We start from the raw sequence: 57,671 nt of genomic DNA, 5'->3' as shown, positions 1-57,671 counted from the left end.
ACGTCGTCATCGTCCCGCACGTCTTTGCGATGTTCACCAGGATGCTCGTCGCGAACGCGGCCGGCCTCTTCGCCCTCCGCGGCGAACGAAAGCTCTTCCGGATCTCGCTCGTCGTCGTGGCGCTCCTCACGTTCGGCGGCCTCTTCCTCCAGGCCGCTCGTCCGGAAAGCAGGCCTTCGACGCCTACTGGACCGGCTGGCCCTTCGGCGGCGACATGACCGACAACAAGACCGCCGTCGCCGTCCTCGCGTGGGCGTTCGCGGCGCTGCGCGCCCGCGCAGGCCCGCGACGCCCGCGTCGCCGTCGGCGTCGCGGCGCTCGTGACGCGCGCCGTCTTCATGATCCCGCACAGCGCCTGGGGCGCCCAGATCGACTGGTCCAAGCTTCCGCCGCCGAAGTAGGGGGGAGCCGGATCGGGCCGTCAGGGCAGCGGCGAGCGTGAGCCAGCGGATCGCGGGAGCAGCACCCGGAGGCGGGAGCCTCACCGCGTCCTTCAGGGCGCCCGGGTGGTCCAGGTCACCCGACTCGACCTCGGAGGCCTTGCCGACCGCGAGGACGACCATCTTCTCCGGCTCGAGGAGCTTCTTCGCCAGCTTCCGGACGTCGGCGGCCGTCACCGCCTTCACCTTCTCGCGGTAGTCGACCCACCAGTCTTCGGGCCAGCCGTTCAGCTGCTCCTCGGCGAAGCGGTTCGCGATCGCCTGGCGGCTCGCCCACTGAGCGGGGAACGACTCGACGAGGCCGTCCTTGACCGACGCCAGCTCGGACTCGGTCAGCACGCCTCGTCCTTCAGCCTCTGCATCTCGGCGAGCGCGAGGCGCGGGGCGTAGGCCACCGTGGTGTTCTTCGTCTGGAGGCCGCCGGTCAGGTCGCCGCGCCAGTGGGGCCCCTCGCCGAGCGTCGTCCTCACGCCGTACGTGAGGCCCTCGTCGAGCGGATCTTCTTCATGAGGCGCGCCGTGAAGCCGCCACCGCCGAGGACGTGGTTCATCACCATTGCCGGGTACCAGTCGGGGTCGGAGCGGCGCATCCCGGGAAGGCCCACTGGAGCATCGCCTGCGGGGCGTCCTTGTCGCAGACGTAGAGTCCCGGCGTCCGCGCGAAGTCGGGCTCGGGCACCTTCGGGCTCAGGCGCGCGGTCTTTCCCGCCGCGATCGCGCCGACCGTCCGTTGAGGAGGTCGACCATCGCCTTCTTTTCGAACTTCCCAGAGACGGCGACGGCGAGGTTCGCCGAGGTGGAGGAGCCCGGCGTGGAACGCGAGGAGATCTCTCGCGCGTGATCGCGTCGAGGCTCGCGGCGGTCGTGTTTTCCGTGGCGAAGAACTTCTCGCCGAAGAGGAGAGTGGGCATCTGGATCTGGGCGATCGACGTGACGGCGTCGTTGCGCCGCTCGAGCGCCTGCCTCGCGCCCTTCTTGGCGAGGTCGAGCCGGTCCTGCGCGAACCCAGGCTGGGTGAGGGCCTGCATCATGAGGTCGAGCCCCTCGGCCAGGTCTTTCTCCTGCACCTGGAGGTAGAGGCTGCCGCTCGTCGCGGTGGAGGCCGACGACAGCGTCGCCGCGAGAGCCTCGAGGCGGTCCTCGACCGCCGCGGCGTCCCTCTTCTGCGTCCCGCCGACGGCGAGCTGGGAGCCGAAGGTTCGCGAGCCCTTCCTTCCCGGCCGGCTCCATGTAGGCGCCGCCCCGCCACCAGACGGTGATGCGGACGAGCGGGACGCCCGTCGGATCGGAGACGAGGTAGGCCGGGACTCTGTTCTTCAGGACGACCTTCGCGTCCTTCGCCTTCGGGACCTGGAAGGCGATAGGGGATAGGAGGGCTTCTCGGGGCGGTCAGGGATCGCCTGCCCGAGGGCCGCAGGACGCCGAGACGGCGAGCAGGAGTGCGCCGCAGTTCACGAAGCGGTTCATCCCTTCACCTCCGGGACCGGGGCGGCGGCTGGGGCCGGGGGCGCTCCGGGGGGCATGCCGCCGGGGCGGCGCCGCGGCATCCCCTCGCCCCCGCCCTTGCGCGTCGTGAGGAGGACGCTGCGGCTCTCCTTCACGAGGTACTTCTTCGCGACGCGCTGGACGTCGTCGCGGGTCACGGCCTCGACCTTCTTCGGAGAATCCAGGAGGTCCCGGTACGTGCCGCTGCTCTCGGCCTGGGCGAGAGACTCGCGGATACCGGAGTTGCTCTCGAGCCGGGTGTAGAAGGCAACGCGGAGGGCGTTCTTCGCGCGGGCCAGCTCGTCGTCGGAGATTCCTTCCTTCACGACCTTGTCGAGCTCGGCGTAGAGGAGCGGTTCGACCTCGCCGGGCCGTTTGCCGGGGGCCGGCGTCGCGGAGACCGTGAAGAGGCCGCCGTACTTCTGCCCGCGAAAGTAGGCCGAGGCGCGGGTCGCGGCCTTCTGGTCGAGGACGAGGGCCCGGTGGAGCCGGCCCGACGGCGGACGCGTCGGTCCGCCCATGCCGGGGCGGCCGGTCATCGGCGCTCCGCCGAGGACGACGCCGAGGACCTGCAGGGCCGCCGCGTCGCCGTGGACGGCGGGAACGGCCTTGTAGGAGGCCTCCGCGGACGGCGTCATCTCGACCTCGGCCACCATCCGCTGCTCGGCGGGCTGGACGGGCTCCATCGTCACGACCGGCGGGACCCCCTTCGGGTTCGCGGGGATCCGGCCGAAGTACTTCTCCATGAGGGCGTGCGTCTTCTCGGGGTCGAGGTCGCCGACGAGAATCGCCGTGAGGTTGTTCGGGGCGTAGTAGGTGGCGAAGAACTCGCTGCCCTGCTCGCGTGTCACCTGGGCGATGTCGCTCGGCCAGCCGATGACCTGCCAGTGGTACGGGTGCGCCATCCACGTCATCGCGTTGAACGCCTCGTTCACCGTCCCGCCGGGGCGCGACTCGAGCGTCTGCCGGCGCTCCTCCAGGATGACGTTCCGCTCGCTGTAGAACTCGCGGAAGACCGGATTCGCGAGCCGGTCGGATTCGAGCCAGGCCCAGAGCTCGACCTTGTTGGACGGGATGCCGACGATGTAGAACGTCCGGTCATTGCTCGTCGACGCGTTCAGCCCGGTCGAGCCGTTCTCCTGGTAGATCTTGTCCATCTCGTCCTTGACGATGAGCGCGCGCTGCTGGGCGACGAGCGCGTCGAACTTCGCGAGGAGCTCGCCGAGGCGCGGGGTCCGGGCGGCCGGATCCATCATGTCCGCGATCTCGCCGCGGCGCTGCTTTTCGCGCAGAACCGCCATCTCCTCGCGGATCAAGACCTGCACCTCGTCCTGCATGCCGTTCAGCTCGAGGTCGCGCGCGGCGTCCTTCGTGCCGATCGTCTTCGTCCCCTTGAACATCATGTGCTCGAAGAGGTGGGCGAGGCCGGTGATGCCGGGCCGTTCGTTCGCGCTTCCGACGCGGGCGAGCCAGCCGCAGGAGACGGTCGGCTGGTCGTGCCGCTCGACTATCAGGACCTTCATGCCGTTGGACAACGTCCGCTCGACGACGTCGATCTCCTGGGCGGGCAGGGGGGCCGCGATGGATGCCGCTGCGGCCAGCAGGACGGCGATGGTGCGGCCTCTGAGGACGTTCATGGCTCTTCCTCCGATGTGTAGATGGGAGTGGGCGGCGGTCCACGCGAAGCACGGGCCATCGGACATTGTAGGTCCCGAGCGAGATCGAGGAATGCGACGATCCTGCCCACCGAAAGGAGATCTCCGTGACGGAACCGACTCGGAAGGATCCCGGATTCCCGTCCCGCCCCTTCGTGCCGCTCTCGTTCACTCGCCGGACGCTCCCGGAGTCCGCCGAGCGCGCGCGGACGTTCTTCGAGGAGATGGACCGCCGCCGCACGACGCGGCACTTCTCGACCGATCCGGTGCCGAGGGAGCTGATCGAGTGGGCGATCCGGACGGCGGGGACGGCGCCGAGCGGCGCCCACCAGCAGCCCTGGACCTGGGTCGCCGTCTCCGACCCCGGCCTCAAGCGGCAGATCCGCGAGGCCGCCGAGAAGGAGGAGCGCGAGTTCTACGGTGGCCGCGCCCCCGAGGAGTGGCTCGAGGCGCTCGCGCCTCTCGGCACCGACGAGGTCAAGGCGCATCTCACCGACGCGCCGTGGATCGTCGTCCTCTTCGCGCAGACGCACGGAGTGCGATCCGACGGCTCGAAGCGGACGCACTACTACGTCCCGGAGTCGTGCGGGATCGCGGCGGGGCTCTTCATCGCGGCCGTCCACCGGATGGGTCTCGTGACGCTGACCCACACGCCGAGCCCGATGGTCTTCCTGCGCGAGTTGCTCGGCCGGCCCGCGAACGAGAAGGCGCTGCTCGTAATGCCGGTGGGCTACCCGCGCCCGGCGCGAAGGTCCCCGACCTCTCGCGGAAGGCCCTCGACGAGATCGCCGTCTGGAAGTAAGGGCTCCTACTTGAGAACGCCCCCGAGGAGCTTGCCGACCGTGTCGCCCCCCTTCTTCTGGGCGTAGTCGACGACGACCGGCGCGTACTTCGCCACCATGTCGCTCTTCAGGCCGAGCTTGCTGAAGACCGGGGCAAGGCCCGCGAGCCCGGCGGCTTTACCGCCCACCGCGCCGGCCGCCGCTCCGAGAGCGCCGCCGCCTTTCGGGGCGTCCGCGACCGGGGCGGATGCGATCAGCTTGTCCGTGCCGGGAATCGCGGTTGCGACTTTCGCGAAGTCGTCAGCCTTGAGCTTCCCCTTGGCGAGCCCGAGAAGCGCTCCCGCCCCCCCTTCGGCCTGCATGGGCGTCACGCCGAGCTTGCTCACCAGGGAGCCGACGAGGTCCGGGTTGGCGGAGTTCTCGACGGTGAGGGTTGGCGCAGCGGCCGCCTGGGCCGCCGGTGCCGCCGGTGCGGCCGGTACGGCGGCGGGGACCTGAGCGAGCGTCGCGGAGGCGGCGAGGGCAGAAACGGCAACGAGGCACAGGAAGCGCTTCATGGGATCTCTCCTCTTGCGGCGGATTCTAGAACTCCCGTCCCGTCGCGCCGGCCGAATCGCTACGCGCCCGCCCCCGCCGCCGGGCCCGGACCGCGTCCCGGAGGAGGTACTCGATCTGGCCGTTCACGCTCCGGAACTCGTCCGCCGCCCACTTCTCGATCTCGGCGAAGAGGGCGGGGTCGATCCGGAGCAGGAACGCTTTTCGAGGTTCCATCGGATGCGGCGGTCCGGCGGCAGGTGGATTCGCCATCGGCGGTCTCAGCCGTAGAGCGTGCCGGTGTTCACCACGGGGTGGACCTCGGCCTCGCCGCAGAGGACGACCATGAGGTTGCTCACCATGGCGGCCTTCCGGTCGTCGTCGAGGATGAGGACGTTCTTCTCCGAAAGCTCCTTGAGGGCCATCTCGACCATGCTGACGGCGCCGTGGACGATCTTCTGCCGGGCGGCGATGACGGCCTCGGCCTGCTGGCGGCGGAGCATCGCCTGGGCGATCTCGGGGGCGTAGGCGAGGTGCGTGAGGCGCGCCTCCTCGACGACGACGCCGGCCTTGACGAGCCGCTCGTGCAGCTCCTTGCGCAGGGCGGCGGAGACGTCCTCCACGTTCGACCGAAGCGTGATCTCGTCCTCCTCGCCGTGGTCGTAGCCGTAGAGGCTCGCGATGTGGCGCAGGGCCGACTCGCTCTGGGTCTCGACGTACTTCTCGTAGTCGTCCACGTCGAACATCGCCATGGCCGTGTCCTGGACGCGCCAGATGACGACGGCCGCGATCTCGATCGGGTTGCCCCCCTTGTCGTTCACCTTCAGGCGCTGGCCGTTCAGCGTCCGGGCGCGGAGCGAGATCTTGTTGCGCTTCGGGTGGCGGGCGGCGGCCGCCGCGGCCTGGGCGGCGATCGCCGTGGGCGTGCCGCCGTGCGCCTCGGCCGATGTGGCGGCCGCGGAGGAGGCTCCCGACCCGTTCGTGTAGAAGGGGTTGCCCCAGTGGAAGCCGCTTTCCCGGACCGTTCCCTTGTAGGCGCCGAAGAGGACGAGGACGCGCGCTTCGTTGGGCTGCAGCGTGAAGAAGCCGGTGAGAAGGATGATCCAGACCGGGATCGCGAGGAGGGAGAGGACGAGGGGAAGGACGTAAGGGTGTCCCGTCGCCGGAATCCCGGCCGCGAGGGACCAGACGAAGAGCCCGATGTCCACGACGATGAACGCGAGGACGAGGACGAGCATCGTCCACCCGTTGTGGACCGTCACCGTCGTTTCCCGGTTGACGCTCAGGGTGGTGGGTTTCATGGCGGAACCTCCCTTTCGGCTGCTTTCGCAGTGATATCACCGTGAAATACGGATGGTCAAGAGGAAGGTTTCCGGAATGGAAGAGCAGGCCGGTGCCCGCCGAGGAGGCGGTCGAGGACTCCCTGCGCGCCCTTGCCTTCCGGCGTCTCACGCGTTATGCAAGCGCCGTGATCCAGGCCGCCCACCCGGTCCTGATGGCGCGCGGGTGAACGCCCCGAAGGAGACTCGAGCATGGACGACCGTCGACGACCGAACCCGGCGCTGAACCAGCTCGTCCGTTCCCGAGCCGTCGACTGGAAGCCCCTGGACGAGCCGGGCGTCACCGGCGTCTCCGTCAAGGTCCTGCGTTTCGACGAGGCGGAGAAGAGGGCCCCGACGATCCTCCTCCGGTTCGACCCGGGCGCGTCGTACCCGGTCCATTCGCACCCTGGCGGCGAGGAGATCTTCGTCCTCGAGGGAGACGTGCGACTCGGGAAGGACTCGCTGCAGGCAGGCGACTACATCTACACCGCACCGCACAACGTGCACGGGGTCAGGAGCGAAGGGGGCTGCGTCCTCCTCGTCAGCGTGCCGGAGGAAGTCGAGATCCTGCGCGGAGAGGTCCCGGCGCCTCCCGCGCTCCAGTAGCCCTGCGAAGCGAAGCGGAACGAAGGCTTACCGGGTCTCGACCCCCTCGGCCGCCGTCACCGTCAGCGTCTGCGTGCTCCGGGCCTCGCCGTACGTCACCGTCACGCGGTAGTCGCCAGGCGCTACGTGCCGGCCGGCCGGTAGGCCGCCGTACTCGGTGAGGAGGTCCTTCGTCTTCTTCAGGTCCCACGAAACGCGCCCGAGACCGGGGACGCCGGGCGCCGTCAGGTTCGCGACGGGCCGGCCGTCCGGGCCGGCGATCGAGACTTTCACCGGCTCTCCGGTCGCCTCCTTGACCCAGAACGTCAGGAGCGCCCCTTCCTTCGGGTTCTCTCCCCGAAACTGCGCTTTCCCGTCCCAGTCGGCCCAGCCGGGGAGGAGGTGCCGGGCCTCGGCGGGGCGCGGCGGGAAGAGGTGCAACGCCTTCGCACGGACCTCGGGGCCGAGCTCCTGCAGGGCCGTCACGTCGTCGATGACGAAGAGGCTCCGGCCGTGCGTCGCGACGACGAGGTCCCGGTCCCTCTCGTGGATCGCGATGTCGTCGACGGGGACGGTGGGCAGGTCGCCCAGCTTCACCCAGGTGCGGCCGCGGTCGAGGGTCGCGTAGAAGCCGTACTCGGTCCCGGCGTAGAGGAGGTCGGGGTTCTTCGGGTCCTCGCGGATCACGTCGGCCGCCCCGTCCTTCGGGAGGTCTCCGGCGACGGAGGTCCAGGTCCGGCCGAGGTCGGCCGTCCGGAAGTAGAGCGGCGCGTGGTTCCCGCTCCGGAAGGCAGAGACGGCCAGGTACGCGACCTTCTCGTCGTGGCGCCCCGCCTCGACGCGGGCGATCCACTGCCCCTGGCGGTCGCGGGGAGAGAGCCGGTCAGGTCGGTCCACTTCGCCCCGCCGTCCTCCGTCATCCAGAGCTTCCCGTCGTCGGTCCCGGCCCAGAGGAGCCCGGCCTTCAGAGGCGACTCGGAGAAGGCGTAGACGACGCCGTAGTTCTCGGCGCCGCTCCCCTTCGCCGTCATCTTCGTCAGCTCCTGGGTCGAGAGGTCGGGGCTCACGGCCGTGTATTTCTCACCCTTGTCCGTCACGCGGAAGACGCGGTTCCCGGCGAGGAACATCGTTCCCTTCTCGTGCCGGCTCGGGACGAGGGGCGAGTTCCAGTGGAAGCGGAAGGACGGCTGCCCCTCGGCCGGCTCCGGGCGGAGGTTCCTGACCTGGCCGCTCCCGAGGTGGAACCGGTGGACGTATCCCTCCTGTGACTCGGCGTAGACGAGGTTGCGGTCTACGGGATCGAAGACGCACCAGAAGCCGTCCCCGCCCCCCACCTGGATCCAGTCCGCGTTGACGATGCCATCCTTCGTGAAGGTCCGGCTCGGGCCGACCCAGTTCACGTTGTCCTGAAGGCCCCCGCAGATCCGGTAAGGGGAGGAGTCGTCGAGGGATATCCGGTAGAACTGCCCGGAGGGGATCCGGTCCACGTGGTCCCACGTCCCGCCCGCGTCGGCGCTCAGGTAGGCGCCACCGTCCGTTCCGAGGAAGAGGCGCGGCGACACCGGCTTCTTCTCCGGCTCCGGCGGCTCGCCCTCCTTCGGCGGGGCGGGGCGTCGCGGCGCGGGTGTCCCGGTGACGACGAGCTCGTGGCAATCGGGGTGGACCTTCCCGAAGAGATCCTCGCGCCACGTCCTGCCGCCGTCGTCCGAGACGGAGAGGGCGAAGCCGAGAACGTAGACGCGCCGGTCGTTGACCGGGTCGATCCGGATCTGGCTGAAGTAGAAGGGGCGCGGGTTCAGGCGTGAGGCGCGAACCCAGGTGTCGCCGCCGTCCTCGGAGCGGAAAGTCCCGCCGGCGCGGCTCTCGATCTCGTCGATCCCGCTCGTCCCTCCCGCGTCGCTCTGGACGACCGCCATGACCACCTTCGGGCTCGAGGCCGAGATGGCGAGTCCGATGCGGCCCGTCTGGGGCGGGAGGCCGCCCGCGAGCTTCGTCCAGGTGGAGCCGCCGTCCGTCGAGCGGAAGATCCCGCCCGCGTCGCGGCCGCCGGTCAGGGAGGGCCCGTAAGTGAAGGACCACGGGGTCCGGCGGCGCGCGTAGAGCGCCGCGAAGACGACGTTCGGGTCGGCGGGAGAGAGGACGACGTCGGCGCAGCCGGTGTCGGCGTCGTCTGGGGCCGCGGCGGAAAGCACCTTCGTCCAGCTCTTCCCGCCATCCGTCGTCCGGAAGAGCCCCCGCTCGCCTCCTTTCGTCCAGAGGTCGCCCGAGACGGCGACGAACGCGACGTCGGGACTCGCGGGGTGGACGCGGATCCTTCCGATGGCACGGCTCGACGCGAGGCCGACGTGCGACCACGTCGCCCCGGCGTCCGAGGAGCGGAAGACTCCGGTGCCGAAGCCGGCGCTGTTGCGGTCCGTCGCCTCGCCCGTCCCGGCCCAGATCACTCGCGGGTCCGACGGGGCCACCGCGACGGCGCCGATCGAGAAGACCTTCTCCTCCTTCATCAGCGGCGAGAACGTCGCGCCCGCATTCGTCGTCTTCCAGAGGCCGCCCGTGGCGTGGCCGAGGTAGAAGGTGGCGGGGTCTTCCGGGTCGACAGCGATCGAGACGACCCGTCCTCCCATGACCGATGGACCGATGGACCGTGCTTTCAGGGCAGCGAGCTGGGTGGAGGGCGGCGTGCCTGGGAGCGCCGGGGCTGGGGCGACGGCGGCCTTCGCGGCGAGGAGGAGGCTTGCGGCGAGGAGCGCGCTCACTTGCCCAGCTCCCCGGCAGCGCGGGCGGCCGTCTCGATACCGCGGGCGAGGACGGAGCGGATGCGCCCGTCTTCCATTGCGAGGATGCCCGCGATCGTGCAGCCGGCGGGGGTCGTCACGTCGTCCTTCAGGGCCGCGGGGTGACGGCCCGTCACGAGGACCATCTCCGCGGCGCCGAGGGCCGCCTGCGCGGCCAGCTCGATGGCGGCCGCGCGGGGCAGGCCGCGCATGACGCCGCCGTCGGCGAGCGACTCGAGGACGACGTAGATGAACGCCGGGCCGCTCGCCGAGAGGGCGGTCACGGTGTCCATGTGCTTCTCCTCAAGCTCCATCGTCCGCCCCATCGTCGAGAAGATGTCGAGGGCCACGGCCGCGTGTTCGTCCGTGGCGTGCGCCCCTTTCGAGACGACCGTCATCCCCTTGCCGATGAAGCAGGGGGTGTTCGGCATCGCACGGACGACCGGAATCCCCTCGCCGACCGCCTCCTCGATGGCCGCTGTCGAGATGCCGGCGGCGATCGAGACGAGGAGCGGCGCGTGGCCGAGCGCACCCTTCGCCTTCAGCCCGTCACACGCCTTCGCCACGTCCTTCGGCTTCAGGCAGAGGACGACGATGTCGGCCCCGCGGGCCGCCTCGGCGTTGTCGGTCGTGCAGAGCAGGCCCAGCTCGCCGGAGATCTTGTCGGCAGTCTGGCGGGTTCGTGCGGTGCAGGCGAGCTGCCCCGGTTCCACCTTGCCGGAACGCAGGAGTCCCCCTGCCAGCGCGCGTCCCATGGTCCCCGAGCCGATGATGGCGATCCGCTTTCCGGTGAGCATTGATCCGTCTCCTGTGCCTGGGAAGGGCGGGGGAATCGTACTCGACGGTGTCCGGGGCCGAGGTGCGACCTAGAATGAAGGCAAGCGGAGGAGCGGTGGACGACCGGACCCGGACGATGGACCAGAGTCCGCGCGTGAGTTCCCGGGACGAGACGGGCGGAATCCGCCTCTTCGCCGCGGGAACGGCCGTCGGCTCCCGCTTCGAGATCCGCTCGGTCCGTGGGACAGGCGGCTCGGCGGTCGTCTACTCCGCCTTCGACCGCGACCTGAAGCAGGTCGTCGCTCTCAAGGTCCTCCGCGCCGACCGGACGAGCCCCGCGGCGCTCGCGCGGCTGCGGCGGGAGGTGGCGATCGCGCGGCAGGCGGCGAGCCCCCGCCTCGTCCGCGTCTTCGACATCGACGCCTCGGGCGAGTCGGTCTTCCTCTCGATGGAGGACGTCGCGGGCGGGTCGCTCAGGGAGAGGCTCGCTGAAGGCGCGCTTCCGTTCGAGGAGACGCTCCGGATGGCGGGAGAGATTCTCGAAGGTCTCGCGGTCCTGCACGGCCTCGGGATCGTCCACCGCGACGTGAAGCCGGGAAACGTACTGCTTGCGGCCGATGGCTCCGTCAAGCTCGCCGACTTCGGCCTCGCGCGCCACTTCGAGGCGGACGAGACCCGGGCCACCGCGACCGACACCATCGTAGGGACGGTCGAGTACCTCTCGCCGGAGCAGGCGCTCGGGAAGGACCTCGACGGCCGCAGCGACCTCTACTCGTTCGGGATCACGCTCTGGGAGATGCTGACCGGTGGCGTGCCGTTCCGCCGCGACTCGGCCGTAGGGACGGCGCTCGCGCACGTCCGGGAACCGGCGCCTCCTCTGCGCTCCGTGAGGTCCGACACGCCGCCCTGGCTGGACGCATTCGTGGCCCGGCTCCTCAGGAAGGAGCCGGGCGAGAGGTATGCGTCGGCCGAGGCGGCGCTCGCCGACCTGCGTTCGCGCCGGGCGACGGGGACGATCGCACGCCGCGGCCGGCAGTGGGGTCTCGCGGCGGCGGCCACCCTCGGCGTCGCGGTGCTCGCCGCCGCTTTCCTCGCGAGACCTCTGCTGCGTCTGTCACCCGAGCCCGCAGGGTTCGCCCCGCGGGCAGACGGCCGCGGCGTCGTCGCTCTCGACGCGCGAGGGCGTGCTCTCTGGGACCGGACCGACATCCCAAACGAAACGGCCATCCTCCGCTTCCGGAGGCCCGGCGGGAAGAGCGGCGTCGCCGGGGTCGTGGCCGATCAACCCGACGGGGGCAGGGGCGGGCTGAGGATCGTGCTCCTCGAACCCGCCTCGGGGGCGGTCCGCAAGGAAATCCTCGTCGCGCCTCCCGACGGGTCGAGCCTCTGGGACCTGCCGAGCCGGTTGGGGTTCGGAGCCCTCGAGGCCGTCGACGCGGACGGCCGCGACGGCGACGAGCTGATCCTCTCCCTCGTCGACCCCCAGTCCTTCCCGTCGGCGGTCCTCCTCGTCGATCCCGAAACGGCCGTCTCGCGGCCAGTCCTGATGGCCAGCGGGCACCAGGTCTTCCTTGGGTCCGTCGACCTCGACGGGGACGGGAAGAACGAGCTGCTCTTCGCATCGGCGGCCAACAGGCTCGGGCAGTACGCAGCGGTCGCCGCCGTTCGCCCGGCCGTTCTCGGTAGTCCGGAGAGGACCGTGGAAGGCGCCCGATCGTGGCCGGCGACTTCTCCGGACCTGAGCGTCTTCGAGGACCGCCTCGACTCCCTCGCCTGGTATGCGCTCGGCCCCGCCTGGCGCTCCGGTGCCGCCAAGCGCATGGAGGTGGATTCCCAGGCTCGGGTCCTCCGCTTCTCGGGCCTCTCGGCCGAGCCGTTCGAGCTCGGATTCGACGGATTCCCGGCGAAGCGCCGTTCCCCTCTCGGGACTGCGGATCGCCAGAAGCGCCGCACGTCGGCGTGGCTGCTCCTCCGCCGCGCCGCGTGGCTCCACGGCGCGGGCGATTCCCCGGGAGCCGCGGCCGCGGCGGCAGAAGCCGTCAGGACGATCGCCCCGGCGGGCGATCCCTCTCTTCTCGAGTGGGCTCGGCGGACGGAGGCCCGCCTCGAGATTGCCGCCGGCCGTGCGTACGAAGGAGAACGGCTCTACCGGGCGGTCGGCCGCGACGCCGTGGCGCGGACCTCCGTCGAGTTCGACGCCGCACGCGCCCTCCACCTTTCCGGAGAGCTTTCGCGCGCGATCCCGTGGTACCGCGGCGCCGTTCTCGGACGGGGAGATCGGGAGGAGCCGTGGATCGTCGTCGCGGGGTGCGAGGACGCCCTGCTCGCGCTCTGCGAGCGCCGACGCTTTGACGAGGCGCTCGCCCTCATCGACGCCACCCAGGTGGCCTGGAGCTGGAAGGAGGAGATGAAGGCGTTCGTCCTCTGGCGGGCGGGCAGGCCCGCACCGCTCCCGTCGGGGAGCGAGCCGGCGACCTCGCTCCGGCGCACCTGGCTCCTCGAGGGCCGCCTCGCCGGCGGGGCCGATGCCGGGGCTCTCCTTCCGGCGGTGCTTGCCGAGAAGGAGAGGGCTTCCGGCAACGAGGAGCTTCTTTCCCTTCTCGAGGCCGAGCTCTTGTTGCGTACCGGGAAGGGTCATGAAGCGTGGAACGTCGCGGCCCCCGCCTTTCGCCGCGCTCTGGGCGCGCCGCGCGCGGGACGTCACGGCCCGCGGTCACCTCGCCCTCGCCGCCGACCGGGCGGTACGTGCCGCCGAAGCCGCGGGCTCCCGGGCCGAGGCCCTCCGGATCCGCGCCGATGTCCGCCGTTTCCTCGCCGCGGCCCGCTGACCAGGCTGCCCGGAGGGTCGCCGGTGACCGGAATGGCCCCTGTGTCCGGCCCCGGACTAGAATCCGCCCCGCCCGTCCGGGCGAAACGAGATCCGAAGAGGGGACTCCGAGATGAAAGTTCACGAGTACCAGGCGAAGGAGATCCTCCGTCGCTACGGTGTCCCGACCCCGACGGGCCGCGTCACCGACAGTCCGGAGGAGGCCCGCCAGATCGCGAAGGACCTGGGCGGCAAGGCCGTCGTGAAGGCCCAGATCCACGCCGGCGGGCGTGGCAAGGGGGGCGGCGTCAAGCTCGCGAAGAGCCCAGACGAAGCCTTCGAGGCCGCCAAGGCGATCATCGGCATGCAGCTCGTCACCCACCAGACCGGCCCCGAGGGGCGCAAGGTCAAGAAGGTGCTCGTCGAGGCGGCGGCCGACATCGCGCAGGAGCTCTACCTCGGCATCACTCTCGACCGGGCCATCGGCAAGCCGGTCCTCATGGCGTCGAAGTTCGGCGGCATGGAGATCGAGGAGGTCGCCCACAAGGACCCGACGGCGATCCTGAAGGAGCCGTTCGACGCGATCGCCGGCCTCCAGCCGTTCCAGGCGCGCAAGGTCGCCTACGCGCTCGGCCTGACGGGGGAGACGCACAAGAAGGCGGTCCCCTTCCTTCTCGCCCTCGCGAAGGCCTACGTCGAGACCGACTGCTCGCTCGCCGAGATCAACCCGCTGATGATCACCGGCTCGGGCGACGTCGTGGCGCTCGACGCCAAGATGAACTTCGACGACAACGCCCTCTTCCGGCACCTCGACATCAAGGAGTACCGGGACCTCGACGAGGAGGACCCGCTCGAGGTCGAGGCGTCGAAGTTCAACCTCAACTACATCAAGCTCGACGGCAACGTCGGCTGCATGGTGAACGGCGCGGGCCTGGCGATGTCGACGATGGACATCATCCAGTACGCCGGCGGGAGCCCCGCGAACTTCCTCGACGTCGGCGGCGGCGCCAACGAGGAGCAGGTCCGCAACGCGATGCGGATCATCCTCTCGGACCCGAACGTCAAGGGGGTCCTCATCAACATCTTCGGCGGCATCATGCGGTGCGACATCATCGCCAGCGGCGTCGTGAAGGCGGTGAAGGAGATCGGCTGCACCATCCCCGTCGTCGTCCGCCTCGAGGGGACGAACGTCGAGGAGGGGAAGGCGATCCTGCGCGACTCCGGCCTCGCCGTCATCCCGGCCGACGGGATGAAGGACGCCGCGGAGAAGATCATCGCCGCGGTCGCGAAGGGGGGAAACTGAGATGGCCAGCTGGCTCAGCACCGACACGAAGGTCCTCGTCCAGGGCCTGACGGGTCGCGAGGGGAAGTTCCACGCCCTCGCCGGGCGTGACTACGGGACCCAGGTCGTCGCGGGCGTCACCCCCGGCAAGGGAGGCACCGACGTCGAGGGGATCCCGGTCTTCAACACCGTCCACGAGGCGGTCGAGAAGACGGGAGCCAACGCGTCGCTCCTCTTCGTCCCGCCGCCGGCCGCGGCCGACGGGATCATGGAAGCCGCCGACGCGGGCGTCGCCCTCGTCATCGCGATCACGGAGGGGATCCCGGTCAACGACATGATCCGGGTCAAGGCGTTTCTCGCGGATCGCCCGAACGTCCGCCTCGTCGGGCCGAACTGCCCGGGCGTCATCCGCCCGTCGGCGAAGGTGAAGCTCGGCATCATGCCGGCGCGGATCCACCGCCCCGGCAAGGTCGGCATCGTCTCCCGCTCCGGGACCCTCACCTACGAGGCGGTCGGCCAGACGACCGCGCTCGGGCTCGGCCAGTCGACCTGCATCGGCATCGGTGGCGACCCGGTCAACGGCACGAACTTCATCGACTGCCTCGAGATGTTCAAGGACGACCCGGAGACCGAGGCGATCATCATGATCGGCGAGATCGGCGGGAGCGCCGAGGAAGAGGCGGCCGCCTGGATCCAGGCGAACCTGAAGAAGCCCGTCGCCTCCTTCATCGCCGGCCGCACGGCCCCTCCGGGCCGCCGCATGGGTCACGCCGGCGCGATCATCTCCGGCGGCAAGGGGACCGCGACCGAGAAGGTCGCCGCCCTCCGCGCCGCGGGCGTCCTCGTCGCCGACTCCCCGGCCCTCATCGGCGAGACGCTGCTGAAGGCCATCAAGGGCTGAACGGACAACAGGAGACCATCTTGGAAAAGACCTTCGCGATCATCAAGCCCGACGCCGTCGAAGCGAAGAACGCGGGAAAGATCCTCGCCCGGATGGAGGCCGAGGGCTTCCGCGTCGTGGCGATGAAGTTCCACCGGATCACGAAGGGCGAGGCCGAGGGGTTTTACGCCGAGCACGCGGGCAAGGGCTTCTTCGGCTCCCTCGTCGCCTACATGACGTCGGGTCCGGTCTTCGTCGCCGTCCTCGAGCGGGAGAACGCCGTTGCCCACTGGCGCGCCGTCATGGGCGCCACGAACCCGGCCAACGCCGACGAAGGGACGATCCGCAAGGAGTTCGGCCAGTCGATCGAGCGCAACGCCTCGCACGGCTCGGCCAATCTCGCCGACGCCGCCCGCGAGGTGACGTTCTTCTTTTCCCAGGCCGAGCTGCTCTAAGCCGTTCGTCCGGCGCGGTCCTGCCCCGTCCGCGGAGGGCGGGGCCGCCCTCCTGCGACAATCCTCCGGTGAGAGGACCGGTCCCGACCGTCACCATGCTCCTTCTCGTGGCAACGATGGCTGCGACGGGGGAGGAGTCCCTCCGCCTCGGCGGCGGGTTCGGCCGGCCGACTCCCACCCAAACGCCGGCTCCGCGGCCCAGCCCCTCTCCCGCGATCGCCCGGCCGTTACCGGTGGTTGCGAAGTCCCCGACGCCCCTGCCACCTGGTGCGGTCGTCGCGTTACCGGCCGGACCGCCGGCGCCGGCCTCCTCGCCCACGGCGATGGCGTCCGCGGTTTCGGGCACCCCCGCGCGCCCCCCGGCGCCGTCCCCGGTGCCCGCCGCCCGCACCGTGACGCCGGCAGCCCGTCCCCGCTCACCCGCCGCGCCGGCCGTCCGCCCGCGGGCTGTGGCGACGCCCCAGCGGGCCGCCGCCGACGTTTCCGTGGGCTACGTCCTCGTCCCGTTCGTCGTCACGGACCGGAAGGGACGCCCCATCGGGGATCTCAGGGAAAAGGACGTCACGCTCCTCGCCGACGGCGTTCCGGTGGCGTACGACCTCTTCCAGGGGAGCGGGGACGCCCCGGTCTCCTACGCCGTCCTTCTCGACGGGTCGGGCTCGATGGGTCTCGGCGGGAAGATGGAAGGGGCGTGGGCCGCGCTCGAGACCCTCGCGGCGACCCGGGTCCCCGGCGACGACTTCGCCCTCTTCGTCTTCGCCGAGGGAGAGGTGAAGGAGATCGTCGGGTTCACGGAAGACGCCGGGAGGATCGTCGCCGCGGCGCGGCAGGTGAAGCCGTGGGGAAAGACCGCGTTCCGCGACGCCCTCGCCCGGATGCCGGAGAAGAGTCTCCAGGGCAAGAACGGCTCGAGGGCCATCGTTCTTCTCTCCGACGGCATCGACAACGACTCCCGGATCACGGAGCCCGAGCTGGCGAAGATGATGGAGGGGGTCGAGGTTCCGGTCTTTCCTCTCGGTCTCCGTTCCCCCGGGGCCCTCATGCAGCCGCTCCCTGGCATGACCGTGGAGTGGATGCTCGACATCGATGTGCTCAGCCACATCGCCCGGATCACCGGGGGGCGAATGGCCGTGGTCGACGACCCGGCCCAGCTCCCCGCCCGTATCCTCGACATTCAAAAAGACTTGCGGTCTCAATATCTGATTGGTTTCTCCCCGACGGGCCTCGGTCCGGTAAGATATCGACGCCTCACCTTGAGGGTGGCCGGACCGGCCCGCCCCGTCCGCGTGAGGGCCGGATACCGTGGTTCCGACCCTCCCGCGCTCGGGCCGCGCAGTTCCGGAACCAAATGAGCGAACGGTGAGGCCGTCCATCGGACGCTGAGGAGGAATGGAATGACGAAGCTGAACCGGGCTGCCCTCGTGGGCGTTGCCGTCCTCGTGACGGGCGCGTTCGGGTGCGCCACCACGAAGACGGTCGACGAGAAGATCGCCGCGGCCACGGCCAAGACCGATCAGAAGATCGAGACGGTCGAGACCCAGGTCGAGGACCTGCAGACGAAGCAGAAGGCGACCGAGGCGAAGGTCGACGCCCAGGGCCAGGAGATCGCCAAGCTCTCCCAGTCCGCGCAGGAAGCCCTCAAGCGCGCCCAGGAAGCCGGGATCCTCGCCAAGGGGAAGGTCGTCTTCGAGCAGACCTTCACCGAGGACCGCGTCAAGTTCCGCAGCGGCTCGGCCGAGCTGAACGACGACGCCAAGGTTGCCCTCGACGAGTTCGCGGTGAAGGTCAAGGAGCTGGCCCGCCCCGTCTGGATGGAGATCCAGGGGCACACCGACTCGACCGGGACCGACGAGATCAACGATGCCCTCGGCGAGAAGCGCGCCGAATCCGTCCGCCGCTACCTCGCGCGCACGCACAAGCTCGCGATCCAGCGGATGACGACCATCTCCTACGGCGACACGCTCCCGGCCGACACGGGCAAGGGCAACAAGGCCCGCGCCGCCAACCGCCGGGTCGTCCTCGTCGTCCTCGAGTAGCTTTTCAGCGTTTCTTCGAAGGGCCGGGCGCTCCGGGCTTTCCGGATCGCCCGGCTTTTGCTTTGCGCTTCCGGAGCTCGGAGAGGAGCTCCTCGAAGTCCCTCGCGGGCGGCGTGGAGACCGACACCTTTCCGCCGTCGGGTTTCTCCCACCCCAGGTGCCCGGCGTGGAGGGCCTGCCGTTTGAACGGAATCGGGAAGCCCGGCTTCTTCGGGTCGCGGTAGACCTGATCGCCGACGAGCGGGTGTCCGGCGTGCGAGAAATGGATCCGGATCTGGTGCGTCCGCCCCGTCCTGAGCCTCGCCTCGACGAGGGTCGCGATCCCGAACCTCTCCAGGACCTTCCAGTCGGTGACTGCCTTGATCCCCGTCTCGCCGTCCCGGGCCACGCGCTTGCGCCGTTCGCCCTCCTCGAGGATCGGCCAATCGAACGTCCCCTGGTCCCCGGCGAGGTTCCCCTCCACGACCGCCACGTACCGGCGGTCCACCGTGTGCGCGCGAAGCTGAGCCTGAAGGCTCACCATCGCCTTCCGGCTCCGAGCGAAGACGAGGGCTCCGGACGTCTCCTTGTCGAGCCGGTGGACGACGCCGACGTAAGCCCGTCCCTTGCCCGCCTTCGCCGCCCACGAAGAGACGCGGGAGAGGAGCGAGTCCTTCTCCTTGGCCTCGGTCGGGTGCGTCAGGAGCCCCGCGGGCTTGACCACCGCCACCGCGTCGTCGTCCTGGTAGAGGATCGTGAGGGACGTGTCGACCTTCCGCCTGACTTTGCGGTTCGGGTCGAACACGACGGTGTCCTTCTCCGTCACGAGCGCACCCGGGTCGTCGACGACGGCACCGTTCACCGTCACCTGTCCCTCGATCACCGAGCGCTTGAGGCGCGAGGCGGTTTCGGCGGGGTAGAGGGCCGCGAGCCGGCGCACGATGCGAGTGTTGTCCATCGGGGGAATCGTCTCACGCGCCGCGCAGGTAGACTTTCGCCATGTCGAACGCAGCGACCGACCTCTTCGCCCGCCGCCGCGAGCGGTTCTTCGACCGCGTGAAGGAGGGGGTGGCGATCCTCTTCGCCACGCCCGAGCAGCACCTCGGGTGGGACACGGCCTACCGCTACCGGCCCGATCCCGACCTCTTCTACCTGACGGGGTTCGGCGAGCCGGAGACGGTCGCGGTCCTCGACGCGGGGGCGCGGGCGTACTTCCTCTTCGTGAGGCCCAGGGACCGCGAGAGGGAGACCTGGGAGGGGAGGCGCGCGGGAACGAAGGGGGCGGTGAAGGTCCACGGTGCCGACGAGGCCTGGGAGGTGGGGGAGCTGGAGAAGAGGCTTCCCGAGCTGATCCGAGGCTCGTCGAGTCTCCACTACGCCTTCGGGATCGACGAGAAACGCGACCTCCTCGTCGCCTCGATCCTCGGCCGGTTCCGGCGCGAGGCGCGCATCCCGCAGCGCGGGCCGGTCGCCGTGAACGACGTGACGGACGTGATCCACGAGCTGCGCCTGCGCAAGGAACCGGAAGAGGTCGCCCTCATGGAGCGGGCCGCGGCGATCGCGGCCGTGGCGCACGACGAGGCGCGCGAGATGGCGCGGCCGGGGCGGATGGAGTACGAGGTGGAGGCGGCCATCGCGAGGCGCTTCCGGACGGAAGGGGCGTCGGGGCCGTCGTACGAGACGATCGTCGCCTCGGGCCCGAACGCCACGACCCTCCACTACGTCGAGAACGACCGGAAGATCGAGGACGGCGACCTCGTCCTCGTCGATGCGGGGTGCGAGTACGAAGGCTACGCGTCGGACATCACCCGGACGTTCCCCGCCTCGGGGCACTTCCGTCCGGAGCAGGAGGCGGTCTACCGCGTCGTCCTCGCGGCCCAGCACGCGGCCATCGCGAAGGTGAGGCCGGGCGGGCGCTTCCAGGACGTCCACGACGCGGCGGTCGAGGTCCTCATCGACGGTCTCTTCGAGCTGGGGCTCCTCTCGGGGAAGCGAAAGAAGGCGGTCGAGAAAGGGGACTACACCCGTTTCTACATGCACCGGACGTCGCACTGGCTCGGGATGGACGTCCACGACCGGGGCCGCTACCACGACGCGAAGGGGGAGTGGCGGCTGCTGGAGCCGGGGATGGTCCTGACGGTGGAGCCGGGGCTCTACATCCGGCCCGACGAGAAGAAGGTGCCGGCCTCGTTCCTCGGGATCGGCGTGCGGATCGAGGACGACGTCCTCGTGACCGCGGAAGGCCACCGCATCCTCACCTCCGCCGCGCCGAAGTCGGTCGAGGCGATGTGCGCGCCCGCGGAGAAGCGGACAACCCGAAAGGTGAAGGCGGGCCCGAAGGCATCGGCGAAACCGGGCAAGGCCTGACCGCGCCGGGGCGGGTCACTCGAGCGAGAAGCCGCGGTCGAGGCAGGCGAGGGCCTCTTCGCCGAGGCGCGCGAGGTCTTCCTTGCCGTCGGTATTGAACCAGTGCCGCATGGTCGCGCGGATGACGCCGATCGCCGCGCCCGCGAAGACGCGGGCCCGCAGCTCCGAGGCGTGGCCGGGGCCGGCGCGTTCCCGGAACGCGCGGGACATCGCGGACTCCCAGTCCCTGTCGATCTCGCGCTCGCGGGCGAGGAGGGCGGGAGACGTCTGGATCAGCTTCTGCTGGGCCACGAGCTGGGCACGGTTCGCCATGTATTCGCGAGCGAAGGCATTCGCCGTGCGGCGCAGGGTCGCCACGGGCCGCTCGTCCGGCGGCGCGCTCACGAGAAACTCCACGAAGCGGTCCAGCCGTTCCTTCCGGTGCGGGAAGACCAGGGCTTCCTTGTTCAGGAAGTAGCGGAAGAACGTCCGCCGGCTGACCCCGGCCGCCTCGCAGATCTCGTCGATCGTGGTGGCCTCGAACCCCTTCTTGTGGAAGAGCCGGTTCCCGATTTCCAGTAGTGCGCGCCGGGTGGCCTCCTTTTTCTTTTCACGCAGGGGCCTTGGCGTTTTCACAGGGGGAAGGATATAACTGCGCCTCAGTGCAAAACGCCACTCAGTGCCACTTTCCAGGGACCACCGGGCCGTGACCCTTCCCGCCTCTCCGGCGCGCTGGCGACCGGACGGACGCCTCCCGGCCTTCACGCCGGCCGAGATCGGGAGCGCGCTCGAGGAGATCCGGTCCACGGCCCACGTCGTCCGCGAGGACGAGGGACGGATCGGTCTCGGCCTCGGGGGTGAGCTGCTCTCCGCGGAGGGCCGTGGCCTGACCGCCGGTACCTTCCCGCACCTGGCATCCCTGCCGCCCCTCTACCCGGAGTGGCTCGGGGACCGGACGTTTTCCGAGACGCACGGAGCCCGGTTCCCCTACGTCACGGGCTCGATGGCCAACGGCATCGCCTCGGTCCGCCTCGTCTCCGAGGTGGCGCGCGCCGGATTCCTCGGTTTCTTCGGGGCGGCTGGGCTTTCGCCGGGCCGCGTCGAGGGGGCACTGGCCGAGCTGGAGAAGGAGCTGGGCGCCAGCGGCTTTCCCTGGGGCGCGAACCTGATCCACAGCCCGAACGAGCCCGCGCTCGAGGAGGCCGTGGCCGACCTCTACCTGAGGAAGGGCGTCACGCGGGTGGAGGCCTCGGCCTACATGGCGCTGACGCCGGCCGTCGTCCGGTACGCGGCCACGGGCCTGACGACGGATCCCTCCGGGCGAACCCGGAGGAAGAACCACCTCTTCGCGAAGATCTCGCGCGAGGAAGTGGCGATGCGCTTCCTGGAGCCCCCCCCTGCCGAGATCCTGCGAGTCCTGGTGGAGAGAGGCCAGCTGACGGCGGAGGAGGCGAGGCTTGCCGGGGGCCTCCCGCTGGCGGAAGACCTCACCGCGGAAGCCGACTCCGGCGGTCACACCGACAACCGGCCGCTGACCGCACTCCTCCCGGCGCTCCTGCGACTCCGCGACCGGGTCGCCGCCGAGCGCGGATACCGGCAGGCGGTGCGCGTGGGCGCGGGCGGCGGCCTCGGAACGCCTTCGTCTGTGGCGGCGGCGTTCGCCCTCGGCGCCTCCTACGTCGTGACCGGCACGGTGAACCAGGCCTGCGTCGAGAGCGGCCTCCACGAGAGCGGCCGGGCGCTCCTGGCGGAAGCGGGCATCGCCGACGTGATCATGGCGCCCGCGGCCGACATGTTCGAGCTGGGCGTCACGGTGCAGGTCCTGCGCCGGGGAACGATGTTCGCCGTCCGTGCGAAGAAGCTCTACGAGCTCTACCGCTCCTGGCCGTCGCTCGAGAGCATCCCTGCCGCCGAGAGGGAAAAGGTCGAGACGCAGCTCCTCAAGGCGACGTTCAGCGAAGCATGGACTTCGACGCGCGCCTTCTGGGCGGCCCGCGACCCGCGCGAGGTGGCGAGGGCCGAGGCCGACCCACGCCACCTCATGGCGCTCGTCTTCCGCTCGTACCTCGGCCTCTCGAGCCGCTGGGCGATCGCAGGCGAGCCCGGACCGCAGCACCGACTACCAGATCTGGTGCGGACCGGCGATGGGCGCGTTCAACTCGTGGGTCCGCGGCAGCTTCCTGGAGAAGCCCGAGAGCCGGACCGCCGTCCAGGTCGCCCGCAACCTGATGGAGGGGGCCGCTGCGGTGACACGCGCGCAGCAGCTCCGCGCCTCGGGGCTCGCCGTTCCGCCCTCCGCATTCGACTTCCGCCCGCGTCCCCTTTCCTGACCCTTCGTCCCGAAGCTCCGAACCGTCCGACGACGAGGCCCGAATGACCCACGACTCCTCCCCGAACCGCCAGCCCATCGCCGTCGTCGGCGTGAGCGCCCTCTTTCCCGGATCCACGGATGCCACCGGCTTCTGGAAGGACATCCTCGCCGGCACGGACCTGATCCGCGACGTTCCGCCGAGCCACTGGCTCGTCGAGGACTACTACGACCCCGACCCGGCCGCGCCCGACAAGACCTACGCGAAGCGGGGCGCGTTCCTCGACCCGGTCGACTTCGATGCGCTCGGCTGGGGCGTTCCCCCTTCGACGATCCCGGCGACGGACACGTCCCAGCTCCTCGCCCTCGTCGTGGCGCAGAAGGTCCTCCAGGACGCTCTTCGCGAACAGTTCGAGACGGCGGACCGCTCGCGCGTCTCCGTGATCCTCGGCGTGACGAGCGCCCAGGAGCTCCTCTCCAGCATGGTGAGCCGGCTTCAGAGGCCGGTCTGGGTGAAGTCGCTCCGCGAGTCGGGCCTGCCCGAAGACGAGGTGACGGCGATCTGTGACCGGATCGCGAACCACTACGTGCCGTGGCAGGAGTCGACCTTCCCGGGTCTCCTCGGCAACGTCGTCGCGGGGCGGATCGCGAACCGCCTGAACCTGGGCGGCACGAACTGCGTCACCGACGCGGCCTGCGCCTCGACCCTGAGCGCGCTCTCGATGGGAGTCGCCGAGCTGCAGCTCGGGCACAGCGACCTCGTCATCTCCGGCGGCGTCGACACGCTGAACGACATCTTCATGTTCCTCTGCTTCTCGAAGACGCCGGCGCTCTCGCCGACCGGCGACTGCCGGCCGTTCAGCGACAAGGCCGACGGCACGATGCTCGGCGAAGGGCTCGGGATGGTCGCGCTCAAGCGCCTCGCCGACGCGGAGCGGGACGGCGACCGGATCTACGCCGTGATTCGCGGCGTCGGCTCCTCCTCGGACGGTCGCTCCAAGAGCGTCTACGCGCCGGTGCCGGCGGGACAGGCGAAAGCGCTCGACCGCGCCTACGAGCTGGCGGGCTACGGCCCCCAGACCGTCGAGCTCGTGGAAGCGCACGGGACCGGGACGAAGGCCGGCGACGTCGCCGAGTTCGAGGGGCTGCGGCAGGTGTTCGACGGCGCCGGACGCAAAGACCGGCAGTGGTGCGCGCTCGGCTCGGTGAAGAGCCAGATCGGCCACGCGAAGGCCGCAGCCGGCGCGGCGGGCCTCTTCAAGGCGATCATGGCGCTCCACCACGGGGTGCTCCCCCCGACGATCAAGGTCGACGCGCCGAACCCGAAGCTCGGCCTCGACGAGAGCCCCTTCTACCTGAGCACGAAGGCGCGCCCCTGGGTGCGCGATGCCCGCCACCCGCGCCGGGCCTCGGTGAGCGCGTTCGGTTTCGGCGGCTCGAACTTCCACGTCGCACTCGAGGAATACCGCGGGCCGGCGCCGCGCGCGGCGCGCCTCGGGACTCTCGCGAGGGAGATGGTCGTCGTGTGCGGGGATGACGCGGCAGAAGTCGTGGCGAAGGCGCGCGAGCTCGCGATGGAGGCCGCCGGAATCGGGGAAGCGGGCCGGCTCGCGAGACGCGCCCACGAGAGCCAGGAGGCCTATCGGCCGGACGCGACCGCGCGTCTCGCCGTCCTCGCCGCCGACGGGGCCGACCTCGCGGCGAAGCTCCTCGAGGCCGCGAAGCGGATCGAGGCCGCTCCCGGCGAACCCTTCGCGCTGCCGGACGGCAGCGCGTTCGGTGCGGGCCTGCACGAGGGTAAGGTCGCCTTTCTCTTCCCGGGGCAGGGGAGCCAGTACGTGGGGATGGGCGCCGACCTCGCGATGGGATTCGCCCCGGCGCTCGGCGCCTGGGATCGCGCCGCGAACCTCGAGATGGAGGATGGGACCTCGCTCCACGAGGTGGTCTTCCCGAGACCGGGATTCGGCGAGGAGAAGGAGAAGCGCGACCTCGCGAGGCTCACCTCGACGCAGTGGGCCCAGCCGGCGATCGCCTGCGTTTCGCTCTCACAGCTTGCCCTCCTCGACGAGATCGGAATCCGTGCCGACCTGGTCGGGGGGCACAGCCTCGGCGAGGTCGTCGCCCTTCGCGCGGCGAGCGTCTTCGCGAGTGAAGAGGATCTCCTGAGAGTGGCGCGCCGCCGCGGCGAGCTGATGGCCGAGGCGGCCGCGATCCCGGGCGCCATGACGGCGCTGAACCTGCCGGTCGGAAAGGTCCGCGAGCTCCTCGCGCGCCTCGCCCCGCGGGTCGTCGTCGCGAACCACAACGGTCCGGCGCAGGTCGTCGTCTCGGGCGCGACGGCCGACGTCGCGGATTTCGAAACGAGCCTGAAGGCGGAGGGAATCACGTTCCAGCGGCTCCCGGTTGCCACCGCGTTCCACTCGAGCCTGGTGGCGGGCGCCTGCGAGCCGTTCTCCCTCTTCCTCGCGGAGGTCCCGTTCGCGTCGCCCGCGCTGCCGGTCTATTCGAACGCCCTCGCCGCCGCGCACGGGACCGCCCCCGACGAGCTCCGCTCGGCCCTCGCGGGCCAGGTCGCGAGCGAGGTCCGCTTCGTCGAGATGGTCGAAGGGATGTACGCCGCAGGGGCCCGCACGTTCCTCGAGGTCGGCCCGGGCTCGGTCCTCACGGGCCTCCTGGGACGGATCCTCGACGGCCGTCCCCACCTCGCCGTCAGCCTCGACAGGAAGGGGAGGAACGGCGTCGAGTCGCTCCAGCTCGCGCTCGCGCGGCTCGTGGCGGCGGGCGTGGCGGTGTCGCCCGCGAACCTCTTCGCGGACTGTCGCCCGCCCGTGCGGGAAGCGGCCGCGTCCCGCTCGAAGCTCGCCGTGTCGATCAACGGCAGCAACCACGGAAAGCTCTATCCCCCGCCGGGCGGCGCCGCGTCGCTCCCCGCCCCGAACCCGCCGCGGCCCGTGCAGCCCGTGCTGCAGGCCGCCCCCGCTCCGGCGAGACCTGTCGTCGCAGCGACGCGAGAGGACCAGTTGAAGCACGAGACCGCGCCGTTCCCCGCTCCGCCTTCGTCTTCCGTCGCACCCGCCGGTTCCCTCGCCGGCGCTCCCTCCGACTGGGTCCTGGCCTTCCAGGAGACGCAGAGGCAGACCGCCGAAGCGCACGCCGTCTATCAGAGGGCGATGGCCGAGAGCCACTCCTCTTTCCTGCGCGTCGCGGAGTCGGGAATGCTCGGCCTCACCGCGATGGTGACGGGCCGGGCCATCGCGATGCCGGCGGTCCCGGCCACGAGGGAGACGGCCTCGCGGATCGTTCCCGCGCCGCCGGCGCCGGCGTGGACGCCTCCGCCGGCTCCGGTGCCGGTCGTTCACGCGGTCGAGGCGCCTAGGTCCGCCGAGGCGCCGCCCACCGCGCGCCCTGTCGCCGTCGTGCCGGCCGCAGCGAAGGTCCCGACTCCCGTCGCGCCGCCCTCCCACGCCGACCTGCAGGCCCTGATGCTCGCGGTCGTCGCCGAGAAGACGGGCTACCCGGCCGACATGCTGAACCTCGGGATGGACCTCGAGGGGGACCTCGGGATCGACTCGATCAAGAGAGTCGAGATCCTGTCGGCGGTCGCCGACCAGGTGCCGGACTTGCGGTCGGTGGACATGGGCCACATGGGGTCGCTGCGCACCCTCGGCGCGATCGTCGAGTACATGAAGGGCATCGGTCCGCAGGAATCGGCGCCTCCGCAAGCAAAGATCACGGCGACGTCCGACGTCGACCTGCAGGCCCTGATGCTCGCGGTCGTGGCGGAGAAGACGGGCTACCCGGCCGACATGCTGAACCTCGGGATGGACCTCGAAGGGGACCTCGGGATCGACTCGATCAAGAGGGTCGAGATCCTCTCGGCGGTCGCCGACCAGGCGCCGGAGCTGCGGTCGGTGGACATGGGGCACATGGGGTCGCTGCGCACCCTCGGCGCCATCGTCGAGTACATGAAGGGCATCGGGGAGCCCGCGGCGGTTTCCGCAGCGGCGCCCGCGTCGGTGCCGGCGACGGCAGCGCCCAACGCGCCCGTCGTGCCCGCCGCGACGCCGGTCCTCCCCGCAATGGCCGCCCCTCCGCTGGGGCGCTTCGTCCTGGAGCGGATCGCGGCTCCCGCGACCGGCCTCGCGCAACCCGGACTCCTCTCTGGCGGCGAGGTCTGGATCACCGGCTCGCCCGAGCTGGACGAGGCGCTCGCCGCGGAGCTGCGTGCCCGCGGCGTGAACGCGAAGGCCACTTCGAGTCTTCCCTCCGCTGCGACGGCGTGCGTCTACCTCGGCGGTCTCAGAGAGGTCGCGGACATTGACGAGGCCATCGCCGTGAACCGCGAGGCGTTCGCTCTCGCGCGTCTGCTCGCGGAGAGGCTCGAGAAGGAGCGCGGCCTCTTCGTGACGGTCCACGACACGGGAGCCTCCTTCGGGACGGGCCCGATGGACCCGCTGCGGGCGTGGCTCGCGGGCCTGCCGGCGCTCGTAAAGACCGCTGGACAGGAGTGGCCGCAGGCTTCTCTGAAAGCCATCGACCTCGAACGGGGTGGCCGTGCGCCGGCGGCGCTCGCGAAGGCCCTCGTGGCCGAGCTGCTCGAAGGGGGCGGGGAGGCGGAGGTGGCGCTCCCGGCGGCCGGAGGGCGGTTCACGCTCCGGAGCGTGGCGAGGCCCGTCTCCGCGGGCGCCCCGGTCATCGTTCCGGGAGACGTCGTCGTCGTGTCGGGCGGCGCCCGCGGTGTCACGGCCGCGTGCCTCGAGGAATGGGCGCGAGAGAGCCGCGCGCGGTTCGTCCTCCTCGGCAGGACGCCGCTCGCAGAGGAACCCGCCCCCTGCGCGGGCATCACGGACGAGGCGGGACTGAAGAAGGCGCTCCTCGCCGAAGCGCGCCACCAGGGGCGGAACCCCGCGCCGGCCGAGCTCGGAGCCCGGGTTCACGAGGTCCTGTCGAACCGCGAGATCCGCCGGACGCTCGCGGCGATCGCGGCCGCGGGCGGCGAGGCGCGTTACGAGCCCGTGAGCGTGGACGACGCCCCGGCGCTCGGTGCCGTCCTCGCCCGGGTCCGAGGCGAGTGGGGTCCCGTCGCCGGGCTCGTCCACGCCGCGGGCGTCCTGGCGGACCGGAAGATCTCGCAGAAGACCGACGAGCAGTTCGACCGGGTCTTCGACACGAAGGTGAAGGGGCTCCGCGCGCTCCTCGCCGCCACCGGGGACGACCCGCTGAAGCTCCTCTGCGTCTTCTCGTCGGTCTCGGCCCGCTGCGGCAACAACGGCCAGGCCGACTACGCCATGGCGAACGAGGTTCTCGCGAAGGTCGCCTGCGCCGAGTCCCGGCGCCGCCCCCAGATCCTCGTGAAGTCGTTCGGGTGGGGACCCTGGGAGGGCGGGATGGTCACGCCCCAGCTCAAGGAGCGGTTCGCCTCGCTCGGCGTCCCGATGATCCCGCTGGCCGCGGGAGCCCGCATGTTCGTCGACGAGGTCCGCGGCGCCGAGCGCTCGGACGTGGAGCTCGTCCTCGGGGGCGAGCCGAAGGCCGAAGCGCTCCTCTTCGCGGGCGCCGAGGCCCGGGTCCAGGAGCTCGAGCTGAAGGTCCAGCGGAGGAGCCACGGCTACCTCGAAGGTCACTCGATCAAGGGGACGCCCGTCATCCCGGTCGTCCTCGCGGCGGAGTGGCTCTCGCGCGCCGCGCGCTCCTTCCGTCCCGGCCTCGCGCTCGCCGCTCTCCACGACATCAAGGTCCTCAAGGGGATAAGGCTCGGAGGATTCGACAACGGGGGCGACCGCTTCGTCATCCAGGCGCGGCAGGTTCTCGGCGGCAGCGGGACCTGGCTGCAGCTGGACGTCCGGGGGTCGGCGGGGACCCATCACTACAGCGCCCGGGCCGAGCTTCTCTCCGAGCTCGGGACGCCGGAGCCGGAACTTCCCGAGCTCGAGCTCGGTGCGTGGTCCGGAGAGCCGATCTACCAGGACCTCCTCTTCCACAGGGGGGCGTTCGAGCTCATCGAGGAGGTCGAGGGGATCTCCGACCACGGCGCCGGAGGGCGCGTGAAGGGTGTCGAGCGCGCCGGCTGGCCGAACGGCACGGCGAACCCCTGGCAGCTCGACGTGGCGGCCCTCGACGGAGGGCTCCAGGTCGCCGTTCTGTACGCGCAGCGGATGCTCGGGCGGGAGAACCTGCCGACGACGATCGGCGAGCTGAGGTCCTATCGGTCCGCCCCGGCCCCGGGCGTCGTGAGCGTGGCCGCGTACCGCCGCAAGGTGGGAAGCCTCGGCGTCACGACCGACATCCACTTCACCGACGACAAGGGCCGGCGCCTCGCGGCCCTCCTCGGAGTCGAGACCCACGCGTACCCGGCCGGCAGCCAGGTCTGACTTGTTGCCGTTCGCCCCGATCGCCATCGTCGGGCGGTCCTGCGTCCTGCCCGGCGCGCTGGACCCGTCCGCGCTCTGGGAGCTCGTCGCCGCGGGCCGCGACCTCGTCGGCCCCGCGCCGGAGGGACGCTGGGGGCTCGAGAGGAGCGAGGTCCTCTGCGCTCCGGGGGCCACGGCGCCGGATGCCTCCTGGTCCGACCGGGGGGGCTACGTCTCCGGGTTCGAGAAGGTCTGGGACCCGTCGGGTTTCGGCGTCGGCGAGAAGGAGCTCGAGGGGCTCGACCCTCTCTCCCACTGGGTTCTCCACACGGCACGGGAGGCGTTGAGGGACTCCGGAGATGCGAGGGCTGGCTCCGGTCACGGAGTTCTCCCCGGTGCCCGGCCGCGGACGGGAGCCATCTTCGGCAACCTCGGCTTCCCCTCGGAGGGGATGGCCGCCTTCGCCCGCAGCGTCTGGACCGGCGACCGTCGCGGCCCCGGGGATGCCGCCGTCGACCCGAGGAACCGTTTCATGAGCGGCGGGACCGCGGCGCTCCTCGGCCGCGCGCTGGGCCTCGGCGCGGGCGCGTTCTGCATCGACGCCGCCTGCGCCAGCGCGCTCTACGCCATCAAGCTGGCCTGCGACAGGCTCCACGACGGCGAGGCCGACCGGATGCTCGCGGGAGCCGTCCAGCGCGCCGACGACCTCTTCCTGCACGTCGGCTTCTGCGCGCTCGGCGCGCTGAGCCGGAGCGGCCGCTCGCGTCCCTTTCACCGGGAGGCCGACGGCCTCGTCCCCGCGGAGGGCGCCGCGTTCGTCGTCCTGAAGCGACTCGAGGACGCGCGGCGGGACGGCGACACGATTCACGGTGTCATCCGGGGCGTGGGCCTCTCGAACGACGGGCGCGGCAAGGGTCTTCTCGCCCCTTCCGAAGAAGGGCAGGAGCGCGCCATCCGGGCCGCGTACGCGCAGGCGGGGTTCGGACCCGAACGGGTCTCCCTCGTCGAGGCGCACGCGACCGGGACGCCCGTCGGAGACGCCGCGGAGATCCGCAGCACGGGCGCGGTCTTCGCGGGGCTCGAAGGCGTGCCGCTCGGATCGCTCAAGTCGAACCTCGGCCACCTCATCACGGTCGCCGGCGTGGCCGGGCTCCTGAAGGTGCTCGGAGCGATGCAGGCCGGATCGCGGCCGCCCACGCTTCACGCCGGGGAGCCGAACGCCGCGCTCGACGGGTCGCCCTTCCGGCTGATCGAACGGCGCGAGCCCTGGCGGTGCGAAGGACCGCGGATCGCCGCGGTCTCGGCGTTCGGCTTCGGCGGGAACAACGCGCACCTGATCGTCTCGGAGGATGCGCCGGAGCTGGACCACCGGCACGTCGCGCGCGCGGCGGCTCTGGCCCCGACGCTCGCCGTCGTCGGGCTCGGCTGCGCCGTCGCGAGCGCCGCCGATCGGCCGCGATTCGCCGAGGCCCTCTTCTCGGACGAGAGCCTCCTCGACGGGCAGGGAGAAGGCCGCATGGGCCCCATCGAGCTGGATCTCGAAGGGCTCCGATTTCCCCCGAAGGACCTCGGACAGACGCTGCCGCAGCAGCTCGCCGCGCTCCGCGCCGCGTCCGAGGCGCTCGCCGGGAGCCCGGCGCTGCCACGCGAGCGGACCGGAGTCTTCGTCGGGATGGAGCCCGACCCGGAGGTCGCCCGGTGGGGGACGCGCTGGCGTCTCGCCCGGACGGCCCGTGAGGCCGGGGCCTCCGCGGAGTGGTTGAAGGGCGCGCGCGACGCGGTCGTCCCCGTCCTCGAGGCGGCGGCCGTCGTCGGGACGATGCCGAACATCCCGGCGAACCGGCTCAGCTCCCAGCTCGACCTCGGTGGGCCCGCGTTCACCGTGCAGGCCGGGGAGGCCTCGGGAACGACGGCCCTTGCCCTCGCGATGAGGGCCCTGCGGTGCAACGAGCTCGATGCGGCGCTCGTCGGCGCCGTCGACCTCTCCTGCGAGCGAGTTCACGCAAGCGCGGTTCGGGCGCTTGCTGGTGGAGTGGAGAACCCGCCCGGGGACGCCGCGGTGGTCCTCGTCGTCAAGCGACTCGAAGACGCCGAGAGGGACGGCGACAGGGTCTGGGCTCTGATCGAGAAAGGCGGAGAAGGGGAAGGAGATTCAATCCTCCACCTCTCCGGCGAACGCCCGACGAGTCTCGTGCCGCGGTTCGGGCACTCCCACGCCGCGTCGGACCTCGTCCACGTCGCCGTCGCTGCTCTCAGCCTCCACCACCGCAGGCTCCCCGGGGGAAAGCCATGGCTGCCGGCCGCTCCCTCGAGCCGCGCGGCGCGCGTCGCGGTTGCGGAGGGCCCGTCGATCCGGCTCACGGAAGCCGAGGGGCACCCGCGGCGCGCCGAAGACGACGCCCCGCGCCTGCGCTGTTTCTCGGGGCCCGACCGCGCAGCGGTGATCGACGCGCTCCGCTCCGGCCGCGAGGGGCTCGGCGGGGAGGCGGGCGCGCGCCTCGTCCTCGTGGCGACGGAGGGCTCCTTCGAAAGCGTGCGTGCGCGCGCCCTGTCGCACCTCGAGACCGGAACTCCTTCCGGCCCGGGGATCCACTTCCGCGAGCGGCCGGTGGACGGCGAGGTCGCCTTCATCTTCGCCGGCGCGGGCGCGGCTTACCGGGGCATGGGCCGCGACCTCGTCGAGCGCCTGCCCGGGCTCGTGGACGCGCTCGCGCGCCGCAGCCGGAGGCTGCCGCGCGCGCTCGCCTGGTCCTTCGAGGACGACGCCCGCGAGCCGACGGTCTTGGAGCAGCTCTGGGGCGCTTCCGCGCTCTGCCAGCTCCACGCCGGGCTGACCCGCGGCCTGCTCGGGATCGAGCCCCACGCCTGGCTCGGGTACTCCTCCGGCGAGACGAACGCCCTCCTCGCCTCCGGGACGTGGACCGACGCCGACGCGCTCGTGGCCGAGAGCGAGAGCTCGGGCCTCTTCACGCGGGACCTCGGCGGGAGCTTCGCGGCCGTCGAAGCCGCGTGGGGCGGCCCGGTCCGCTGGGCCTCCTTCACCGTCCTCGCTCCCGTCGCCGACGTCACGGCCGCCCTCGCCCGCGAGGAGAGGGTCCACCTCGCGATCGTCCACGGCGACGCGGAGTGCGTCATCTCGGGCGACGAGGAGGGGTGTGCCCGGGTCGTCGCGGCGCTCGGAACGACCCGCGCGCTGCGCCTCGGCTACCCGCTCGCGGTGCACGTCCCCGAGCTCGACGGGGTTCGCGAGGAATGGCTCTCGCTGCACCGCCGGCCGACGACTCCGCCCCTCCCGGCGGGGTCCCTGCCCGCCCGCGCGCTTCTACACGAACGCGACGGGCCGGTCCTACGCGCCGACGTCCGAGAGCTGCGCGCAGGCGATCCTCGGCCAGGCGAACCGGACGCTCGACCTGCGCCCGACGATCCTCGGTGCGTGGGAGGACGGCGTCCGCGTCTTCGTCGAGCACGGGCCGCAGGCCGCGTGCGGCCGGTGGATCCGCGCGATTCTCGGCGAGCGCGAGGCGCTCGTCGTCAGCCTCGACCGGAAGGGACAGGGATTCGAGGCGACCCTCGACGCGCTCGCGGCGCTCGTCGCCGCGGGCGTGCCGCTGCGCGCCGGGGCCCTCGAAGAGCTCGACGCGCTGCTCCGCGGGACGGCTCCTGCGCTCGCGATCGGCCGGAGCCTGACTTTCCCGTCGCACCCACCCCCGGTCGTGATCCCGCCCCTCTCGGCGCTCCGTGTCGAGGCGGGTCCCCCGGGCGCCCGCCTCATGGCCCCGGCTCCGTCCCTGCCGCCGGTCCTCGACGAGGACTGGGGCTCGCGGCCTCTTGGCCCCGCCGTCCGCGTCGTCTCCCCGGCGTCGCCTCCCCTCGTCCCTTCAGTCGTCCTCGAGGGCTTCCGCGCCCACGTCGCCCAGCTCTCGCGCATCCAGCAGGACTACGTCCTCTCGCAGCAGGCCCTTCACGAGCGGTTTCTCTCGATGCGAGGGGCCGCCGTGGGGACCTTCCTCCAGGCGGCGCGCCTCGCGGGAACGGCCGAGGCTCATCCGGTTCTGCGAGCGCAGCCCGTCCACCTTGCTCCGCCGCGCGCGCCGTTTCCGGCGGCACCGCCGGTTCAGACGGCCCCGAGTATCCCGGCGCCTCTCGCGACGCCGCGGCGCGACGGCGAGCTCGTCGGTCCCCGCTTCGACCGCCGCGAGCTCGAGATCCACGCCGGCGGCCGGATCTCCGAGATCTTCGGAACGGAGTTCGCGGCGCAGGACGCGTACGCGAGGCAGGTCCGTATGCCCCTCCCGCCGCTCCTCCTCGCCGACCGCGTCGTCGGCCTCTCGGCCGAGCCGGCGAGCATGGGGAAGGGGACGATCTGGACCGAGACCGACGTGACGTGGGACTCCTGGTATCTGCACCAGGGGTACATGCCGCCGGGGCTGATGATCGAGGCGGGCCAGGCGGACCTGATGCTCATCTCCTACCTCGGCGTCGATCTCCTCAACCGGGGCGAGAGGGTCTACCGCCTCCTCGGCTGCGAGCTGACGTGGCACGGCGACCTGCCGAAGGCCGGCGACACGCTCCGGTTCGGGATCCACCTCGACGGCCACGCGGCGCAGGGCCCCGTGCGGCTGATGTTCTTCCACTACGACTGCACGAACGGCGACCGGCCCCAGCTCACCGTCCGCAAGGGGCAGGCGGGCTTCTTCACGGACGCGGAGCTGGCCGAATCCGCCGGCTGCCTCTGGAGCCCCGAGGAGCAGGCGATCGTCCCCGAGCCGCGCCTCGCGCCGCCCGCGGTCCGTTGCGCGAAGAACCGCTTCGAGCGGGAAGACCTCGACGCGTTCGCCCGGGGCGACGCGTTTGCCTGCTTCGGCCCGGGCTTCGAGAAGGCGAAGACGCACACCCGCAGCCCGCGCATCCCGGAAGGGCGGATGCTCCTCCAGGACCGCGTCACGGACGTCGACGTCGCGGGCGGACCGTGGGGCCGCGGTTACCTGCGCGCCGAGCTCGACGTTCGCCCCGACCTCTGGTTCTTCGACGGCCATTTCAAGAACGACCCGTGCATGCCCGGGACGCTGATGTTCGACGGGTGCCTGCAGGCGATGTCGTTCTACCTCGCGGCCTCCGGCTTCACGCTGCCGCGTGACGGCTGGCGCTTCCGCCCCGTCGCCGAGCTGCCCTACCAGCTCCAGTGCCGCGGCCAGGTCACACCGTCCTCGCGCCGGCTCGTGACGGAGGTCTTCGTCGAGGAGGTCGTCGACGGCCCGTTCCCGACGCTCTTCGCCGACCTCCTCTGCACCGTCGACGGCCTGAAGGCGTTTCACGCCCGGCGCGTCGCGATCGAGCTCGTTCCCGACTGGCCGCTCGAGGCGATGCCGGCCCTTCTCGCCGAGGCCGCGGCCGACACGCGGCCGACGGCACAGGCCGACGGCTTCCGTTTCGACCGGGCGAGCCTCCTGGCCTGCGCGTGGGGAAAGCCGTCGAACGCCTTCGGACCGATCTACTCCCGCTTCGACGGGCCGACGCGCGTGGCGCGGCTCCCGGGACCGCCGTACCTCTTCATGAGCCGCGTGTCGGAAGTCGACGGCGCGATCGGCGTGATGAAGGCGGGCGCGACGACGACCGTCGAGTACGACGTCCCCGCCGACGCCTGGTACTTCGGCGAGAACGGGTGCCGGACGATGCCGTTCGCCGTCCTCCTCGAGGCTGCCCTCCAGCCGTGCGGCTGGCTCTCGAGCTACGTCGGCTCGGCACTGAGCGTCGACGAGGAGCTCGGCTTCCGAAACCTCGACGGCACAGGCAGGGTTCTGGGCGAGGTCTTTCCCGACTCGGGCACGCTCACAACGCGCGTGAAGCTGAAGAGCGTCTCGGCGACTGGGACGATGATCATCGTGTCGTTCGAGGTGACCTGCTCCGTGGGGGAGCGCTCGGTTTACGAGATGAAGACCGTCTTCGGCTTCTTCCCGCCGGCCGCGCTCGCGAGCCAGGCCGGGCTGCCGATCCTCGACACTCACCGCGAGCTCCTCGAGCGGCCGAGTGACTTCCTCGTCGACCTGACGACGAGGCCGCCGGCCTTCTTCGACCCGCGCAGGCCGAGGCTCGCGGGGCCGATGCTCCTTATGCTCGACCGCGTCGACGGCCTCTGGCGCACCGCGGGGAAGGCGGGCCTCGGGCAGATGCGGGCCGTCAAGGACGTGGACGCGGGCGAGTGGTTCTTCAAGGCCCACTTCTTCCAGGACCCCGTGCAGCCAGGCTCTCTCGGGATCGAGGCGATGATCCAGGCGCTGCAGCTCTTCATGCTCGAGGCGGGAATGGACGAGGGAATCGTCGCGCCCCGCTTCGAAGCGCTTGCCGGGGGGCGCTGCTCGCCGCCCCCCGGACCCCCCGCACCGCAGGCAGAGGACAGGTTCGACCTGACGTGGAAGTACCGCGGGCAGGTCCTCCCGCACCACCGGACCGTCCAGACGACGATCGAGATCACGGCGGCGGGCCGGGACGAGCGGGGCGCCTGGGCCACCTGCGAGGCGAGCCTCTGGGCCGACGGGCAGCGGATCTACGAGGCGACGAACCTCGGCATGCGGATCGTCCCGGGCCGGCTGGATTCCGCCTCGCGGCCGGACGACGCCGCGGAACGAGAGATCGTCCTCGACCCCGAGCGCGACCGGTGGCTGCTCGATCACCGTCCGACCTGGACCGTGCCCGCTCTCCCGATGATGAGCATGGTCGACCTCCTCGCCCGCGGCTCCACGGGCCACGGCCCGGTGACCGGCCTGCGCGACCTGCGGGTGAGCGGCTGGTTCCTCGTGAGCGGGCCGCGGCGGCTTCGCCCGGAACAGGACGGCGAAACCGTCCGGCTTCTCGCGTCGACGCCGGAAGGGGAGAAGGAAGTCGCGCGGGCCCGGGTGCGGCGCGGCGCGTACGCGCCCCGCCCCGCCCCGTTCCCCGAGGCGCTCGGCGCCGAGGTCCCGCTCCCGTACGCGACCGGCGCGCTCTTCCACGGACCCGCGTTCCAGGTTGCCGAGCGGCTCGTGATGGGACGGGGCGAATCCTCCAGCTCGTTGCGCGTCGAGAGCGGCGTCCCGGTGGGCCTGCTCAACCCGGGCCTCCTCGACGGCGCGACGCACGGCATCCCGCACGCGGACCTCCACGCGTGGAACGACGCTTCCGATCCGGGCAAGGTCGCCTTTCCCGCCTTCATCCCCGAGATCGACTTCTTCGGACCGACGCCGGAGACGGGCACCCTCCGGTGCGAGGTCCGCCAGCAGCCGTTCCTCGGAAGCCCCGACTACCCGGTCTTCCTGATCCAGCTCATCGGGCCGGACGGTGTCTGGTGCCAGCTCCGTCTCGTCGAGTCGTGCTTCCCCAAGGGGCCCCTCGGCTCGGCCGACCCGGCCGCCCGCCGCGCCTTCCTGCGCGACCGGGCCCCGGTCGAGGGGCTGCGACTCTCGGGCGTCGAGGAGGGCGTCACGGTCCTGACGGACGCCGAGGTCGCGGCGACCGACTGGCTCCCCGGGACCGTCGCGGCCGTTTATGGCACTCGCGAGACCGCGGAGATCGCCTGCGCCGAGCACGCGGCCGCGGCCCACGCGCTCCACCCGGGCCGGGTTTTCGCGCAGCTCCCGCTCACCCGCTTCGACCTCGAAGCGAACCGCACGGGCGGCGAGGTGCGCGTCTCGGGCGACGGCCGCGGGACTCTCGACCTCGCGCCGCTCCGGAAGTTCTGGACCCGCTGGTTCAACCGGGGCCCGTGGCCCGTCGAGGACCTCTACTACGGCCTCGTCGGCCGCTTCGTCGGCCGCGTCGTCGTCGAGGACCCGGAGGCGTTCTCGGCGCTGCGCGGCCGGAGCGTCCTCTACCTCGCGAACCACCAGACCGGCGTCGAGTCGCTCCTCTTCTCGATCGTCGCGTCGGCGCTCAGCGAGGTCCCGACCGTCACGCTCGCCAAGATCGAGCACAGGGACACCTGGCTCGGGAAGCTCATCGCGCACTCCTTCGCCTACCCGGGCGTGACCGACCCGCGCGTCATGACGTTCTTCGATCGCGAGGACAAGGCGAGCCTCGTCCGCGTCATCGGCGAGCTCGCCGCCGAGATGAAGGGGCCGGGCCGGTCGGTCATGGTCCACGTCGAGGGGACGCGCGCCCTGAGCTGTCGGCAGCCCGTCGAGAAGATGAGCGGCGCCTTCATCGACATGGCGCTCGCGGTCGGGGCCCCCGTCGTCCCGGTGCGGTTCGTCGGCGGTCTCCCGGCCGACCCGCTCGCAACCCGCCTCGAGTTCCCGCTCGGAATGGGCCGCCAGGACATCCACGTCGGCAAGCCCCTGATGCCCGAGAGCCTCGCCGGTCTTCACTACGGCGCCCGCAAGGAGCTCGTCGTCGCGGCGATCAACGACCTCGGAATTCCGAACGCCCTGGAGCGGCCGTTCCGCGGCGACCCCGACTTCGAGAAACGCGTGAACGCCTGGCAGGCCGCGCGAGGCGTCTCGCACGAGCACGCGACGCTGCACGCGATCCTCGCGGAGCTGGCGTCACCCGGGGACGAGGTGCGCCGCCTCCTCGCAGCTCCGTGTGCTTCCGCCCTCGCCGGGGACGAGAGCCCCGAGGGGCGGTGGCTCCTGGAGCTGGGCCGGAGGCTGCTGGGAGGCTGAGCCCGGCCTCACCTCCCCCCCCGGACCTCTCACGAGGTGCATCATGCCGGGCGCATGCGAATGCTCGCCGTCGTCCACCACCACCACGAGGAATGGGTCCGGGCGCTTCGCGAGGTCGAGCCCCGCCTGGAGATCCGCGGCTTTCACCCGCACGCCCCGCTCGACGACTCCTGGCTCACACGCGCCGAGGGCCTCTTCGTCTGGAAGGTCCCGGAAGGGCTGATCGCGCGGATGCCCCGGCTGACGTGGATCCAGAGCTCGGGTGCGGGAGTCGACCACCTGCTCTCCGACCCCGCCATCCCGGCCGCGTTGCCGATCACGCGGGCCGACGGGCAGTTTGGCCTCTGGATGGCCCGCTACACCCTCGGCCACCTCCTCGCGGTCACCCAGCGGCTCGACGAGTGCCGCGAGGCTCAGCATGAGAGCCGTTGGGCATCCCGGCTCCTTCCCGAGGACCTGACCGGCCAGGTGGCGCTCGTCCTCGGCTTCGGCCGCATCGGCCGCCAGATCGGCCGGGCCCTGCGCGAGATCGGGCTCGACGTCAGGGCCTTCGTCCGCACCGCGCGCCCGGACGCCGAGTTCCCGCTCGACGCCACTCCCGATATCGCCGCCTGGCTCCCGCGGGCTCGCGTCCTCGTCCTCTGTGCCCCGCTCACGCCCGAGACCCGCGGCCTCGTCAACGCGACCCTCCTCGCCGCCGGTCACCCGCGTCTCGTCCTCGTCAACGTCGCGCGCGGCGCGCTCGTCGTCACCGCCGACCTCCTCGAGGCCCTCGACGCCGGCCGCCTCGAGCGGGCCGTTCTCGACGTCTTCGAGGAGGAGCCGCTCCCCCCGGATTCACCCCTTTGGAGCCACCCGAAGGTCGTCGTCACCCCGCACCACTCGGGGCCCTCTACCCCGCGCGCCATGGTCCCCGACGTCCTCGAGAACCTGCGGCGGTTCGCCGAAGGCCGGCCCGTCGTCGACGCGGTCGACCGGACGCGGGGCTACTGAGAAGGGCCAGGGTCCCGCGCCCGGCGCATCTCTGTCCTCACGGCAAAGGTCTCCGTCGGAGTTACCGGCGCCCCGTGCCAAGGCGTGCGTCGACCTTCAGGATTTCCGGCTTTCCGATCTCGATCTCTCGGAATGCGGAATGGAGCGGGTTCAGGATGAAGTTCGGCTCCGTCGGGACGACGACGCTCGGCACGCGGAGGACGGGGCTTCTGGCTTCGCGGAGCCACTCGTCGCCGAGCGCGACGACCGCGGCCGGCGCGGGGTACCTCCGCCACGAGGCCGGAAGGCGACCCGTATCGAGGCTCTCGACGAGCGTCTCGTCGAAATCCGCGGGGATGACGACGTAGTGCGGCGCGAGCGCGAGGTCGGCGTGGACGACGACCTCGAGGATCGCGAGCGAAACGTGCCCCGCGCAGTAGACCGCCCCAAGCCCCGGGCTGTTCCAGCGGCCGCCCCAGAGCCGCGCCCCCTCGCCGTCGAACGCGGTCTTCGACCACCGCTTCCTGACGACCCGGAAGGCTCGGACCTTCACGAGAAGACGCCGTGCTCCAGCCGGCCGACGAGCCGCTCCACCTCGCGGGCCCCGACCTCCGTCTTCACGAGGTCGATCGGGCGCTCGTTTCCGAGCATCGGTTGCCGCTTCTTCAGCCAGGCCCGCGCCGCGTCGTCGTCCCCCTCGAAGAGGCCGAGCGCCGCGGCGAAGATGCGCGAGAGGCGAACCGCCCGGTCGGACTCGTCCGGCTCGAGCCTCCCGGCGCTCCTGCGCCGGTCCAGCGTCCGGAGCGGGACCGAGATCGCCTCGGCCAGCTCGCGGAGCGGCAGGTCGGCGTTCTGCTGGAAGCGCTCGAGCGCCTGGTACGGGAGCCCCGCCTCCACGAGCTTCACGACCCCGCGCGCGTCGAGGAGCCTGAGGCCGAAGAGGAGCGAGTAGGCGTGCTCCCTCGGCCGGCCCGCCCCGAGAGCGTCGCGGAAGCGCTCGAGGTCGGGGTGGCGGGCCGGTTTCGCGGAGCCGTCGACGGGGGTCACGGTGAGGCTCGCCATGTGACGTAAGCTTAGATGCCAAATGACGGGTGCGTCAATCGGACCCGTTCACGCGGCGTTCGTTCGCGACCGGGCGGGTGAGGATCGGATCGTCAGGCCTTCGGCCTCTGGGGTGGCGCCGCCGGTGCGTTCGAAGCGTTCCCCGGTGAGGCCTGGAGAGTCGGTGAAAGACGCCGCCGCGAGGCGCGCCGGCGTGGCCTCCGCCGGCGCCCCGAGCCGGCCGACGACCTTCGCGAGGTCGACGCCGAAGGCCGCCTTCACCTGCTCGACGAGCTGGACGCCCTGGACCACCTGCGAGGAGGCGGGGAGGTAGGCGACGCGGTCGACGCTGACGTTCTGGATCGTCTCGACGAGGGACGACATGACGCTCTGGAGCTTCTGCATCAGGAAGATGTCGCGGGCATTCGGGCCGGCGGCCTTCCACGTCTCGATCATCTGGGTCAGGACGGCGGCGGTCGCCTTGCCGTCCTCGACGATCTTCGAGGCCCGGCCGCGGGCCTCGGCCTGCTTCTTCTCCATGTCGGCGCGGGCGGGGGCGACGACGTCGGCCTCGAGCTGGAGGCGGACCTGCTCGATGCGCGCCTGCTGCACCTTCAGCTCGGCCTCGGCCTTGGCGATGGCGGTGGTGACCTTGCCGACCGCTTCGGCGACCATCGCCTCGCGGCCGGTCTCGCACTGCATGATCCGCTTGTCGGCCTCGGCGCGGGCGATCGCGCCGTCGGCGTCGATGAGGGCGAGGCGGGAGGCGAGCCCGTTCTCGGCCTCGCGCATGATGGCCTCGGCGTGGGCCTGCGCCTCGGCGACCCGGGCGCTCTTGTCGAGGGCGGCCGACTGCTTGCGGCCGAGGGAGTTGAGGTAGCCGACGTCGTCGGAGACGTTCTGCACCTTCAGGACGTCGAGGACGAGGCCGAGACGGGAGAGGTCGTGCTCGGCCTCCTCGAGGAGCTTCTCGGCGAAGCGGAGCTTGTCCTGGTTGACCTCTTCGGGCGTGAGCTGGGAGAGGACGCCGCGGAGGTTCCCCTCGAGGGTGTCCTTGGCGACCTGGATGATCTGCGGACGGCCCTTCCCGAGCAGCCGTTCGAGGGCGTTGTTGAGGAGCGGCTGGTGGCCGGCGACCTTCAGGTTGGCGACGCCGGCGACGGTGAGCGGGATGCCGCCCTTGGAGTAGGCGTTGCTCACGGCGACGTCGACGGTCATGTTCGTGATGTCCATCCGGTCGACGCGCTCGAGAAGCGGCGTGCGAAGGGAGCTGCCCCCCTTGACGATCCGGTAGCCGACGGGGCGGCCGTCGACCGTGGACTTGCCGCCGGAGAAGACGAGGACCTCGTTCGGGCTGCAGATGTGGAAGAGGCGCTTGACGACGACGAGCGCCGCCACGCCGAAGAAGAGGACGACGCCGATGGCGACGCCGACGACGGAGCCGAGATCGCCGATCATCGCGCCACCTCCGCGCGGACCGGCGAGAGGAGTGCGACGACGTCGACCCCCGTGGTCCGGCTCACTTCCGCGAGGACGCTTCTCACCGCCGCCGGGTAGGAGGCGACGTAGGTCGCGAGCGCAGAGCCGTCGCCGCTGTCGAGGAGGTGCGTCTCGTCGACCTCCACCGCCTTCACCCGGTCGACGACCGTCCGGAGGATCTGCTCGAGGTTCTGGATCAGGAAGATGTCCTTGGCGTCGGGGCCGGCGCTGACCCACGCCGTCGTGAGGAGCCTGAGCACGTCGGCGAGGGCCTTGCCGTTCTCCTCGATGGTGGCCGCCTCGCCGCGCGCGGCGAAGGCGGCCGCCTGCTGCGCGGCCTGTGCCGGGAGGACCGCCTCGGCCTGGAGTCGCGTCTCCTCCAGCTTCTTGCGGATGGCCTGGAGCTTCTGCTCGGCTTCGGCCCGGGCCTGGAGCGCCGCCTGGACGGCCGTCTCCTCGGCGGCCTTCGCCTTCGCCTCGAGCTGCGCCTTCAGGGTCTTCAGCTCGTTCTCCTTCTGGGCGATGACGGTTCCCGCCTGCTGGTTGGCGACCTCGCCGGCCCGCCGCGACGACGCCTCTCCCTGCGACGCTTCTGACCTCGCGAGGGACTCGGCCATCTCCGCGTCGCGCAGGACCATGGCGATCCGCGCGCGTCCGATGGAGGCGAGGTAGTTCGCCTCGTCGGAGACGTTCTGGATCTTCAGCGTGTCGAGCGTCAGGCCGAGCTTGCGGAAGTCCCCCTCGGCTTCGTCGACGAGGCCGGTCGCGAACTTGAGGCGGTCCTCGTTGACCTCCTCCGGCGTCAGGTTCGCGAGGACGCCGCGCAGGTGCCCCTCGAGGCTCTCCTTGGCGACGCGGGCGATCTCCGCCGGGTCGCGGCCGAGGAAGCGCTCGATGGCGTTGCCGACGACCCGCGGGTCGGAGGCGACCTTCACGTTCGCGATCGCGTGGACCCGCAGAGGGATGCCCCCCTTCGAGTAGGCGTTCGAGACCTTCAGGTCGATCGGAATGGACAGGAGGCTCATCCGGTCGACCCGCTCCAGGAGCGGGATGCGCACGGACCGGCCGCCGAGGACGACCCGGTAGCCCACCTGGCTCCCGTCGGCGAGCTTGCGCTTGCGGCCGGAGAAGATGACGACCTGGTTCGGCGGGCAGATGACGACGATCGATCGGGCGAGGACCGAGAGGATGCCGAGCGCCACGGCGCCCGCGACAACCCCGGCCCCGATGCCGGCGAGGGAGTCGAGCACGGATTACCTCCAGCGAGAGCGGATGGGGAGCTATTCCTTCCAGGGAGCGGGCTCGACCTCGGCGACCCCCTCCCGGAAGCGGACGACGACGACGCGTTCGCGAATCTCGATGGGGACTCCTCCGGTGCGCGCCGGGACCTCGACGTCCTGGTCGCCCACGTGGAGGCGGATCTTCCCGAGGCCGTCGGGGAGGAGCGGAAGGACGACCTCGCCCTCCGTGCCGAGGAAGGCCTCCGTCGAGGCGGGGCTCGTCGCCGAGCCGCGCCCGAGGGAACGGAAGAGGGTGGCCACGCCCGCCCCGACGACGAAGCCGAGAACGACCGAGACCGGGACGTGGACGCCGCTGGCAACCCCCAGGAGGGAGAGGGCCGTTCCGGCCATTCCGAATGCGCCGAGGGCGTAGGTCCAGAACCGGAGCGATAGGAGGTTCGTGAGGAACGCGCCATGGTCGGCGTCACCGTGGCTCTCGCCGGTGCCGTCACCGTCGCCGGAATCGTGTCCGCCACCATCCCCCTGGAAAACGGATGCACCGATGAGGACGAGGCCGAAGGCCAGCGCCGCGAGATAGACGGTCAGCATGGTAGGGACAATTTACACCGGATTACACTCCCCCCGGTGACCGAGGACGACGAGCGCCTTCGCAGGGAACCGGGGCTGGGCGAGGTCGCCGGCGCGGCCGACCGGCTCGACCTCCACGCGATCCTGGAGTCGATCCCGGAGCCGGTCGGGCTCGTCGACCGGGAGGGGCGCATCCTCGCCTTCAATGCCGCCGGCCGGCGCGTCATCCGCGTCGCGCGGACGCAGGAGATCGCGCTCGGGGACGACCTCTTCTCGTTCATCACGGAGCACAACCAGGCGGGCGTGAGAGAGAGCCTCGACCGGGCGTTCGGGGGGGAGTCGCACGTCCACTCGACCGAGGCCCGGGGCTTCCACTTCGAGACGGTCTACTCCCCGGTGAAGGACCGCTCCGGGGCCGTGGTGGCCGTCTCGATCCGCGTCGCCGACGTCTCCGCACGCGAAACGGCGCTGGCCGAGCTCGCGAAGCTGAACGCCACGCTGGAGGAGCGGGTGGCAGAGCGGTCGGAGGAGCTCGCCACCGTGATCGTCGAGCTGGAGCGGACGGCGCGCGCGAAGGACGCGTTCCTCGCGAGCATGAGCCACGAGCTGAGGACGCCGCTGACGGGCATCCTCGGCGCCGCCGACCTCCTCCGGACGGGAGTCCACGGACCCCTCAATGCCCAGCAGCTCCGGAGCCTCGGATTCCTCGAGGACGCGGGGCGCCACCTCCTCTCGCTCCTGTCCGACATCCTCGACCTCTCCCGGATCGGCGCCGAGAGGCTCTCGCTCTCGACCGACTCCTGCTCGCTCGGGGAGGTCTGCGAGTCGGCCCTCTCCATCGTGCGGGGCGAGGCGCGGCGAAAGGGAATCGACCTCGCCTACCGCGGCCCGGCCGCACCCGTCCGCTTCGTCGCGGACGCCCGGAGGGTGCGGCAGGTCCTCGTGAACCTCCTCTCGAACGCCGTGAAGTTCACGCCGGCCGGGGGGGCCGTGGAGCTTTCATCCTCCGGCGACGAGGACGCCGGGCTCGTTCGATTCGAGGTCCGCGACGACGGCCCGGGAATCGCGGCGGAGGACCTCCCGAAGCTCTTCCAGCCCTTCACGCAGCTCGACACGCGGCTCTCGCGCGAGCACGCCGGAAGCGGGCTCGGCCTGGCGCTCGTCAGGAGCCTCGCCGAGCTGCACGGGGGAAGGGCCGAGGCCGAGAGCGAACCCGGCCGGGGCAGCCGGTTCCGCGTCGTCCTGCCCTGGCGGCAGCCGACGAGGCGCGGCTCCGGAGCGCACCCGGTTCTCCCGGCGGAGGCGCCCCGGGGACCCGGACGCCTGGCGTCCCCCCGGATCCTCCTCGTCGAGGACGACGACGCGAACCGGACGATCCTCGCGGAGTTCCTCCGGACGCGGGGCTTCGTCGTCGACGAGGCCCCGACGGGCCTCGAGGCGCTCGTCCTCGCCGCGTCGGCGCCGCCCGACCTCGTCGTCCTCGACATCCAGCTGCCGGGCATGGACGGCTTCGAGCTGCTCCGTCGCCTGCAGTCCGGCGGTGAGCGGGTCCCGCCCGTCCTCGCGCTGACCGCGCTCGCCATGGCCGGAGACCGGGAGAGGATCCTCGCCGCGGGGGCGGACGCCTACCTCTCGAAACCCGCCCCCCTCGCCGCCCTCGAGAGGGAGATCGGGCGGCTCCTCGGAGAGTCGCTCGACTGACGCGCCCGGACCCGCGGGCGGAGAGAGGATCGAGATGAGAGCCACGTTCCTGTCCGTCGCCCTGATCGCCGCGCTGGCGCGCTTCGCGTCCGGGGCCCCGCCGACTCTCGAGGAGGTCCGGAAGGAGATGGCGATCCCGTCCGCGGGAGACGTGCGGGGCCAGCTCGACGGGGTCGGCTTCCCGACGACGGCCGCGCAGATGGCGAAGGTCTTCGCGCTCTCCGCGAATCCGCCGGCGCCGGAGCGGCTCGGGGAGACGCCGGGGCCGGGAGTGGCCGGTGCGGTCTGCCCCCACGACGACGTCCTCTACGCCGGGCGGGTCTACCGGGGCCTCCTCCCGCTCGTCACCGCGAAGACGGTCGTCGTCGTCGGCGTCTTCCACCGCTTCCGGAAGTTCGACGCGAAGGACGTCCTCGTCTTCGACACCTACCGGGCCTGGCGTGCGCCGGACGGCGAGGTGGCGGTGTCGCCGCTCCGCGAGGAGGTCCTCGCGCGCCTGCCGAAAGGGGACGCGGTCGCCGACGCGGCGATGCACGATTCCGAGCACTCCGTCGAGACGATCGTCCACTGGCTGAAACACCGGCGGAGGGACGTCGAGATCCTCCCCGTCCTCGTCCCGTCGATGGGCTGGGAACGGCTCTGGGAGCTGGGAGAGAGGCTCGGCGGCGCGCTCGCCCAGGTCGCCCGGGCGCGAGGGCTCGTCCCGGGGCGGGACCTCGCCGTCGTCGTCTCGGCCGACGCGATCCACTACGGGGCGGACTTCCGGCACGTGCCGTTCGGGGACGGGGGGATCGACGCCTACGCGAAGGCGACGGCGCGCGACGTCTCGATGCTCCGCGCTCTCGGCGGACCGCTCGAGGCCTCGAAGGCGCGGGGCTTCTACGAGACGTGCGTGAACCCGGAGAGCCCCGCCGACTACAGGGTCACGTGGTGCGGGCGCTTCTCGATCCCGCTCGGGCTCGTGGCCCTCTCGCGCCTCGGCCGCGACCTCGGTCTGCCTCTCGAGGCGAGGCCGGTCGCCTACGCCACGTCGGTCGGCGCTCCCGAGCTGCCCGTGCGCGGCGACGGTCTCGGCGAGACCGCCCCCGCGAACCTCTACCACTTCGTCGGCTATCCCTCGGTGGCGGTCGTCCCGGCGGGATTTGTAAAATAGAAAATCAAGACCTGACCCCATGGGTTCCGAAGGCTTCGGCCATCAGGTCCGTGAACGTGCGGACGGGAAGCGCGAAGCCCGTCATGAACCTCCGGTTGACCGCATCCTGGCCGGTCCCGAGGTTGCGCCGGCAGCGGGGGCAGACGGTGGCGATGACGTCGGCGCCGTGGTCGGCGGCGCTGCGCAGGATCCGGTGCTGGAGTGAAGTGGCGACTTCCTCGCTCGCCTCCGCGGCGCGGCCGCCGCAACAGTGGGCCTTGAGAGGGGAGTCGACGACCTCGGCGCCGAGAGCCGAGAGGATCTCCTCGAGGCGGCCCGGTCGCGGCGGGTCCTGGAGGTCGAGCTCCGGCGGGTCGCCGGGGGTCGTGAGGCAGCCGTAGTAGGGGGCGACGCGCAGACCCGTCAGGGGACGGGTCACGCGCTCCCGTATCGCGTCGGGGCCCGCGTCCTCGTAGAGGACGTCGAGGAGGTGTCTCACGCAGACCGATCCGGGCGGAAGGGAGAGTCCCGTAGCGGAGAGCTCCTCGGCCACCCTCTCCCGCAGGTCGGCGTGCGTGGCGAGGGAGTGGATCGTGCGCTTGAGGTTCAGGTAGCAGGAGCTGCAGGGTGTGACGACGGCTGGCGGGACCGCGGAGTCCTCCCGCGCCGAAAGCTGGCGGGCCGCGACGGCCAGTAGACGGCCCACCCTCGCGAACGCCGGGATGGCGTTCATCGTCAGGCCCGAGCCGGGGCATCCGCCGGGCTCCTCGATCTCCTCGAACGTCAGGCCGAGGGCGCCGGCCACGTCGAATACGGCATCATCGCCCGGGCTGCCGCCGGACGGCTTCGAGCAGCCGGAGTCGTACCCGTAGCGCACTTCGGAGCGATCTCCTCCGTCCCGGATGATTCGCCGTGGCCGCGCGCCGTTCCATGATCCGCTCGCATCATTTCGGGTGTGAGAAGGGAGTCCGACGAACCCGGCCCGGGTGCCGGCCGGGCGCTGGAAGCTATACTGCCAGCTCGACTTCTCGGTGGATTCGGGAGCTTCGGCAAGGCGCCGTTCTCATCAGGCGAACGGGAGGCGCACGTGGCGGTCCTGGGCACAGGGGCGCTCCTCGGCCGGTACCGGCTGGAAGAGCGGATAGGGGCGGGCGGGATGGCGGAGGTCTGGCGCGCGCTGGACCTCGGCCTCGAGAGGCACGTCGCCGTGAAGGTGATGTCGCTCGACGCCGTCTCGACCGATGCGTCGTTCGTTCCGCGTTTCCTTCGCGAGGCGAAACTGTCCGCCCGGCTCGAGCACCCGCACATCCTCCCGATCTACGACTTCGGGCAGGTGGACGACCTCCTTTTCCTCGTCATGCCGCTGCTGCCCGGGGGAACGCTTCGGGACCGGGCCCGCGAAGGCGTCCCGGGAAGTCTCGCGATGGAGTGGCTCCGGGCCCTCGCGTCCGCCCTCGACTACGCGCACGGCGAGGGGATCGTCCACCGGGACGTGAAGCCGGCGAACGTCCTCTTCGACAAGACGGGGCGGCTCTTCCTGGCCGACTTCGGCCTCGCGCGGGAGGCCCGGAGCGAGAGCCTCACGGTGGCCGGGACGGTCCTCGGGACACCGGTCTACATGTCGCCAGAGCAGGTGAGGGGCGAGCAGGCCGGGCCGCGCTCCGACCAGTACGCGCTCGGCGTTCTGGCCTACTACCTCCTGGCGGGGGCGCCGCCGTTCGAGGCGAACTCGGTCTTCGTCGTGATGGAGAAGACGCTGCGCGACGAGCCGGCGCTTCCGTCCGCGATCAACCCCGTCCTCCACCGCTCGGTCGACTACGTCCTCCTGAAGGTCCTGGAGAAGAGACCCTCGGAGCGGTTCGAGTCGTGCGGCGCCTTCATCGAGGCCCTCGAGCGCGCCTCGCGGCGCGGGACCGACCCGGGCGCGCACACGCAGACCCGCGCGTAGGCCCGTGGCGGGCCTCCCCGATCCATCCCGGTCATTGGAGGGGAGGCGCCGTGAGGCGCCGCGGGGAGGCTCGTGGCGAGCCTCCCCGATCCATGTCAGCTGCGGCCGTAGATGTACTCGGTCAGGTACTCGACCTTCTGGTGGTCGGCGTCGGCACGGAACGCGTTGAGGTCGCCGATCGAGAGGACACCGAGAAGGCCGTGATCCGCGGCGACGGGAACGTGGCGGATCCGGTGCTCCCTCATGATCGCCTCGATCTCGTCGACCTCCCGGTCGGGCCGGACGACGATCACGTCGGCCGTCATCACCTCCCCCACGGTGGTCGACGCGGCGTCTTTCCCCTGGGCCACGACGCGCCACAGGACGTCACGCTCGGTGAAGATGCCCCTGAGGGACTCCCCGTCGGCGACGACGAGAGAGCCGATCCGGTGATCGTGCATGAGGCGGGCGGCGTCCTTCACGGTGGCGTCCGGCGCGACGGTGATCACTCCGCCGGACTTCTTCTGGGCGAGGAGGTCTCCTGCGGTCGGCATGGAGCCCTTGTATACGTCCGGGCGCCGGCGCGTCAACGCTGTGGCGCAGCGTAGACGCTTGCTATCCTGCCCGCCGTGCCCGACGCCGCCCTCTGGCTCCTCGCCCTCCTCCTCGTCCTGGCGGGGATCGCGGGAGCGATCCTCCCGGCGATCCCGGGCGCACCGCTCGTCTTCGGAGGACTCTTCCTGGGGGCCTGGATCGACCGCTTCGCGAGGGTGGGCTGGTTCCCGCTCGTCGTCATCGGGCTCCTCATGGTCCTCACGTTCGCCGTCGACGTCGCGGCGACCGCGCTCGGCGCGAAGAAGGCCGGGGCGAGCCCGCTCGCCCTCGTGGGCGCCGGCGTCGGAACCGTCGCGGGCCTCTTCTTCGGTTTCGTCGGCGTCCTGGTGGGGCCGTTCGTCGGGGCGGCGCTCGGCGAGTACCTCGCCCGCAGGGACCTGAGGCAGGCGGGCCGGGCGGGCCTCGGCACGTGGCTCGGCATCGTTCTCGGAAGCGCCGCGAAGATTGCGCTGATGCTCGCGATGGTCGGGGTCTTCGCCGTCGCGTGGCTCGTGTGAGCGGCCTCCTCTGGCCCGAGGATGGCGGGGCGCTTTTCTCCGGGCTTCCCGAAGGGGTGACGGCCGGGTTTTCGACGCTCGCCCTCGTTCCCGACGACCTCGAGGCGGACGCGGGGGCGCGGCGCCTCGCGGAGCTCCTCGGCGCGCCGGGGGCGCCGATTGCGCGTCTGAAGCAGGTGCACGGCGCCTCGGTCGTCGAGCCGCGGGGTATCCGGCCGGGCGAGGTCGTGGTCGCGGGATACGGGGACGCCCTCGTCACGACCGAGCGAGGTCTCGTCCTCGCGATCGCGACCGCCGACTGCGTCCCGGTGGTGCTCGTCGACGTCGAGGCGGGCGCGCTCGCGGGAGTCCACGCCGGCTGGCGCGGAACGGCGGCGCGCATCGTGGACGCGGCCCTCGACGCACTCCTGGACCGCGGGGCGCGACTCGACCGCGTCTGGGCGCTCTTCGGACCTTCGATCTCGGGAGACGTCTACGAGGTGGGGCCCGAGGTCCTGCTGGCGCTCGACGGGACCCTGCCCTCCGCGGCGGTCGTCCCGGGCCGCGGAGACCGGAGCTGGCTCGACGTCGCGGCGTGCAACGAAGCGGCGCTTCTCGCGCGCGGGGTCCCGGCGGAGCGGATCGTCCGGCCACGGCTCTGCACGTTCCGGGAGAGCGGCAGATTCTCCTCCTGGCGGCGGGACGGGGCGAGCGCGGGGAGGATCTACACCGGAGCCGTGCTCGGATCGAGGCCGCCGGGCCCGCCAGCGCCGGCCTGAGGAGCCGCGGCCCTCCGGGCCCTACTCCAGCTTCCGCCAGGTGCCGCTTCGGGGAGGGGCAGGCTTGTCGCGCACCACGACGCGCCCCTTCCCCTCGGCCTTCGCGTCGTAGAGCGCGGCGTCGGCCGTGGCGAGGACGGAGGCGGGCTCGTGGTGCCCCGCCACGATCGCGACGCCGATGCTCGCGCCGATCGGCGGACCGTCGTACTGCTCCGGCAGGGAAACGGCCGCCGCCCTCGCGCAGATCCTCTCGGCCGCGATCCTGGCCTCCTCGGCGCCGGTCCCCTCGAGCAGGACGACGAACTCGTCTCCGCCGATCCGCCCGACGAGGTCGCCCGGCCGGACCGCGTCGAGGAAGAGCCGAGCGAAGGAGCGCAGGACCTCGTCCCCCGCCCCGTGGCCGACCCGGTCGTTGACCTCCTTGAAGTTGTCGAGGTCGATCAGGAGGACGGACGACGGAAGCCCGCGTTCGGCCCGGGCGACGAGCCGGAGGAGGTTCTCCTCGACGACGCGGCGGTTCGGAAGGTCGGTGAGGGGGTCGTGCCGCGAGAGGTGGACGATCGACTCCTCGTACCGCTTCCGTTCGGTGACGTCCCGCTTGACCGCGACGAAGTGGGCGATCTCTCCCTTCCCGTCCCGGACCGGGGTGATCGTCTGGTCCTCGACGTAGACCGTGCCGTCCTTTCTGCGGTTCGTCACCTCGCCTTCCCAGGTCCGGCCGGCGAGGATCGACGTCCAGAGCTCCTCGAAGTAGGAGCGGGGGTGGAGCCCCGACGTCTGGATGGCCGGGGTCCTGCCGAGCGCTTCCTCCCTCGAGAAGCCGGTCAGCGCGGTGAAGGCCGGATTCACCCACTCGATCGTCCCGTCGCGCGAGGTGATGACGACCGAGTGCTGCACGCCGTCGAGGGCGAGCGACTGGAGCTCGATCTCGGTCAGGCCGGCCGCGTGGTCGAGGGAGAGCGACACCTGCTGCGTCAGGCGGCGCAGGAGGTCGACCGTCCTGGCGTCGAACGCGTCGGGACGGCGGGCGTGGACCGTCAGGGCGCCGAGGACGGCGCCGCGGGCGGTGAGCGGCAGTGCGATGGAGGCGCCGATCCTCCGGCCCGCGTCGCGGTTCCTCCAGGCGACTCCGAAGGAAGAGTCTCGTTCGGCCTCGACGCGCTGGACGAGCCCGGTGCGGATCGCCGCTCCGGTGATTCCGCCCTCGGGGGAAGGGACGTCCCAGCGGATCTCGTGCGCCGTCGCCCCCGGCGCGTTCGGCCCGGCGATACCGCTCATCCGGACGGTCCCGTCGTTCTGACGCTGGCCGATGGAGACGAGGGCGAAACGGAAGATGCCGGCGACGCGGAGGCAGATGAAGGAGTGGATGGAGTCGAGAGGCTCCCGCTGGAGGAGCCGGCTGTTCACCTCGGCCAGGAGGGCGAGGACCTCCTCGTTCTGCTTCGCGTCCGTCCTGTCGACGCCGACGGCCCATGCGTCCCAGCCGTCGACCGGATAGGTCATGGAAAGGCTCGACCAGGAGACGGTCTTCACCGATCCGTACTTCGTCGTCAGCTCGGTCTCGACGTTTCGGAAGCCCCGCCCGGCGTTGCGCCTCAGCTCGCTCATCCGCGCCCGCTGGAGCGGGTCGGGATAGAGCAGGTCGAACACGTTCGCGTTTCCGACGACTTCCTGGGATGTGTAGCCCGTGACCCGTTCGCACTCCCGGTTCCAGAAGGCGAACAGCCCGTCCCTGTCCACGGCGCTCACGAGGACGGGGAGTCCGGCAAGGACGAGGCGCAGCTCCGACAGCTCTGCCCAGAGAGTCTGGAGCTCGGGGACGTGGTCGAAGCTGAGACCCTCGGGGAGCTTCATGGACCTCCGGGAAGCGGGACGTGCCGGGGCTGCTCGCGCAGGGGGATTCCGGGGCGAAATGATCGGGAATCGGGAGCCGCCGAGTCAAGCCTTTCCTTCGCCTTTCGCGAACCGGGGGGGCCGGACGGCTGGAAGGCGCCCTCGGGCGGTTCCCGTAGACTCCGGCGCGTGCCGAAAAGAGCTGATCTGAAGTCGATCCTGGTCCTCGGTTCGGGGCCGATCATCATCGGTCAGGCGTGCGAGTTCGACTACTCGGGGACCCAGGCCTGCCGTGTCCTGCGCCAGGAGGGGTACCGGGTCGTCCTCGTCAACTCCAATCCCGCAACCATCATGACGGACCCCGAGTTCGCCGACGCGACCTACATCGAGCCGCTCGACGTCGCGACCGTCGAGCGGGTGATCGCGAAGGAGCGTCCCGAAGCCCTCCTCCCGACGGTCGGCGGGCAGACGGCCCTGAACCTCGCCGTCGCCCTCGACAAGAACGGGGTCCTCGCGCGCTACGGCGTGGAGCTCCTCGGCGCCTCGGCGCACTCCGTCGAGCTGGGGGAGGACCGCCTCCTCTTCAAGGAGGCGATGCAGAAGGCGGGGGTCGACGTTCTGCGCTCCGGCATGGCCCGGACGGTCGACGAGGCCCGCGAGATCGCGCACCCGTTCGGCTTCCCGGTCATCGTCCGCCCCTCCTACACCCTCGGCGGGACCGGCGGCGGGATCGCCTACAACGCCGACGACTTCGAGGCGATCGTCAAGCGCGGCCTCCTCCTCTCGCCCGTCCACGAGGTCCTGGTGGAGGAGTCGGTCCTCGGGTGGAAGGAGTTCGAGCTGGAGCTGATGCGCGACGCGTCGGACACCTGCGTCGTCGTCTGCTCCATCGAGAACGTCGACCCGATGGGGGTCCACACGGGCGACTCGATCACCGTGGCGCCACAGATGACGCTCACCGACGTCGAATACCAGGCGATGCGCGACGACGCCAAGACCGTCATCCGGACGGTCGGCGTGGCGACGGGCGGCTCGAACATCCAGTTCGCCGTGAACCCGAAGACGGGGCGGCGGATCGTCATCGAGATGAACCCGAGGGTCTCGCGCTCGTCGGCCCTGGCCTCGAAGGCGACCGGGTTCCCGATCGCGAAGATCGCCGCCCTCCTGGCCGTCGGCTACAGGCTCGACGAGCTGACGAACGACATCACGAAGAAGACGCCGGCCTGCTTCGAGCCGTCGCTCGACTACGTCGTCGTCAAGATCCCGCGCTTCGCGTTCGAGAAGTTCCCCGGTGCTTCCGACGTCCTCGGCGTCCAGATGAAGTCGGTGGGGGAGGTCATGGCGCTCGGGCGGACCTTCGCCGAGGCGTTCGGCAAGGCGCTGCGGTCCCTCGAGACGGGGCGCGGCGGCTGGACCGCGCCAGGTCCCGCGGCGATGCCGCGAGCCGAGACGCTGCGCGTGCCGCGCCCCGACCGGATCTACGCCGTCCTCGACGCCCTGCGAGCGGGGGCCACGGTCGAGTCCGTGAACGAGGTGACGGGCATCGACCCCTGGTTCCTCGATCGATTCGGGGAAGTCGTCGCCCTCGAGGCGCGGATCACGGACGAAGCCAGGGCCGGGGACGCCGGTACGCTGCCTTCGCCGGCCCTCCTTCGCCGGGCCAAGCGTATGGGCCTCTCCGACGAGGACCTCGGCCGTCTGACCGGGACGTCGGTCCGCGAGGCGCGCGCGCACCGACTCGCCGCCAGCGTCGCCCCCGTCTTCTCGCGCGTCGACACCTGCGCCGCGGAGTTCGAATCATCGACCCCGTACCTCTACTCCTGCTACGAGAGCGAGTGCGAGGCGGCGCCGACGGACCGGAAGAAGGTCATCGTCCTCGGCTCGGGGCCGAACCGGATCGGACAGGGGCTCGAGTTCGACTACTGCTGCGTCCACGCGGCCCGGGCGATCTCGGAGGCCGGCTGCGAGTCGGTCATGGTGAACTGCAACCCCGAGACCGTCTCGACCGACTACGACACGTCCGACCGCCTGTATTTCGAGCCGCTGACGCTCGAGGACGTGATGGCGGTGATCGACAAGGAGAAGCCCTACGGGGTCCTCGTCCAGTTCGGAGGGCAGACGCCGCTCAAGCTCGCGCACCCGCTCCAGGAGGCGGGCGTGCGGATTCTCGGCACGTCTCCCGACGCCATCGACCGGGCCGAGGACCGCGAGCGCTTCGGCGAGCTCCTCGCCGAGACCGGCCTCGCCGCGCCGCCGTGGGCGACGGCCCGCGACGTCGGCGAAGGGATGGTCGAGGGGGTGAAGCTCGGCTTCCCGCTCCTCGTCCGGCCCAGCTACGTCCTCGGTGGCCGCGCGATGCGGATCGTCTACGACGAGGCGGCGCTGCGCGGTGTCCTGGCGGAGGCGCTCGAGGCGTTCCCCGGTCGGCCCGTCCTCCTCGACCGCTTTCTCGAAGACGCCTTCGAGCTCGACGTCGACGCCGTCGGCGACGGTAAGGGTGTCGTCATCGCCGGGGTCATGCAGCACATCGAGGAGGCCGGCATCCACTCGGGCGACTCGTACGCCGTCATGCCTCCCTACCGGCGCGTGCCGCGCGAGGCGCTCGGGGAGATCCGCGCGGCGACGCGGAAGCTGGGCGAGGCGCTCGGCGTCGTCGGGCTGATGAACGTCCAGTTCGCGATCCGCGAGGGGAAGCTCTACGTCCTCGAGGTGAACCCTCGCGCGTCCCGCACCGTTCCGTTCGTCGCGAAGGCGACGGGTGTCCCGCTCGCGCGGATCGCGGCGCGTCTCTGCCTCGGCGAGACGCTCGAGGAGGTGGGGCTGACGAAGGAGCCGCCCGTTCTCGGCGTCTCCATCAAGGCGCCCGTCTTTCCGTTCCGGCGCTTCGAGGGGGTCGACACGATCCTGGGTCCCGAGATGCGCTCGACGGGCGAGGCGATGGGGCGGGACCGGAGCTTCGGGCTGGCGTTCCTGAAGGCGACCGCCGGCGCGGGGATCCGCCTGCCGGAGTCGGGCACGGTCTTCTGCTCGGTCCACGACGGCGACAAGGAGGCCCTCCTCCCGATCGCCCGCGAGCTCGCCTCCCTCGGCTTCCGCATCTACGCGACCTCGGGCACGGCCGCCTTCCTGAGCTCCGCCGGACTCGACGCGATGCCGGTCCTCAAGGTGAACGAGGGGCGCCCGAACGTCGTCGACCGGATGATCAACGGGGAGATCCAGCTCGTCGTGAACACTCCCCTCGGGAAGGACTCCTTCTTCGACGAGGTGGCGATCCGCAGGGACGCCCTGGAGCGAGACATCCCGTGCCTGACGACGCTGACCGCCGCCTCGGCGGCCCTCGAGGCGATCCGAGCCCGGTCCGGAGGCCCGATCGCGGTTTCGGCGCTGCAGGAGGCGGAGCGGTAGTGGGCGAGCGCCTCGGGCGCTTCTTCGCGCCGGGCGCCCGTCCGGCCCGCTGGGCGCTCGGGGCGGCGCTGGCGGCGCTCGCCTTCGTGGCGATCGGCGCCCCCTGGCAGCGGACCGCGGGACCGCTCCTTTTCGCCTCCGGCCTCTTCCTCCTGGCCGCCCTCGCGCGCCCGAACCTCGCCACTCTCTTCGCGGCGGTCGTCGTGGCGCTCCTGCCGATCACCGGGAACCTCCTCGCAGGGCCGTGGGTCGCGCCGGCCGAGCTGCTCCTCCTCCTGGTGGCGGGCGCGGCGCTCCTGCGGCACGAGGAGACCCTCCCGTCCCCCATGAAGGGCGCTCTGGCCATCTCGGCAGCCGCGATGGCAACGGGAGCCGCGGCGGCGACTCTGTCGGCCCTGGCTCTCGCGGAGACGCCGGCCGCCGTGGAGGAGCTGGCGCGGTCTTTCTTTTCCCCGGGGGTCGACCACGCAGCGGTGCCGCTGCGAGCGGCTCTCGTCCACGCCGCCGGGCTGCTCGGATTCGTCCTGTTTCGCCGGGCCTCGGCCCAGCGGGGAAGCCGGACGCTCGTGACCTGCATCGTCGGAGGGCTGGCCCTCGTGGGCGCCTACGCGGTCCTTGAGGCCTCTACGGGGCTCAAGCTCTGGGGCCCGGCCCACTACGAGGCGCACTCGTTCGGGCTGCGGGTCCCCGCGACCCTGCCCGATTACAACGCGACCGGGGCGGCAATGGCCCTCGGGCTCTTTCCCGCGTTCGCCCTGGCGCGGAAGGCGCACGGGGCGGCCCGCCTGGTCCTCGGAGCCGGCATCACCCTGTTGCTCGCGGGCCTCATCCTCTCCGGATCGCGGGGCGCCTGGCTCGCGACGCTTGCGGCGGCGGGAGCGGCACTCGCCGGAGCGCTCTGGTCCCGCCGGAGGGACGACGGCAGTGAGGCGCGGAGGCTGGTCCTCGGCGCGGGCCTCGCGTTTGTGGTCTCGGTCGCTGCGATCGCGGCGTGGCCGGGAGACGTCGGACAGCTCCTGCGCAGGCGCGCGTCGACCCTCGTCGATCCCGGTGCATCCCTCGACGCCGTCCAGGCGGGGCGCGTCGGTTTCTGGCGCGCGGGGGCCCGCATGATCGCGTCCCACCCGTTCGCCGGTGTCGGTCCCGGACGGGCTCCGGCCCGGTTCGAGGAGTTCCGTGACCCGTCCTTCCCGGTCCGGGTCGAGAACCTCCACAACTATTTCCTCCAGGCGCTGGCCGAGAACGGCCTTCCCGGAGGGCTCCTCGTCCTGTTGCCGTTCGTCCCCCTGGTCCTCGTCGCCGGCCGTCTGCTCGCGGCAGGAGCCGCCTTCTCGTCGCCCGAGGCCGCCCTGGCTCCCGGCCTGCTCGCCTTCTCGCTGACGGGTTTCGTATCCCACCCGTGGCTGCTCCCCGAGCTGCAGTTCCTGTTCTGGGGAGCGGCAGCCCTGCTCCCGGCGGGCCGGCCGCTCCCCGGTCCAGCGGGCTTCGCGGGGGCCGCCCGCCGGTACCTGCCCTGGACGGTCCTGCTCCTGTGGGGGAGCCTTCTGCTGCTGCTCGCCCCTGGCGCCCAGAGAGGGCGGTTCGGGTACGCCGAATGGGGCGCGCGCGGAGGCGAGGAGCGCTACTTCTGGGTTGGTCCGAGGGCCCTGGTCCCGGTCGCCGTCCCCGGGGGAGAGGCCGTTCGCGTCCGTATCCGAGGGATGCTCGCGGACCTCGGACGGCACCCCGTCCTCGTGTCCGTGCAGCTGGACGGCGGCCCCGCTCTGAAGGTCTCGCTGGCGGATCGGTCGTGGCACGATGTCGTGGTGAAGCGCGGACCCTTCCGGCCGGGCAAGAACGTGGACGGCAGCGGTGCTCGCGGGCTCCTCGGGCTCGATGCGAGCCGGAGCTTCTGCCCGGGCCGGGAGAAGGGCGGGGACCGGCGGGTCCTGGCCCTGCAACTCGCCCGACCCCCGCTTGCGCCGGTCGAACGGGCGGCGCCGTGAACCGCCCACATCCCCTCGCCGGAGTCGCCGCCTTCGCCGGCTGGATCGCACTTTCCGTCGGCTGCTCCGTCATCCTCCTGCCGGCTCACACCCTCCTGCGCACCGTCGTCTGGGCAGCGGCCGGACTCGTCTTTGCGGCGGCCGTTGTGGCGCCCTTGCGGTCGCTGCCCCTGGCGGGTCTCGTCCTGGCCGTCTCCGGCGTGTCGTCCCTCGCCTTCGGCCTCGGGAACCCCGCCGTCGTCGCGCCGGTGCCGCTCGCGGCGTACCTCGCGGGCGCGGCTCTGCGTGCGATCTACGACCTCGAGCGCCCGCGGCCCGCCCACGGCCTGACGCCGCTCTGGCGGGCCGTCGCGGCCACCTCCGCCCTGTCGGCCCTTTCGGCCTGGGTCGGCGCCCGGACGGCCTACCTCCTGCTGCGCGACGTTCCCCCTCCCCGGGTCGTCAATCGCCTCGGCCTCGACGCGGAGCAGGCCCTGGCGGGGACGGTCGCGGTCCTGGCGGCCCTCTTCCTGACCGCGGGCTTCCACGCGCTCGCCGTCCGCGCGGGGAGGGAGGTCCGCGGGGCGCGCCTCCTCGACGCCACCCTCGTCACCGTCGCGGTCGTCGCGGGAGGGGCCGCGATCCTCCAGAAGCTCGGCCTCGTCCCGCACCTGAGGGCCCCGCACTGGGAGGAGTGGGGGCGCGCGCAGTCGACGTTCACCGACCCGTCGGCGGCCGGCGTCGCGGCCGCGCTCCTGCTCGCGCCGTGCCTGGCGCGGGCGGCGTCGGGCCCGTGGGGCCTCAGGCTCGTGGCGGGCGCCGGGGTCGCAGGACTCCTCGTCCTTCTCGCCGACGCGGGCTCGAGGGGCGGTTTCATCGGGGCCCTCGTGTCGGCCCTCGTCCTCGTCCTCTGGGCCGTCACGCGGGCGCTCGCGGGGCAGAGGCCGGGCGTGCGCCGCAGGGTGGCCCTGTCGGCGGGGACGCTCTCGATCCTCGTCGCCCTCGCGTTCGGGGCCGCCCTCGCGTGGCCGACGGGAAAGGGGAGCCGGAGCGCCCTCCTCGCCAGGCTCTCGGAGTCGTTCGGACGACAGGAAGCGCCCTCCCTTGC

General features: G+C 71.6%; 39 protein-coding genes and 5 pseudogenes (2 of these 44 running past the window's edge). 25 read left to right on the top strand and 19 right to left on the bottom strand.

The genetic code is table 11. From position 1 onward, the window contains the following. Window positions 1-218: the 3' portion of a hypothetical protein gene (locus IPN03_15625; protein ID MBK9375104.1), read on the top strand. Its footprint begins 199 nt before the window's first position; 218 of the gene's 417 nt are visible here — the last part of the coding sequence; the start codon falls outside the window, past its left edge; it ends in the stop codon at window positions 216-218. A gap of 554 nt (window positions 219-772) precedes the next feature. On the opposite strand, the gene IPN03_15620 is transcribed toward IPN03_15625, so the two are convergent. The 3 genes from IPN03_15620 to IPN03_15610 all read right to left on the bottom strand — a co-directional run bounded on the left by IPN03_15620 (window position 773) and on the right by IPN03_15610 (window position 3,561). Further along, window positions 773-910, bottom strand: coding sequence for a hypothetical protein (locus IPN03_15620; GenBank protein MBK9375103.1), 138 nt, complete (start codon window positions 908-910; stop codon window positions 773-775). Next, a complete protein-coding gene (locus IPN03_15615; GenBank protein MBK9375102.1) occupies window positions 907-1,725 on the bottom strand; it encodes an insulinase family protein in 819 nt (272 codons plus the stop codon). The genes IPN03_15620 and IPN03_15615 overlap by 4 nt, the downstream gene beginning before the upstream one ends. 177 nt (window positions 1,726-1,902) lie before the next feature. Continuing rightward, window positions 1,903-3,561, bottom strand: coding sequence for an insulinase family protein (locus tag IPN03_15610; protein MBK9375101.1), 1,659 nt, complete (start codon window positions 3,559-3,561; stop codon window positions 1,903-1,905). Window positions 3,562-3,803: 242 nt separating this feature from the next. On the opposite strand from IPN03_15610, the pseudogene IPN03_15605 reads away from it, so the two are divergent. Continuing rightward, a pseudogene (locus IPN03_15605) lies at window positions 3,804-4,381 on the top strand (nitroreductase family protein). 6 nt (window positions 4,382-4,387) lie between these two features. Here the strand turns inward: IPN03_15605 and IPN03_15600 are convergent. From IPN03_15600 to IPN03_15590, 3 genes are read right to left on the bottom strand one after another with little or no spacing between them, the layout of a single operon-like run. Next, window positions 4,388-4,918, bottom strand: coding sequence for a DUF2780 domain-containing protein (locus tag IPN03_15600; GenBank protein ID MBK9375100.1), 531 nt, complete (start codon window positions 4,916-4,918; stop codon window positions 4,388-4,390). A gap of 25 nt (window positions 4,919-4,943) precedes the next feature. Next, a complete protein-coding gene (locus IPN03_15595) occupies window positions 4,944-5,132 on the bottom strand; it encodes an Arc family DNA binding domain-containing protein (GenBank protein MBK9375099.1) in 189 nt (62 codons plus the stop codon). A gap of 44 nt (window positions 5,133-5,176) precedes the next feature. Continuing rightward, window positions 5,177-6,133 (bottom strand): SPFH domain-containing protein, encoded by a 957-nt coding sequence (locus IPN03_15590; GenBank protein ID MBK9375098.1) that lies wholly within the window; start codon window positions 6,131-6,133, stop codon window positions 5,177-5,179. A 294-nt stretch (window positions 6,134-6,427) separates the two neighbouring features. Between IPN03_15590 and IPN03_15585 the strand changes: the two genes are divergently transcribed. Further along, window positions 6,428-6,823, top strand: a complete 396-nt coding sequence (locus IPN03_15585) for a cupin domain-containing protein (protein MBK9375097.1) — start codon at window positions 6,428-6,430, stop codon at window positions 6,821-6,823. Window positions 6,824-6,850: 27 nt separating this feature from the next. On the opposite strand, the gene IPN03_15580 is transcribed toward IPN03_15585, so the two are convergent. Genes IPN03_15580 through proC form a run of 3 tightly spaced genes read right to left on the bottom strand, consistent with a single transcriptional unit; the run spans window position 6,851 to window position 10,373 of the window. Further along, the gene (locus IPN03_15580; protein ID MBK9375096.1) at window positions 6,851-7,489 is read right to left on the bottom strand and encodes a hypothetical protein; all 639 of its coding nucleotides are present in this window, start codon (window positions 7,487-7,489) and stop codon (window positions 6,851-6,853) included. Further along, window positions 7,486-9,558, bottom strand: a complete 2,073-nt coding sequence (locus tag IPN03_15575) for a hypothetical protein (protein MBK9375095.1) — start codon at window positions 9,556-9,558, stop codon at window positions 7,486-7,488. Before IPN03_15575 ends, IPN03_15580 begins: the two co-directional genes overlap by 4 nt. Further along, on the bottom strand, window positions 9,555-10,373 hold the full coding sequence (gene proC / locus IPN03_15570; GenBank protein ID MBK9375094.1) for a pyrroline-5-carboxylate reductase: 819 nt from the start codon (window positions 10,371-10,373) through the stop codon (window positions 9,555-9,557). Before proC ends, IPN03_15575 begins: the two co-directional genes overlap by 4 nt. Before the next feature lie 74 nt (window positions 10,374-10,447). On the opposite strand from proC, the pseudogene IPN03_15565 reads away from it, so the two are divergent. From IPN03_15565 to IPN03_15535, 7 genes and pseudogenes are all read left to right on the top strand, one after another. Beyond that, window positions 10,448-11,329 (top strand): annotated as a pseudogene (locus tag IPN03_15565) (serine/threonine protein kinase). A gap of 1,660 nt (window positions 11,330-12,989) precedes the next feature. Next, window positions 12,990-13,181: a hypothetical protein gene (locus tag IPN03_15560; GenBank protein ID MBK9375093.1), complete on the top strand. Its 192-nt coding sequence runs from the start codon at window positions 12,990-12,992 to the stop codon at window positions 13,179-13,181. Between the two features lie 111 nt (window positions 13,182-13,292). Beyond that, window positions 13,293-14,462 (top strand): ADP-forming succinate--CoA ligase subunit beta, encoded by a 1,170-nt coding sequence (sucC, locus tag IPN03_15555; GenBank protein ID MBK9375092.1) that lies wholly within the window; start codon window positions 13,293-13,295, stop codon window positions 14,460-14,462. A gap of 1 nt (window position 14,463) precedes the next feature. Then, entirely contained in the window at window positions 14,464-15,342 is an 879-nt protein-coding gene (sucD, locus tag IPN03_15550; GenBank protein ID MBK9375091.1) for a succinate--CoA ligase subunit alpha, read from the top strand. Between the two features lie 20 nt (window positions 15,343-15,362). Further along, a complete protein-coding gene (gene ndk, locus IPN03_15545) occupies window positions 15,363-15,776 on the top strand; it encodes a nucleoside-diphosphate kinase (GenBank protein ID MBK9375090.1) in 414 nt (137 codons plus the stop codon). 449 nt (window positions 15,777-16,225) lie between these two features. Continuing rightward, window positions 16,226-17,128 (top strand): VWA domain-containing protein, encoded by a 903-nt coding sequence (locus IPN03_15540; protein ID MBK9375089.1) that lies wholly within the window; start codon window positions 16,226-16,228, stop codon window positions 17,126-17,128. 42 nt (window positions 17,129-17,170) lie between these two features. Further along, window positions 17,171-17,812: an OmpA family protein gene (locus IPN03_15535; GenBank protein ID MBK9375088.1), complete on the top strand. Its 642-nt coding sequence runs from the start codon at window positions 17,171-17,173 to the stop codon at window positions 17,810-17,812. A gap of 4 nt (window positions 17,813-17,816) precedes the next feature. Here IPN03_15535 and IPN03_15530 read toward each other — a convergent pair whose 3' ends face one another. Next, window positions 17,817-18,749 (bottom strand): RluA family pseudouridine synthase, encoded by a 933-nt coding sequence (locus tag IPN03_15530; protein MBK9375087.1) that lies wholly within the window; start codon window positions 18,747-18,749, stop codon window positions 17,817-17,819. Window positions 18,750-18,790: 41 nt separating this feature from the next. Here IPN03_15530 and IPN03_15525 point away from each other — a divergent pair, with 41 nt between their 5' ends. Then, window positions 18,791-20,158: an aminopeptidase P N-terminal domain-containing protein gene (locus tag IPN03_15525; GenBank protein MBK9375086.1), complete on the top strand. Its 1,368-nt coding sequence runs from the start codon at window positions 18,791-18,793 to the stop codon at window positions 20,156-20,158. A 15-nt stretch (window positions 20,159-20,173) separates the two neighbouring features. Here the strand turns inward: IPN03_15525 and IPN03_15520 are convergent, their stop codons facing one another. Next, entirely contained in the window at window positions 20,174-20,830 is a 657-nt protein-coding gene (locus IPN03_15520; GenBank protein MBK9375085.1) for a TetR family transcriptional regulator, read from the bottom strand. Window positions 20,831-20,843: 13 nt separating this feature from the next. On the opposite strand from IPN03_15520, the pseudogene IPN03_15515 reads away from it, so the two are divergent. From IPN03_15515 to IPN03_15490, 6 genes and pseudogenes are all read left to right on the top strand, one after another. Further along, window positions 20,844-22,467: pseudogene (locus tag IPN03_15515) on the top strand (PfaD family polyunsaturated fatty acid/polyketide biosynthesis protein). A gap of 43 nt (window positions 22,468-22,510) precedes the next feature. Further along, window positions 22,511-28,816 carry an SDR family oxidoreductase gene (locus tag IPN03_15510; GenBank protein ID MBK9375084.1) on the top strand — a complete coding sequence of 2,102 codons (6,306 nt, stop codon included), beginning with the start codon at window positions 22,511-22,513 and terminating at the stop codon, window positions 28,814-28,816. A 4-nt stretch (window positions 28,817-28,820) separates the two neighbouring features. Continuing rightward, window positions 28,821-35,379: pseudogene (locus IPN03_15505) on the top strand (beta-ketoacyl synthase). Beyond that, a pseudogene (locus tag IPN03_15500) lies at window positions 35,362-36,048 on the top strand (polyketide synthase dehydratase domain-containing protein). Before IPN03_15505 ends, IPN03_15500 begins: the two co-directional pseudogenes overlap by 18 nt. Before the next feature lie 570 nt (window positions 36,049-36,618). Continuing rightward, entirely contained in the window at window positions 36,619-37,431 is an 813-nt protein-coding gene (locus IPN03_15495) for a 1-acyl-sn-glycerol-3-phosphate acyltransferase (GenBank protein MBK9375083.1), read from the top strand. A gap of 54 nt (window positions 37,432-37,485) precedes the next feature. Then, window positions 37,486-38,424 (top strand): D-2-hydroxyacid dehydrogenase, encoded by a 939-nt coding sequence (locus tag IPN03_15490; GenBank protein ID MBK9375082.1) that lies wholly within the window; start codon window positions 37,486-37,488, stop codon window positions 38,422-38,424. A gap of 61 nt (window positions 38,425-38,485) precedes the next feature. On the opposite strand, the gene IPN03_15485 is transcribed toward IPN03_15490, so the two are convergent. From IPN03_15485 to IPN03_15465, 5 genes are read right to left on the bottom strand one after another with little or no spacing between them, the layout of a single operon-like run. Continuing rightward, entirely contained in the window at window positions 38,486-38,956 is a 471-nt protein-coding gene (locus IPN03_15485; protein MBK9375081.1) for an RES family NAD+ phosphorylase, read from the bottom strand. Further along, complete coding sequence (locus IPN03_15480) at window positions 38,953-39,465, bottom strand: DUF2384 domain-containing protein (protein ID MBK9375080.1); 513 nt, start codon at window positions 39,463-39,465, stop codon at window positions 38,953-38,955. Before IPN03_15480 ends, IPN03_15485 begins: the two co-directional genes overlap by 4 nt. A 48-nt stretch (window positions 39,466-39,513) precedes the next feature. Continuing rightward, window positions 39,514-40,902, bottom strand: coding sequence for a flotillin family protein (locus IPN03_15475; GenBank protein MBK9375079.1), 1,389 nt, complete (start codon window positions 40,900-40,902; stop codon window positions 39,514-39,516). Further along, complete coding sequence (locus IPN03_15470) at window positions 40,899-42,173, bottom strand: flotillin family protein (GenBank protein MBK9375078.1); 1,275 nt, start codon at window positions 42,171-42,173, stop codon at window positions 40,899-40,901. Before IPN03_15470 ends, IPN03_15475 begins: the two co-directional genes overlap by 4 nt. A 30-nt stretch (window positions 42,174-42,203) precedes the next feature. Beyond that, window positions 42,204-42,752, bottom strand: coding sequence for a hypothetical protein (locus tag IPN03_15465; GenBank protein MBK9375077.1), 549 nt, complete (start codon window positions 42,750-42,752; stop codon window positions 42,204-42,206). A 36-nt stretch (window positions 42,753-42,788) separates the two neighbouring features. Between IPN03_15465 and IPN03_15460 the strand changes: the two genes are divergently transcribed. Continuing rightward, on the top strand, window positions 42,789-44,432 hold the full coding sequence (locus tag IPN03_15460) for a response regulator (GenBank protein MBK9375076.1): 1,644 nt from the start codon (window positions 42,789-42,791) through the stop codon (window positions 44,430-44,432). Window positions 44,433-44,466: 34 nt separating this feature from the next. Continuing rightward, window positions 44,467-45,585 carry an AmmeMemoRadiSam system protein B gene (gene amrB, locus IPN03_15455; GenBank protein MBK9375075.1) on the top strand — a complete coding sequence of 373 codons (1,119 nt, stop codon included), beginning with the start codon at window positions 44,467-44,469 and terminating at the stop codon, window positions 45,583-45,585. Between the two features lie 4 nt (window positions 45,586-45,589). Here the strand turns inward: amrB and IPN03_15450 are convergent, their stop codons facing one another. Further along, a complete protein-coding gene (locus IPN03_15450) occupies window positions 45,590-46,441 on the bottom strand; it encodes a CoB--CoM heterodisulfide reductase iron-sulfur subunit B family protein (GenBank protein MBK9375074.1) in 852 nt (283 codons plus the stop codon). Between the two features lie 210 nt (window positions 46,442-46,651). Between IPN03_15450 and IPN03_15445 the strand changes: the two genes are divergently transcribed. Continuing rightward, window positions 46,652-47,512, top strand: a complete 861-nt coding sequence (locus tag IPN03_15445; protein ID MBK9375073.1) for a serine/threonine protein kinase — start codon at window positions 46,652-46,654, stop codon at window positions 47,510-47,512. A 95-nt stretch (window positions 47,513-47,607) separates the two neighbouring features. Here IPN03_15445 and IPN03_15440 read toward each other — a convergent pair whose 3' ends face one another. Next, the gene (locus IPN03_15440) at window positions 47,608-48,045 is read right to left on the bottom strand and encodes a CBS domain-containing protein (GenBank protein ID MBK9375072.1); all 438 of its coding nucleotides are present in this window, start codon (window positions 48,043-48,045) and stop codon (window positions 47,608-47,610) included. Between the two features lie 75 nt (window positions 48,046-48,120). Here IPN03_15440 and IPN03_15435 point away from each other — a divergent pair, with 75 nt between their 5' ends. Both IPN03_15435 and IPN03_15430 read left to right on the top strand, forming a co-directional pair. Beyond that, window positions 48,121-48,603 carry a DUF456 domain-containing protein gene (locus IPN03_15435; protein MBK9375071.1) on the top strand — a complete coding sequence of 161 codons (483 nt, stop codon included), beginning with the start codon at window positions 48,121-48,123 and terminating at the stop codon, window positions 48,601-48,603. Continuing rightward, window positions 48,600-49,361 carry a polyphenol oxidase family protein gene (locus IPN03_15430; protein MBK9375070.1) on the top strand — a complete coding sequence of 254 codons (762 nt, stop codon included), beginning with the start codon at window positions 48,600-48,602 and terminating at the stop codon, window positions 49,359-49,361. Before IPN03_15435 ends, IPN03_15430 begins: the two co-directional genes overlap by 4 nt. Window positions 49,362-49,382: 21 nt before the next feature. On the opposite strand, the gene IPN03_15425 is transcribed toward IPN03_15430, so the two are convergent. Beyond that, the gene (locus IPN03_15425; protein MBK9375069.1) at window positions 49,383-51,215 is read right to left on the bottom strand and encodes a diguanylate cyclase; all 1,833 of its coding nucleotides are present in this window, start codon (window positions 51,213-51,215) and stop codon (window positions 49,383-49,385) included. Between the two features lie 168 nt (window positions 51,216-51,383). On the opposite strand from IPN03_15425, the gene carB reads away from it, so the two are divergent. The 3 genes in view from carB to IPN03_15410 are tightly spaced (each overlapping or abutting the next) and all read left to right on the top strand, a layout consistent with a single transcriptional unit that may run on beyond the window. Further along, window positions 51,384-54,599, top strand: a complete 3,216-nt coding sequence (gene carB / locus IPN03_15420) for a carbamoyl-phosphate synthase large subunit (protein MBK9375068.1) — start codon at window positions 51,384-51,386, stop codon at window positions 54,597-54,599. Next, a complete protein-coding gene (locus IPN03_15415) occupies window positions 54,599-56,584 on the top strand; it encodes an O-antigen ligase family protein (GenBank protein ID MBK9375067.1) in 1,986 nt (661 codons plus the stop codon). Before carB ends, IPN03_15415 begins: the two co-directional genes overlap by 1 nt. Then, window positions 56,581-57,671, top strand: partial view of an O-antigen ligase family protein gene (locus tag IPN03_15410; protein MBK9375066.1) — the 5' portion only. Its footprint extends 895 nt past the window's final position; the window shows 1,091 of its 1,986 coding nt (coding positions 1-1,091); the start codon lies at window positions 56,581-56,583; its stop codon lies off the right edge, out of view. Before IPN03_15415 ends, IPN03_15410 begins: the two co-directional genes overlap by 4 nt.

The sequence above is a fragment of the Holophagales bacterium genome (assembly GCA_016719485.1).
In the GTDB taxonomy this organism is placed as follows: domain Bacteria; phylum Acidobacteriota; class Thermoanaerobaculia; order UBA5066; family UBA5066; genus UBA5066.
This window is presented reverse-complemented; position numbering and strand designations above follow the sequence as displayed.

Excerpts from the sequence above, each read along its gene's own strand:
- IPN03_15610 (MBK9375101.1), bottom strand. The coding sequence starts at position 3,561 with ATGAACGTCCTCAGAGGCCGCACCATCGCCGTCCTGCTGGCCGCAGCG.
- IPN03_15600 (MBK9375100.1), bottom strand. The coding sequence starts at position 4,918 with ATGAAGCGCTTCCTGTGCCTCGTTGCCGTTTCTGCCCTCGCCGCCTCC.
- IPN03_15595 (MBK9375099.1), bottom strand. The coding sequence starts at position 5,132 with ATGGAACCTCGAAAAGCGTTCCTGCTCCGGATCGACCCCGCCCTCTTC.
- IPN03_15590 (MBK9375098.1), bottom strand. The coding sequence starts at position 6,133 with ATGCTCGTCCTCGTCCTCGCGTTCATCGTCGTGGACATCGGGCTCTTC.
- IPN03_15585 (MBK9375097.1), top strand. The coding sequence starts at position 6,428 with ATGGACGACCGTCGACGACCGAACCCGGCGCTGAACCAGCTCGTCCGT.
- proC (MBK9375094.1), bottom strand. The coding sequence starts at position 10,373 with ATGCTCACCGGAAAGCGGATCGCCATCATCGGCTCGGGGACCATGGGA.
- IPN03_15560 (MBK9375093.1), top strand. The coding sequence starts at position 12,990 with ATGAAGCGTGGAACGTCGCGGCCCCCGCCTTTCGCCGCGCTCTGGGCG.
- sucC (MBK9375092.1), top strand. The coding sequence starts at position 13,293 with ATGAAAGTTCACGAGTACCAGGCGAAGGAGATCCTCCGTCGCTACGGT.
- sucD (MBK9375091.1), top strand. The coding sequence starts at position 14,464 with ATGGCCAGCTGGCTCAGCACCGACACGAAGGTCCTCGTCCAGGGCCTG.
- IPN03_15535 (MBK9375088.1), top strand. The coding sequence starts at position 17,171 with ATGACGAAGCTGAACCGGGCTGCCCTCGTGGGCGTTGCCGTCCTCGTG.
- IPN03_15530 (MBK9375087.1), bottom strand. The coding sequence starts at position 18,749 with ATGGACAACACTCGCATCGTGCGCCGGCTCGCGGCCCTCTACCCCGCC.
- IPN03_15525 (MBK9375086.1), top strand. The coding sequence starts at position 18,791 with ATGTCGAACGCAGCGACCGACCTCTTCGCCCGCCGCCGCGAGCGGTTC.
- IPN03_15510 (MBK9375084.1), top strand. The coding sequence starts at position 22,511 with ATGACCCACGACTCCTCCCCGAACCGCCAGCCCATCGCCGTCGTCGGC.
- IPN03_15490 (MBK9375082.1), top strand. The coding sequence starts at position 37,486 with ATGCGAATGCTCGCCGTCGTCCACCACCACCACGAGGAATGGGTCCGG.
- IPN03_15480 (MBK9375080.1), bottom strand. The coding sequence starts at position 39,465 with ATGGCGAGCCTCACCGTGACCCCCGTCGACGGCTCCGCGAAACCGGCC.
- IPN03_15475 (MBK9375079.1), bottom strand. The coding sequence starts at position 40,902 with ATGATCGGCGATCTCGGCTCCGTCGTCGGCGTCGCCATCGGCGTCGTC.
- IPN03_15465 (MBK9375077.1), bottom strand. The coding sequence starts at position 42,752 with ATGCTGACCGTCTATCTCGCGGCGCTGGCCTTCGGCCTCGTCCTCATC.
- amrB (MBK9375075.1), top strand. The coding sequence starts at position 44,467 with ATGAGAGCCACGTTCCTGTCCGTCGCCCTGATCGCCGCGCTGGCGCGC.
- IPN03_15440 (MBK9375072.1), bottom strand. The coding sequence starts at position 48,045 with ATGCCGACCGCAGGAGACCTCCTCGCCCAGAAGAAGTCCGGCGGAGTG.
- IPN03_15425 (MBK9375069.1), bottom strand. The coding sequence starts at position 51,215 with ATGAAGCTCCCCGAGGGTCTCAGCTTCGACCACGTCCCCGAGCTCCAG.